This window comes from Neobacillus niacini (assembly GCF_030817695.1).
In the GTDB taxonomy this organism is placed as follows: Bacteria; Bacillota; Bacilli; order Bacillales; family Cytobacillaceae; genus Neobacillus; species Neobacillus niacini_F.
Map to the genome: position 1 here is coordinate 1,525,001 of NZ_JAUSZQ010000002.1, position 57,671 is coordinate 1,582,671.

At 38.5% G+C, this 57,671-nt stretch carries 53 protein-coding genes, 21 tRNA genes, 1 rRNA gene, 3 pseudogenes, 1 riboswitch and 1 other annotated feature (1 of these 80 cut by a window edge); of the genes and pseudogenes, 60 read left to right on the plus strand and 18 right to left on the minus strand.

Translation table 11 applies throughout. The features are described 5' to 3' along the window. The first annotated feature begins 195 nt into the window (after positions 1-195). The 27 genes from rrf (at position 196) to QFZ28_RS07900 (ending at position 11,576) form a co-directional block, all read left to right on the plus strand. Positions 196-311: ribosomal RNA gene (gene rrf / locus QFZ28_RS07770) — 5S ribosomal RNA — on the plus strand. An 8-nt stretch (positions 312-319) separates the two neighbouring features. After that, a tRNA-Val gene (locus QFZ28_RS07775) sits at positions 320-395 on the plus strand. Between the two features lie 31 nt (positions 396-426). Then, positions 427-502: transfer RNA gene (locus QFZ28_RS07780), tRNA-Thr, on the plus strand. Positions 503-573: 71 nt separating this feature from the next. After that, positions 574-649: transfer RNA gene (locus QFZ28_RS07785), tRNA-Lys, on the plus strand. A 14-nt stretch (positions 650-663) separates the two neighbouring features. After that, positions 664-748: transfer RNA gene (locus QFZ28_RS07790), tRNA-Leu, on the plus strand. A gap of 13 nt (positions 749-761) precedes the next feature. Continuing rightward, positions 762-836, plus strand: a tRNA-Gly gene (locus QFZ28_RS07795). Positions 837-841: 5 nt separating this feature from the next. Next, positions 842-930 (plus strand) — tRNA-Leu (locus QFZ28_RS07800). Positions 931-970: 40 nt separating this feature from the next. Then, a tRNA-Arg gene (locus QFZ28_RS07805) sits at positions 971-1,047 on the plus strand. Positions 1,048-1,054: 7 nt separating this feature from the next. Next, positions 1,055-1,131: transfer RNA gene (locus QFZ28_RS07810), tRNA-Pro, on the plus strand. A gap of 20 nt (positions 1,132-1,151) precedes the next feature. Continuing rightward, positions 1,152-1,227 (plus strand) — tRNA-Ala (locus QFZ28_RS07815). A gap of 47 nt (positions 1,228-1,274) precedes the next feature. Continuing rightward, positions 1,275-1,351, plus strand: a tRNA-Met gene (locus QFZ28_RS07820). Positions 1,352-1,378: 27 nt separating this feature from the next. Then, positions 1,379-1,455 (plus strand) — tRNA-Ile (locus tag QFZ28_RS07825). Between the two features lie 17 nt (positions 1,456-1,472). Next, a tRNA-Ser gene (locus QFZ28_RS07830) sits at positions 1,473-1,565 on the plus strand. Positions 1,566-1,602: 37 nt separating this feature from the next. Then, positions 1,603-1,679 (plus strand) — tRNA-Met (locus QFZ28_RS07835). A gap of 39 nt (positions 1,680-1,718) precedes the next feature. After that, a tRNA-Asp gene (locus QFZ28_RS07840) sits at positions 1,719-1,795 on the plus strand. 26 nt (positions 1,796-1,821) lie between these two features. After that, a tRNA-Phe gene (locus tag QFZ28_RS07845) sits at positions 1,822-1,897 on the plus strand. Between the two features lie 29 nt (positions 1,898-1,926). Next, positions 1,927-2,002 (plus strand) — tRNA-His (locus tag QFZ28_RS07850). Positions 2,003-2,021: 19 nt separating this feature from the next. After that, positions 2,022-2,095, plus strand: a tRNA-Gly gene (locus tag QFZ28_RS07855). 6 nt (positions 2,096-2,101) lie between these two features. Then, positions 2,102-2,178 (plus strand) — tRNA-Ile (locus tag QFZ28_RS07860). A gap of 33 nt (positions 2,179-2,211) precedes the next feature. Then, positions 2,212-2,286: transfer RNA gene (locus QFZ28_RS07865), tRNA-Asn, on the plus strand. A gap of 8 nt (positions 2,287-2,294) precedes the next feature. Beyond that, a tRNA-Ser gene (locus QFZ28_RS07870) sits at positions 2,295-2,385 on the plus strand. Positions 2,386-2,395: 10 nt separating this feature from the next. Continuing rightward, positions 2,396-2,467: transfer RNA gene (locus QFZ28_RS07875), tRNA-Glu, on the plus strand. 1,196 nt (positions 2,468-3,663) lie between these two features. Continuing rightward, entirely contained in the window at positions 3,664-5,610 is a 1,947-nt protein-coding gene (gene glgB / locus QFZ28_RS07880; protein ID WP_307194116.1) for a 1,4-alpha-glucan branching protein GlgB, read from the plus strand. After that, the gene (locus QFZ28_RS07885; RefSeq protein ID WP_307194117.1) at positions 5,552-6,697 is read left to right on the plus strand and encodes a glucose-1-phosphate adenylyltransferase; all 1,146 of its coding nucleotides are present in this window, start codon (positions 5,552-5,554) and stop codon (positions 6,695-6,697) included. The genes glgB and QFZ28_RS07885 overlap by 59 nt, the downstream gene beginning before the upstream one ends. 19 nt (positions 6,698-6,716) lie before the next feature. After that, a complete protein-coding gene (locus QFZ28_RS07890; protein ID WP_307194118.1) occupies positions 6,717-7,748 on the plus strand; it encodes a sugar phosphate nucleotidyltransferase in 1,032 nt (343 codons plus the stop codon). Then, positions 7,745-9,193, plus strand: a complete 1,449-nt coding sequence (glgA, locus tag QFZ28_RS07895) for a glycogen synthase GlgA (RefSeq protein WP_307194119.1) — start codon at positions 7,745-7,747, stop codon at positions 9,191-9,193. The genes QFZ28_RS07890 and glgA overlap by 4 nt, the downstream gene beginning before the upstream one ends. Next, a complete protein-coding gene (locus tag QFZ28_RS07900) occupies positions 9,183-11,576 on the plus strand; it encodes a glycogen/starch/alpha-glucan phosphorylase (RefSeq protein WP_307194120.1) in 2,394 nt (797 codons plus the stop codon). Before glgA ends, QFZ28_RS07900 begins: the two co-directional genes overlap by 11 nt. Positions 11,577-11,619: 43 nt before the next feature. Here QFZ28_RS07900 and QFZ28_RS07905 read toward each other — a convergent pair whose 3' ends face one another. Next, positions 11,620-12,558: a 1,4-dihydroxy-2-naphthoate polyprenyltransferase gene (locus QFZ28_RS07905; RefSeq protein ID WP_307194121.1), complete on the minus strand. Its 939-nt coding sequence runs from the start codon at positions 12,556-12,558 to the stop codon at positions 11,620-11,622. A gap of 354 nt (positions 12,559-12,912) precedes the next feature. On the opposite strand from QFZ28_RS07905, the gene QFZ28_RS07910 reads away from it, so the two are divergent. The 6 genes from QFZ28_RS07910 (at position 12,913) to menC (ending at position 20,413) form a co-directional block, all read left to right on the plus strand. Continuing rightward, complete coding sequence (locus QFZ28_RS07910; RefSeq protein WP_307194122.1) at positions 12,913-14,313, plus strand: isochorismate synthase; 1,401 nt, start codon at positions 12,913-12,915, stop codon at positions 14,311-14,313. A 2-nt stretch (positions 14,314-14,315) separates the two neighbouring features. Beyond that, positions 14,316-16,064 (plus strand): 2-succinyl-5-enolpyruvyl-6-hydroxy-3-cyclohexene-1-carboxylic-acid synthase, encoded by a 1,749-nt coding sequence (menD, locus tag QFZ28_RS07915; RefSeq protein WP_307194123.1) that lies wholly within the window; start codon positions 14,316-14,318, stop codon positions 16,062-16,064. Next, the gene (menH, locus tag QFZ28_RS07920) at positions 16,064-16,870 is read left to right on the plus strand and encodes a 2-succinyl-6-hydroxy-2,4-cyclohexadiene-1-carboxylate synthase (RefSeq protein WP_307194124.1); all 807 of its coding nucleotides are present in this window, start codon (positions 16,064-16,066) and stop codon (positions 16,868-16,870) included. The genes menD and menH overlap by 1 nt, the downstream gene beginning before the upstream one ends. Before the next feature lie 20 nt (positions 16,871-16,890). After that, positions 16,891-17,709: a 1,4-dihydroxy-2-naphthoyl-CoA synthase gene (gene menB, locus QFZ28_RS07925; RefSeq protein ID WP_307194125.1), complete on the plus strand. Its 819-nt coding sequence runs from the start codon at positions 16,891-16,893 to the stop codon at positions 17,707-17,709. 101 nt (positions 17,710-17,810) lie between these two features. Further along, positions 17,811-19,301 (plus strand): o-succinylbenzoate--CoA ligase, encoded by a 1,491-nt coding sequence (locus QFZ28_RS07930; RefSeq protein ID WP_307194126.1) that lies wholly within the window; start codon positions 17,811-17,813, stop codon positions 19,299-19,301. Continuing rightward, positions 19,298-20,413 (plus strand): o-succinylbenzoate synthase, encoded by a 1,116-nt coding sequence (gene menC, locus QFZ28_RS07935; protein WP_307194127.1) that lies wholly within the window; start codon positions 19,298-19,300, stop codon positions 20,411-20,413. Before QFZ28_RS07930 ends, menC begins: the two co-directional genes overlap by 4 nt. A gap of 32 nt (positions 20,414-20,445) precedes the next feature. On the opposite strand, the gene QFZ28_RS07940 is transcribed toward menC, so the two are convergent. Both QFZ28_RS07940 and QFZ28_RS07945 read right to left on the minus strand, forming a co-directional pair. Then, complete coding sequence (locus QFZ28_RS07940; protein WP_307194128.1) at positions 20,446-20,604, minus strand: DUF1540 domain-containing protein; 159 nt, start codon at positions 20,602-20,604, stop codon at positions 20,446-20,448. Between the two features lie 92 nt (positions 20,605-20,696). Beyond that, positions 20,697-21,656 carry a metal ABC transporter solute-binding protein, Zn/Mn family gene (locus QFZ28_RS07945; RefSeq protein ID WP_307194129.1) on the minus strand — a complete coding sequence of 320 codons (960 nt, stop codon included), beginning with the start codon at positions 21,654-21,656 and terminating at the stop codon, positions 20,697-20,699. Between the two features lie 213 nt (positions 21,657-21,869). Here QFZ28_RS07945 and QFZ28_RS07950 point away from each other — a divergent pair, with 213 nt between their 5' ends. Next, complete coding sequence (locus QFZ28_RS07950; RefSeq protein WP_307194130.1) at positions 21,870-22,433, plus strand: beta-class carbonic anhydrase; 564 nt, start codon at positions 21,870-21,872, stop codon at positions 22,431-22,433. Here the strand turns inward: QFZ28_RS07950 and yidD are convergent. Next, positions 22,430-22,657, minus strand: coding sequence for a membrane protein insertion efficiency factor YidD (gene yidD, locus QFZ28_RS07955; RefSeq protein ID WP_307194131.1), 228 nt, complete (start codon positions 22,655-22,657; stop codon positions 22,430-22,432). The two genes, QFZ28_RS07950 and yidD, sit on opposite strands and share 4 nt — an antisense overlap. Positions 22,658-22,800: 143 nt before the next feature. Here yidD and QFZ28_RS07960 point away from each other — a divergent pair, with 143 nt between their 5' ends. Beyond that, on the plus strand, positions 22,801-23,274 hold the full coding sequence (locus QFZ28_RS07960) for an S-ribosylhomocysteine lyase (protein WP_307194132.1): 474 nt from the start codon (positions 22,801-22,803) through the stop codon (positions 23,272-23,274). A 65-nt stretch (positions 23,275-23,339) separates the two neighbouring features. Here QFZ28_RS07960 and ytzI read toward each other — a convergent pair whose 3' ends face one another. Then, positions 23,340-23,504, minus strand: a complete 165-nt coding sequence (gene ytzI, locus QFZ28_RS07965) for a YtzI protein (RefSeq protein ID WP_307194133.1) — start codon at positions 23,502-23,504, stop codon at positions 23,340-23,342. Positions 23,505-23,607: 103 nt separating this feature from the next. Further along, a complete protein-coding gene (locus QFZ28_RS07970) occupies positions 23,608-23,865 on the minus strand; it encodes a DUF6154 family protein (protein ID WP_179160128.1) in 258 nt (85 codons plus the stop codon). Between the two features lie 238 nt (positions 23,866-24,103). On the opposite strand from QFZ28_RS07970, the gene QFZ28_RS07975 reads away from it, so the two are divergent. Together QFZ28_RS07975 and ytkD are read left to right on the plus strand one after the other, a co-directional pair. Continuing rightward, positions 24,104-24,427: a hydrolase gene (locus tag QFZ28_RS07975; RefSeq protein ID WP_307194134.1), complete on the plus strand. Its 324-nt coding sequence runs from the start codon at positions 24,104-24,106 to the stop codon at positions 24,425-24,427. A gap of 85 nt (positions 24,428-24,512) precedes the next feature. Further along, a complete protein-coding gene (ytkD, locus tag QFZ28_RS07980; RefSeq protein ID WP_307194135.1) occupies positions 24,513-24,992 on the plus strand; it encodes an RNA deprotection pyrophosphohydrolase in 480 nt (159 codons plus the stop codon). 20 nt (positions 24,993-25,012) lie between these two features. Here the strand turns inward: ytkD and QFZ28_RS07985 are convergent, their stop codons facing one another. The 3 genes and pseudogenes from QFZ28_RS07985 to QFZ28_RS07995 form a co-directional block, all read right to left on the minus strand. Beyond that, positions 25,013-25,819: an ABC transporter permease gene (locus QFZ28_RS07985; protein WP_307194136.1), complete on the minus strand. Its 807-nt coding sequence runs from the start codon at positions 25,817-25,819 to the stop codon at positions 25,013-25,015. Continuing rightward, a pseudogene (locus QFZ28_RS07990) lies at positions 25,800-26,577 on the minus strand (ABC transporter ATP-binding protein). The gene QFZ28_RS07985 and the pseudogene QFZ28_RS07990 overlap by 20 nt, the downstream one beginning before the upstream one ends. Positions 26,578-26,598: 21 nt before the next feature. Continuing rightward, positions 26,599-27,615 (minus strand): ABC transporter substrate-binding protein, encoded by a 1,017-nt coding sequence (locus tag QFZ28_RS07995; protein WP_307194137.1) that lies wholly within the window; start codon positions 27,613-27,615, stop codon positions 26,599-26,601. 126 nt (positions 27,616-27,741) lie between these two features. Here QFZ28_RS07995 and QFZ28_RS08000 point away from each other — a divergent pair, with 126 nt between their 5' ends. Together QFZ28_RS08000 and QFZ28_RS08005 are read left to right on the plus strand one after the other, a co-directional pair. Then, positions 27,742-28,533: an alpha/beta hydrolase family protein gene (locus QFZ28_RS08000; protein ID WP_307194138.1), complete on the plus strand. Its 792-nt coding sequence runs from the start codon at positions 27,742-27,744 to the stop codon at positions 28,531-28,533. Positions 28,534-28,574: 41 nt separating this feature from the next. Next, a complete protein-coding gene (locus QFZ28_RS08005; RefSeq protein ID WP_307194139.1) occupies positions 28,575-28,817 on the plus strand; it encodes a DUF2584 domain-containing protein in 243 nt (80 codons plus the stop codon). A 38-nt stretch (positions 28,818-28,855) separates the two neighbouring features. On the opposite strand, the gene pckA is transcribed toward QFZ28_RS08005, so the two are convergent. After that, positions 28,856-30,442, minus strand: coding sequence for a phosphoenolpyruvate carboxykinase (ATP) (gene pckA / locus QFZ28_RS08010; protein WP_307194140.1), 1,587 nt, complete (start codon positions 30,440-30,442; stop codon positions 28,856-28,858). Positions 30,443-30,660: 218 nt separating this feature from the next. Beyond that, positions 30,661-30,800: riboswitch (SAM riboswitch) on the plus strand. Positions 30,801-31,001: 201 nt separating this feature from the next. Between pckA and metK the strand changes: the two genes are divergently transcribed. Together metK and asnB are read left to right on the plus strand one after the other, a co-directional pair. Continuing rightward, positions 31,002-32,204, plus strand: a complete 1,203-nt coding sequence (metK, locus tag QFZ28_RS08015; protein ID WP_307194141.1) for a methionine adenosyltransferase — start codon at positions 31,002-31,004, stop codon at positions 32,202-32,204. 192 nt (positions 32,205-32,396) lie between these two features. Further along, positions 32,397-34,289 (plus strand): asparagine synthase (glutamine-hydrolyzing), encoded by a 1,893-nt coding sequence (gene asnB / locus QFZ28_RS08020; protein WP_307194142.1) that lies wholly within the window; start codon positions 32,397-32,399, stop codon positions 34,287-34,289. Positions 34,290-34,306: 17 nt separating this feature from the next. Here asnB and QFZ28_RS08025 read toward each other — a convergent pair whose 3' ends face one another. Both QFZ28_RS08025 and QFZ28_RS08030 read right to left on the minus strand, forming a co-directional pair. Continuing rightward, entirely contained in the window at positions 34,307-34,489 is a 183-nt protein-coding gene (locus QFZ28_RS08025; RefSeq protein WP_307194143.1) for a hypothetical protein, read from the minus strand. A gap of 242 nt (positions 34,490-34,731) precedes the next feature. Beyond that, a complete protein-coding gene (locus QFZ28_RS08030) occupies positions 34,732-35,244 on the minus strand; it encodes a gamma carbonic anhydrase (RefSeq protein ID WP_307194144.1) in 513 nt (170 codons plus the stop codon). Between the two features lie 81 nt (positions 35,245-35,325). Here QFZ28_RS08030 and QFZ28_RS08035 point away from each other — a divergent pair, with 81 nt between their 5' ends. Continuing rightward, positions 35,326-36,129 carry an alpha/beta hydrolase gene (locus QFZ28_RS08035; protein WP_307194145.1) on the plus strand — a complete coding sequence of 268 codons (804 nt, stop codon included), beginning with the start codon at positions 35,326-35,328 and terminating at the stop codon, positions 36,127-36,129. 37 nt (positions 36,130-36,166) lie between these two features. Further along, entirely contained in the window at positions 36,167-37,231 is a 1,065-nt protein-coding gene (locus QFZ28_RS08040) for a tetraprenyl-beta-curcumene synthase family protein (protein WP_307194146.1), read from the plus strand. A gap of 34 nt (positions 37,232-37,265) precedes the next feature. Here QFZ28_RS08040 and QFZ28_RS08045 read toward each other — a convergent pair whose 3' ends face one another. Together QFZ28_RS08045 and QFZ28_RS08050 are read right to left on the minus strand one after the other, a co-directional pair. After that, on the minus strand, positions 37,266-37,838 hold the full coding sequence (locus QFZ28_RS08045; protein ID WP_307194147.1) for a class I SAM-dependent methyltransferase: 573 nt from the start codon (positions 37,836-37,838) through the stop codon (positions 37,266-37,268). 2 nt (positions 37,839-37,840) lie between these two features. After that, positions 37,841-38,804 (minus strand): annotated as a pseudogene (locus tag QFZ28_RS08050) (TIGR01212 family radical SAM protein). Between the two features lie 185 nt (positions 38,805-38,989). On the opposite strand from QFZ28_RS08050, the gene QFZ28_RS08055 reads away from it, so the two are divergent. The 10 genes from QFZ28_RS08055 to QFZ28_RS08100 all read left to right on the plus strand — a co-directional run bounded on the left by QFZ28_RS08055 (position 38,990) and on the right by QFZ28_RS08100 (position 47,566). Further along, positions 38,990-39,277, plus strand: coding sequence for a YtzC family protein (locus QFZ28_RS08055; protein WP_307194148.1), 288 nt, complete (start codon positions 38,990-38,992; stop codon positions 39,275-39,277). Beyond that, a complete protein-coding gene (locus tag QFZ28_RS08060; protein ID WP_307194149.1) occupies positions 39,274-39,453 on the plus strand; it encodes a glycogen biosynthesis protein GlgD in 180 nt (59 codons plus the stop codon). Before QFZ28_RS08055 ends, QFZ28_RS08060 begins: the two co-directional genes overlap by 4 nt. Positions 39,454-39,709: 256 nt before the next feature. Next, positions 39,710-40,321 (plus strand): hypothetical protein, encoded by a 612-nt coding sequence (locus QFZ28_RS08065; protein WP_307194150.1) that lies wholly within the window; start codon positions 39,710-39,712, stop codon positions 40,319-40,321. A gap of 31 nt (positions 40,322-40,352) precedes the next feature. Continuing rightward, on the plus strand, positions 40,353-40,877 hold the full coding sequence (locus QFZ28_RS08070; protein ID WP_307194151.1) for a cytochrome c3 family protein: 525 nt from the start codon (positions 40,353-40,355) through the stop codon (positions 40,875-40,877). A 2-nt stretch (positions 40,878-40,879) separates the two neighbouring features. Further along, complete coding sequence (locus tag QFZ28_RS08075) at positions 40,880-42,340, plus strand: ammonia-forming cytochrome c nitrite reductase subunit c552 (RefSeq protein WP_307194152.1); 1,461 nt, start codon at positions 40,880-40,882, stop codon at positions 42,338-42,340. Between the two features lie 210 nt (positions 42,341-42,550). Then, positions 42,551-42,793, plus strand: a complete 243-nt coding sequence (locus QFZ28_RS08080; protein WP_373428052.1) for a hypothetical protein — start codon at positions 42,551-42,553, stop codon at positions 42,791-42,793. Positions 42,794-42,929: 136 nt separating this feature from the next. Next, positions 42,930-44,117, plus strand: coding sequence for an MDR family MFS transporter (locus QFZ28_RS08085; RefSeq protein ID WP_307194153.1), 1,188 nt, complete (start codon positions 42,930-42,932; stop codon positions 44,115-44,117). A 126-nt stretch (positions 44,118-44,243) separates the two neighbouring features. After that, positions 44,244-44,466 (plus strand) — a binding site (T-box leader). 46 nt (positions 44,467-44,512) lie between these two features. Next, the gene (leuS, locus tag QFZ28_RS08090; RefSeq protein ID WP_307194154.1) at positions 44,513-46,930 is read left to right on the plus strand and encodes a leucine--tRNA ligase; all 2,418 of its coding nucleotides are present in this window, start codon (positions 44,513-44,515) and stop codon (positions 46,928-46,930) included. A gap of 50 nt (positions 46,931-46,980) precedes the next feature. Then, entirely contained in the window at positions 46,981-47,286 is a 306-nt protein-coding gene (locus QFZ28_RS08095) for a rhodanese-like domain-containing protein (RefSeq protein WP_307194155.1), read from the plus strand. 94 nt (positions 47,287-47,380) lie between these two features. Then, positions 47,381-47,566: a sporulation protein Cse60 gene (locus QFZ28_RS08100; protein WP_095250855.1), complete on the plus strand. Its 186-nt coding sequence runs from the start codon at positions 47,381-47,383 to the stop codon at positions 47,564-47,566. Between the two features lie 8 nt (positions 47,567-47,574). Here the strand turns inward: QFZ28_RS08100 and QFZ28_RS08105 are convergent, their stop codons facing one another. After that, a complete protein-coding gene (locus QFZ28_RS08105; protein ID WP_307196979.1) occupies positions 47,575-48,852 on the minus strand; it encodes an NAD(P)/FAD-dependent oxidoreductase in 1,278 nt (425 codons plus the stop codon). Positions 48,853-49,081: 229 nt separating this feature from the next. Between QFZ28_RS08105 and QFZ28_RS08110 the strand changes: the two genes are divergently transcribed. Continuing rightward, positions 49,082-50,704: a putative polysaccharide biosynthesis protein gene (locus tag QFZ28_RS08110; RefSeq protein WP_307194156.1), complete on the plus strand. Its 1,623-nt coding sequence runs from the start codon at positions 49,082-49,084 to the stop codon at positions 50,702-50,704. A 29-nt stretch (positions 50,705-50,733) separates the two neighbouring features. Next, entirely contained in the window at positions 50,734-51,453 is a 720-nt protein-coding gene (locus QFZ28_RS08115; RefSeq protein ID WP_307194157.1) for a 16S rRNA pseudouridine(516) synthase, read from the plus strand. Positions 51,454-51,481: 28 nt separating this feature from the next. Here QFZ28_RS08115 and QFZ28_RS08120 read toward each other — a convergent pair whose 3' ends face one another. After that, positions 51,482-51,928, minus strand: a complete 447-nt coding sequence (locus tag QFZ28_RS08120) for a Dps family protein (protein WP_307194158.1) — start codon at positions 51,926-51,928, stop codon at positions 51,482-51,484. A gap of 183 nt (positions 51,929-52,111) precedes the next feature. On the opposite strand from QFZ28_RS08120, the gene speD reads away from it, so the two are divergent. Then, positions 52,112-52,918 (plus strand): adenosylmethionine decarboxylase, encoded by an 807-nt coding sequence (gene speD, locus QFZ28_RS08125; RefSeq protein WP_307194159.1) that lies wholly within the window; start codon positions 52,112-52,114, stop codon positions 52,916-52,918. Between the two features lie 140 nt (positions 52,919-53,058). Beyond that, on the plus strand, positions 53,059-53,784 hold the full coding sequence (locus tag QFZ28_RS08130) for an AAA family ATPase (RefSeq protein WP_307194160.1): 726 nt from the start codon (positions 53,059-53,061) through the stop codon (positions 53,782-53,784). Positions 53,785-54,246: 462 nt separating this feature from the next. Here QFZ28_RS08130 and QFZ28_RS08135 read toward each other — a convergent pair whose 3' ends face one another. Then, on the minus strand, positions 54,247-55,581 hold the full coding sequence (locus QFZ28_RS08135) for an amino acid permease (RefSeq protein WP_307194161.1): 1,335 nt from the start codon (positions 55,579-55,581) through the stop codon (positions 54,247-54,249). Positions 55,582-55,755: 174 nt separating this feature from the next. Further along, a complete protein-coding gene (locus QFZ28_RS08140) occupies positions 55,756-55,977 on the minus strand; it encodes a DeoR family transcriptional regulator (protein ID WP_063252171.1) in 222 nt (73 codons plus the stop codon). 399 nt (positions 55,978-56,376) lie between these two features. Between QFZ28_RS08140 and QFZ28_RS29720 the strand changes: the two are divergent. The 3 genes and pseudogenes from QFZ28_RS29720 to thpR all read left to right on the plus strand — a co-directional run. Next, positions 56,377-56,589, plus strand: a pseudogene (locus QFZ28_RS29720) (hypothetical protein); the annotation flags it as partial. Next, entirely contained in the window at positions 56,571-57,440 is an 870-nt protein-coding gene (gene dat / locus QFZ28_RS08145) for a D-amino-acid transaminase (RefSeq protein WP_307194162.1), read from the plus strand. The pseudogene QFZ28_RS29720 and the gene dat, both read left to right, overlap by 19 nt. A gap of 112 nt (positions 57,441-57,552) precedes the next feature. Further along, positions 57,553-57,671: the 5' portion of an RNA 2',3'-cyclic phosphodiesterase gene (gene thpR / locus QFZ28_RS08150; protein ID WP_307194163.1), read on the plus strand. It continues 448 nt past the right edge of the window; 119 of the gene's 567 nt are visible here — the first part of the coding sequence; it begins with the start codon at positions 57,553-57,555; its stop codon lies off the right edge, out of view.

Consider the following 57,671-nt stretch of genomic DNA (forward strand, 5'->3'; position numbering starts at 1 on the left):
CCGGTTTTGGATTTGCGGGGACGGATTGAAACGGCCGAGAAGTTAGGAGCCGCAGCTGGACAATATTTAAGGTGAACTCGTTTTTACAAACTTCTTCTGAAATTATCTAGTTTTGAGGGAATGAATTTTTTTTAAAAAACCTCTTGAAAAATATCGAAAAAGACAATATAATAGATTTTGCCTTTGAGAAAACAGTCTGGTAATAATGGCGAGAAGGTCACACCCGTTCCCATACCGAACACGGAAGTTAAGCTTCTCAGCGCCGATGGTAGTTGGGACTTTGTCCCTGTGAGAGTAGGACGTTGCCAGGCTTATATATGGAGGATTAGCTCAGCTGGGAGAGCATCTGCCTTACAAGCAGAGGGTCGGCGGTTCGATCCCGTCATCCTCCACCATAATATCTTAATAAAATAAACTACAATATATGCCGGTTTAGCTCAATTGGTAGAGCAACTGACTTGTAATCAGTAGGTTGGGGGTTCAAGTCCTCTAGCCGGCACCATGCTCCTTACTTCGTTGGTTCATATCAGCGGCAGCATAGAACATTAGTTATCATATAAGTGCCAATTATATGAGCCATTAGCTCAGTTGGTAGAGCATCTGACTTTTAATCAGAGGGTCGAAGGTTCGAGTCCTTCATGGCTCACCATTTTAAATCAATATGCGGGTGTGGCGGAATTGGCAGACGCACCAGACTTAGGATCTGGCGCCGCAAGGCGTGGGGGTTCGACTCCCTTCACCCGCACCAATTAATCTAATACGCGGAAGTAGTTCAGTGGTAGAACACCACCTTGCCAAGGTGGGGGTCGCGGGTTCGAATCCCGTCTTCCGCTCCAATGTTGCCGGGGTGGCGGAACTGGCAGACGCACAGGACTTAAAATCCTGCGGTAGGTGACTACCGTACCGGTTCGATTCCGGTCCTCGGCACCAAGTTTTTTGCAAAAGCAAAATAACTTACATTAAAAATATTGCGCCCGTAGCTCAATTGGATAGAGTGTCTGACTACGGATCAGAAGGTTATGGGTTCGACTCCTTTCGGGCGCGCCATATTTTACGGGAAGTAGCTCAGCTTGGTAGAGCACTTGGTTTGGGACCAAGGGGTCGCAGGTTCGAATCCTGTCTTCCCGACCATTCTTCTAAAATAACAAAATGGGGCCTTAGCTCAGCTGGGAGAGCGCCTGCTTTGCACGCAGGAGGTCAGCGGTTCGATCCCGCTAGGCTCCACCAAAGTTTTTTCACTTTAGTGAAAATAACCTACAATTTATTAAATATTTGGCGGTGTAGCTCAGCTGGCTAGAGCGTACGGTTCATACCCGTAAGGTCGGGGGTTCGATCCCCTCCGCCGCTACCAAATAATTTATTTATAGAACTTCTACTTGGACCTTTAGCTCAGCTGGTTAGAGCAGACGGCTCATAACCGTCCGGTCGTAGGTTCGAGTCCTACAAGGTCCACCAGTAATTTTATATAATATGGAGGAATACCCAAGTCCGGCTGAAGGGATCGGTCTTGAAAACCGACAGGCGGGTTAAACCGCGCGGGGGTTCGAATCCCTCTTCCTCCGCCATACTATTACTTCAGCAAAATGAAACAATTTTTATTGTCGCGGGGTGGAGCAGTCTGGTAGCTCGTCGGGCTCATAACCCGAAGGTCGCAGGTTCAAATCCTGTCCCCGCAACCAATGTAAGTTATTTTCAAGAAAAACACTTGAAAAAACCTCGGTCTGGTAGTTCAGTTGGTTAGAATGCCTGCCTGTCACGCAGGAGGTCGCGGGTTCGAGTCCCGTCCAGACCGCCATTTTTATTAAGATGGCAAAATATAGTGGCTCAGTAGCTCAGTCGGTAGAGCAAAGGACTGAAAATCCTTGTGTCGGCGGTTCGATTCCGTCCTGAGCCACCATTTATATTTAGATTGCAACTATTATGATGGCGATTGTGGCGAAGTGGTTAACGCACCTGATTGTGGTTCAGGCATTCGTGGGTTCGATTCCCATCAGTCGCCCCATCTATTTATTTTATTTTTCGCGGGTGTAGTTTAGTGGTAAAACCTCAGCCTTCCAAGCTGATGTTGTGAGTTCGATTCTCATCACCCGCTCCAATTTATGGGCCTATAGCTCAGCTGGTTAGAGCGCACGCCTGATAAGCGTGAGGTCGATGGTTCGAGTCCATTTAGGCCCACCAGAATTTTTTGTGAGCAAAATAACTTTCAATTGTTCCGCAGTAGCTCAGTGGTAGAGCTATCGGCTGTTAACCGATCGGTCGTAGGTTCGAGTCCTACCTGCGGAGCCATTTTTTATGGGGAAGTACTCAAGAGGCTGAAGAGGCGCCCCTGCTAAGGGTGTAGGTCGGGTAACCGGCGCGAGGGTTCAAATCCCTCCTTCTCCGCCATAAAATATAAGGCCCCTTGGTCAAGCGGTTAAGACACCGCCCTTTCACGGCGGTAACACGGGTTCGAATCCCGTAGGGGTCATACAAAAAGGCTGATGATATTTTATCATCAGTTTTTTTGTTTTTATTTTTGTCATTCTAATACTACAATCGATTATATATACCTCAATTAGTTCTAATTTCTATAGTGACCGAAACGTTGAACCAAACGGAAGTCAGGTCACTATAGCAGACCTAGAGTGACCTAAATATTGAAGCAAACTAGTTTTGGGTAATAATAAAACGATTTTAATTATATTAAATGCTAAATCAACCTATCTCCAATGTACCCTACTAGGGACCGTATATATTCGTCGTAAATCAAACTTAGTCACTCCTAGTGCAGTTCAAGTAAGCAAATCGCCTGTTGGCGCCTGTTGGTATCTCTAATGAGTTATTCAGGCTATTTTAACCTTCTAAATACTCCCATTAAGGTCACTAAAGTCTCCATAAAATGCCACGTTGCAAAATTCCTTATAATTTGTGCCACCACTTTTACCCATTGGCTCTTTTAAAACTGAATGTTGATTTCACTGTGTTTGGAAAATAAGCGGAGAATTTCCGTTTAAATTGGGAAATACCCATATTTCCTTAAAAATAAGTGGAGTTTTTCCGCTTATTGTATCTAAATCCTTGGAATTTGTCTTATTTTAAGTAGTTAACCGGAATATCTCCGCTTATATCTGATTCTTAAGCTTCCTCTATATACAATAGCCGGAAATTCTCCGCCTATGAATTCTCAACCCTATTCGAAAATCAACAATGAATAATAACAGAGCCTACCCGTTAAATAATCATCTCATTTTATCTTTTAAATTGCCTTGTTATATAAGAAAAACAAACATTCCAATCCTTTGAAACGCTCATAGCTTGTCCAAGACTTGAGAGTGCATTTTTCTAAGTAATATACTATATCTATATAATATTCTTCCTTCCGGCGATACCAAGAAAAACGTTGACAACGCTTACATTCACTGGATATTCAATGCTTTTACATGTAAAAGTTTCTTATAAATTAAATAATATTTTTTACCCAAAAATTCAAAAAAACTTTATATATTTTTGTCGGTTGCTGATGAATTCCTTGTTCATTCCTGTCGAAAGCTGTTGAAATTAAGTGGAATATGACAGTCTGTATATTTTATTGTCAGAAAAGATAAAAAAGTTTTACAAGAGATATTTGTATTTTGCACTTATAATTAACCCTTGAAATACATTTTCACAAGGATGAGGTTAATAATGGCAGTGAATACTTTATATCCAACAGACTATCAGTTGCATTTATTTCATGAGGGGAACCTTTTTCAAAGTCACCAGCTGTTTGGAGCACACGTCTTTAAAGAATCTGACAAAGTATATACACGTTTTTGTGTGTGGGCCCCTAATGCTAAACAAGTAAGGCTGGTTGGAAGTTTTAATAACTGGAATGGAGAAGGTTACGATTTACATAGGGTAAACAATGAAGGTGTATGGATTATTGTTATTAATCAAGACCTGAATGGCTGCCTCTATAAATATGAAATAATCACAGCACAAAATGAAAGACTTTTAAAATCAGATCCATATGCATTTTATTCTGAACTGCGGCCAAATACCGCATCCATCGTTTATTCTTTGAGAAATTACGATTGGCAGGATAATCATTGGATGCACAGAAAACAAAAAAGAAATATCTTATCTGAACCACAGATCATCTATGAGGTGCATTTTGGTTCATGGAAAAAACATGATAATGGTGATTTTTTAACATATAAGGAAATGGCCGAAGAACTCATACCTTATGTGCTTGAACATGGATTTACACATATTGAGTTATTACCGCTTATCGAGCACCCTTTTGACGGATCATGGGGATATCAGGGTACTGGCTACTTTTCAGCAACCTCTCGCTACGGCACACCAAAGGACTTTATGTACTTTGTAGACCAATGTCATCAGAATGGAATTGGCGTCATTCTTGATTGGGTTCCTGGTCACTTTTGTAAGGATTCACATGGATTATACCGTTTTGATGGCTCACATATTTATTCTTACGAAACAGAGTATGACAGGGAAAATCAAGTTTGGGGAACTGCAAACTTTGATCTTGGAAAAGGAGAAGTACAAAGTTTCCTTATCTCCAATGCATTTTTTTGGATAGATTACTTTCATATTGATGGGTTTAGGATGGACGCAGTTGCAAACATCATATATTGGCCGAATTCATCTGAAAACCTTGAAAACCCATTTGGAATCGAATTTCTTAAAAAGTTAAATATAGAAGTTCATCAATATGATCCAACCTTCGTCATGATTGGGGAGGATTCAACAGATTTCCCTAATGTTACTGCACCTGTCCATTATGGAGGATTAGGCTTCGATTATAAATGGAATATGGGCTGGATGAATGACATTTTAAAATACATGGAAACACCGCCATTTGCACGTGAAAGTGTTCATAATAAAGTAACTTTTTCGCTCCTCTATGCCTTTTCTGAAAACTTTATGCTCCCATTGTCACACGATGAAGTGGTCCATGGTAAAAAGTCATTGTTAGATAAAATGCCGGGTGATTACTGGGAGAAATTTGCACAGCTGCGCTTGCTCCTAGGCTATATGTTCGCTCATCCTGGCAAGAATCTTTTGTTTATGGGATTTGAACTAGGTCAGTTTTCAGAATGGAAAGACAAAGAACAGCTAGATTGGAACTTACTAGATTATGAGATGCACCAAAATGTAAATCTATATGTTAAACAATTAACAAAACTCTATAAACGGTCTAAAGCATTGTATGAGCTTGACCACATGCATGAAGGTTTTGAATGGATTGACTGTAATAACTATAGCCAATCAGTCTTTTCTTTTATTCGGAAAGGTAAAACAGAAAATGATTATTTAGTTATCATTTGTAATTTTACAGGAGTGCACTATCCAGAGTATAAGATTGGCGTACCTGCTCAAGGCGAGTTTCGTGAAATTTTTAATAGTGACGATACTGACTTTGGCGGCGCTGGATTTATTAATAAGAAAACATTTATGGCTTCAGAAGAGCCATTTCATGGAAGACCATATTCCGTTAATGTGACGATACCGCCTTTTGGCTTTCAGATCATTCGACCGGTGAAAAAACGAAAGGAGAGAAAAGGTAATGGGAAAGAAAAAGTGCGTGGCAATGCTATTGGCAGGAGGGAAAGGAAGCAGACTTAACTCACTTACAAAGGATTTAGCAAAGCCTGCTGTTCCATTTGGAGGAAAGTACAGAATCATTGATTTTCCATTAAGCAATTGTGCTAATTCAGGTATTGATACAGTAGGAGTCTTAACTCAGTATCAACCTTTGCTTTTAAATTCGTATATAGGTATTGGCAGTGCTTGGGACCTAGATCGAAAAGATGGAGGGGTAACCGTTTTACCCCCGTATGCTGAAACTTCTGAGGTAAAGTGGTATACCGGAACTGCAAGTGCTATTTATCAAAACCTTAATTATTTAAAGCAATACCAGCCTGAATATGTGCTCATTCTTTCAGGTGACCATATTTACAAAATGAATTATGAGACTATGCTTGATTATCATATTGAGAAAAGGGCAGATGTAACCATTTCATTAATTGAAGTTCCATGGGCGGAAGCAAGCCGTTTTGGGATTATGAACACAAACGAGGAATTAAGAATAACAGAGTTTGAGGAAAAGCCAGCAGAGCCAAAAAATAATTTAGCTTCGATGGGCATTTATATTTTTAGCTGGAATATACTGAAAGAATATCTTGAGATGGACGCTAGAAATTCTAAATCTTCACACGATTTTGGTAAAGACATCATTCCAACTCTCTTAGATGAAAATAAGAAATTATACGCCTATCCTTTTAAAGGCTATTGGAAGGATGTAGGTACAGTTAAGAGTCTTTGGGAAGCAAATATGGATCTATTGAATGACGAATGTGATTTAGATCTATTTGATCATGATTGGAGAATTTATTCTGTCAATCCTAACCAGCCTCCACAGTATATCTCTCCTGAAGCAATTGTTAAGGAATCTCTAATTAATGAGGGCTGTACGATTGAAGGAGAAATTGATAATTCGGTTTTATTTCAAGGAGTTAGTGTTGGTAAAGGATCCATTATTAAAGAATCTGTAATCATGCCAGATGCGGTAATTGGTGAAAACGTAAAGATTGAAAAAGCGATTGTTCCAAGTGATGTTATTATCCCAGATGGGACCGTAATTCGTTCATTTGATGATGAAATTATCCTTGTTACTGAAGAAATGTTAAGTGGGTTATATCCTGCTTTTTAATATACGGGAGGGACTAGTATTGAAGAGAAAGCTATTAGGTGTAATTGACGCAACAACGTACCATGAAGATCTAGAGGACCTTTTGACACATCGATCACTTGCAGCCCTACCATTTGCAGGACGTTATCGAATTATTGATTTTGTACTTTCAAATATGGTCAATTCAGGAATAAGAAGTGTAGCCATTTTTCCTAAAATGACCTACCGTTCGTTAATGGATCACCTCGGTTCAGGAAAGAACTGGGACTTAAATCGAAAGCGTGATGGACTTTTCTTTTTTCCAACTCCCGTAGTCGATTCAGATATAAATAAAATAGGTACGTTTGAAAACTTTGCTGCAAATTTAGATTTCTTTTACCGCAGTTCTCAAGAATATTCTATTATTACGAATTGTTATACCGTTTTCAATATGGATTTTAAACCATTGCTAGATTGGCATATCCATTCAGGGTGCGATATTACTGAAATTCACCATGAAGATGGTACTCCGATGGAAATGTATTTAGTGAAAACATCCTTACTCATTAAGTTAATTGAAACGAGAAATGAAACAGGATATACATGTATGAGAGATGTGGTCCTAGACCCTGAACATCAATACTCCATCTGCAGCTATGTCTATTCCGGTTATGCAGTTATGATAGATTCCATTCAAAACTACTTTTCTACTAGTTTAAATTTATTAAATTCCGATGTCTGGAAGCAATTATTTATTAAAGAACAGCCTATCCTTACAAAGGTGAAAGATGAGCCGCCAACAAGATATTTAAAAGGTTCAGCTGTACAAAATGCCATGATCGCCAATGGCTGCTTAATTAATGGTACCGTTGAAAATAGTATCATCTCAAGGGGCGTTAAAATTGGAAAAGGGGCAGTTATTAAGAATTGCATTATCATGCAAAAATGCGTGATTGAAGATAATTGTTACCTTGATTCCGTTATTTTAGATAAAGATGTAAAGGTTGAGGCTGGTACAAACTTAACTGGTACAGCCAGAGACCCTTTTGTCGTACGAAAAGGTACGAAACAAGGAGCGTTGATGAAATCGTGAAAGTATTATTTGCAGTTTCAGAATGTGGACCATTTGCAAAATCAGGGGGGCTTGCGGACGTTGCAGGCTCCCTGCCTAAAGAATTAAAAAGTCTTGGTACGGACGTAAGGGTTATCCTGCCGAAGTATGGTACTATTGCCGATGATTTTAAAGCAGATATGGAAAAAATTAAAGAATTCACAGTACCTGTTGGCTGGAGAAATCAATATTGCGGGATTGAGGAGCTTTCCTATGAGGGAGTAACTTACTACTTTGTTGATAATGAGTATTATTTTAAACGCGAAGGATTTTATGGATATTACGATGATGGCGAGAGATTCGCTTATTTTAATCGGGCTGTGTTGGAAGCTTTGGCACATCTTGATTTTTATCCAGATGTACTTCATTGCCATGACTGGCATACAGCGATGATTCCGTTTTTATTAAGACAGGAGTATTACAAGCGAAAAGGGTACGGACTTATTCGTACTGTTTTCACGATTCATAATCTGCAATTTCAGGGTATTTTTCCACGAGAGGCGCTTTCTGACTTGCTTGGATTAGATTGGGGAGCATTCCACCCAGAAAACTTAGAGTTTTTCGGTTGTATTAATTTTATGAAGGGTGCTCTTGTAGCGGCCGACGAAATTACAACAGTAAGCCCAACTTATAAACAAGAAATCCAAACACCTGCGTATGGTGAAAAATTGGATGGTCTTTTAAAAACAAGAGAAGATGATCTCGTTGGAATTTTAAATGGTATCGATGATAAATTCTATAATCCTGCCGACGATTCACTTATCTATAAAACGTACACAGTTAATAACCTTGAAAATAAGGCAATTAATAAAAGTGAAATCCAAAAATTCTTTGGGTTGCCACAAAAACCAAATACACCGTTAATGGTGATGATTACTCGGCTGACAAAACAAAAGGGATTAGATCTCGTTAAGTGTGTTTTAAATGATATTCTCCATGAAGATATCCAAATGGTAGTTCTAGGGACAGGAGACTATGCTTATGAGGAGTACCTGCGTCATGCAGCAAACTCAACACCAGATAAATTAAAGGTTCATATCGGATTTAGTGAGGGTCTGGCTCACAAGCTATATGCAGCGGCAGATCTGTTTCTAATGCCTTCCCTATTTGAGCCATGTGGTCTGGGTCAATTAATCGCTATGAGATACGGTGCGGTGCCAATTGTACGTGAAACAGGCGGGCTAAATGATACCGTACAATCTTGGAATGAGAAAACCGATGAGGGAAATGGGTTTTCTTTTAAAAATTTTAATGCCCATGACATGCTATATACGATTAGAAGGGCATTACACTTTTATCATGACCCAGCTTGGGAAACGATTGTTCAAAAAGCGATGGAAAAAGATAATAGCTGGGCCCAGTCTGCATTTAAGTACAATCAGCTTTATGCAGAGCTGATCTCGAGGAGTGAAACCCATGTTTTCTAATACAACAGAGTTTAAGAACACTTTCTTAAAGAGGTTGAATATGGTATGCGGTAAGAGCTTCTCAGAGAGCTCAGAGCGTGACCATTACCAAACCCTTGGGATTATGATTCGGGAATTTGTTAGTAACGATTGGATTAAAACGAATGAACGATACCTTGCTGCAAAAGAGAAGCAAGTTTATTATCTTTCGATTGAATATTTATTAGGTAAGCTCCTGCGGCAAAATTTAATAAACTTGGGAATCGAAGAAACTGTACAAGTTGGACTTAGTGAACTTGGTATCGATTTAAATAATCTAGAAGAACTAGAAAGTGATGCAGGTTTAGGAAATGGCGGCTTAGGTAGATTAGCCGCTTGTTTTCTTGATTCCCTAGCTTCTCTTAATCTCCCAGGACATGGTCATGGCATTCGTTATAAACATGGACTATTTGAACAGAAAATTGTGGATGGCTATCAAGTAGAATTACCAGAGCAATGGCTCAGAAGCGGTAATGTTTGGGAAGTCCGGAAGGCTGACCTAGCTGTTAAAATACCATTTTGGGGTAAGGTGGAAGGAAGAACAGAGAACGGCCGTCTTGTATTTCAACATTTGAATGCTGAAACCGTTACTGCCGTTCCACATGATATGCCGGTTATTGGATTTAATTCAGAGACAGTTAATACGTTAAGATTGTGGAATGCAGAGCCATCTCAATTTCCTGTTCATGATGATATTTTAAAGTACAAACGGGAAACGGAATTAGTATCAGAATTTCTTTATCCTGATGATACCCATGATGAAGGGAAAATACTACGGCTCAAGCAGCAGTATTTTTTAGTATCCGCGAGTATTCAATCCATTATCAAAACGTATCGAAAACAACATGGAAACTTAAAGGAACTTCATCAGCATGTTTGTATTCACATTAATGATACCCACCCAGTTTTGGCTATTCCAGAACTAATGAGAATCTTAGTTGATGAGGAAGGGTTTGATTGGGATCTTGCCTGGTATATTACGAGGCATACGATTTCCTATACGAACCATACGACATTATCGGAAGCATTGGAAAAATGGCCAATTCGGATTTTTCAGCCGCTGCTGCCTCGAATTTATATGATTATAGAAGAAATAAATGAACGGTTTTGCGGAGAATTATGGGATAAATATACAGGGGACTGGGATAGGATTGCAAAGCTGGCGATCATTGCTGATGGCTATGTGAAAATGGCTCATTTAGCGATTGTGGGGAGTTTTAGTGTTAATGGGGTTGCCAAGCTGCATACAGAAATTCTAAAGACTCGTGAAATGAATCAATTTTATCAATTGTTTCCGGAGAAATTCAATAATAAAACAAATGGAATTGCCCATCGGCGCTGGCTGCTGAAAGGAAATCCGGATCTATCAAATTTAATTACTGATTCCATTGGTTCTTCTTGGACTCAATCACCTGCAGATTTATTACAATTACTTAAATATCAAAACGATTCCTCTTTCATGGAGCAGCTATTGAAAATAAAAAAGGATAATAAGCAACGGCTTGCTGAAGTAATCCAGAGTAAGAATGGCATTGTTGTAGATTCCTCTGCTATCTTTGATGTCCAGGTTAAACGCCTGCATGCCTATAAAAGACAGCTTCTAAAGGTATTACATATTATGTATCTTTATAATCGGATAAAAGAGGATTCTAGTTTTTCAATGGTACCAAGAGTATTCATTTTTGGTGCTAAGGCATCCCCGGGTTATTATTATGCAAAGAAGATCATTAAGCTCATTAATACAGTAGCAGAAAAGGTTAATAATGACCCATTTATTGGCGATAAGATGAAGGTAGTTTTTCTTGAAAATTATCGCGTTTCGCTCGCGGAAAAGGTCTTCCCGGCTGCTGATTTAAGTGAACAAATTTCTACCGCGAGTAAAGAAGCATCGGGTACAGGTAATATGAAGTTTATGATCAACGGAGCGCTGACAGTAGGAACAATGGATGGAGCCAATATTGAAATTCATGAATTGGTCGGAGAAGAGAACATCTTTACGTTCGGACTTTCTGCTGATGAGGTCCTTCACTATTACCAGCATGGAGGCTATCAATCGATTGAATATTATCACCATGATAGTCGTATCCGCCAGGCTGTTGATCAGCTCGTAAATGGATTTTTCCCCGGTGTTTATAACGAATTTGAACCAATCTTTGATTCATTGCTGGAAGAAAATGACCAATACTTTGTACTAAAGGATTTTGCCTCCTATGCAGACACTCAAAAGAGAATTGGTGAGACGTTTAGGGACCAGCAAATTTGGCAAAAGAAGTGTCTGATTAACATCGCCAACGCCGGTTATTTCTCAAGTGATCGGACAATCAAAGAGTATGCGGACGATATTTGGGGTATTAAACCTCTATAATAAAAAGGCATCTGCTGTTGTAATAGCAGGTGCCTTTTATTATTTAGGAAACAAAGTGTCCAAGAAAAATTCCAATGGCCAGTAAAAAGCCAAAGATTGTATTGGTTTGTGCAGTTGCTTTCATAGCTGGAGCCATTTGAATTGGAGAAACACCAGCTTTAAAACCTTTGATTGCTTTCAACGCCTTAGGAATACTTAGAAGCACGATTAATGTCCAAATCGGAGCAATATCGGCGAAGATTAAACCTACTATCCAAAGAAATGAAAAAATGAACATATAACCCATTAAGGTAACGGCCTTATTTTTGCCTAATAAAATGGCTAGTGTTTTTCGTCCATTTTCTTTATCGCCCTCTAAATCCCTAATGTTATTAGAAAAATTAATAGCACCAACTAGGACTAAAATAGGAACTGAAATCAGGATGCTACAGGTTGTGACGGTTCCAGTTTGGATAAAGAATGAAATTAGAATGATTAACATACCCATAAAGAACCCTGCAAAAATCTCTCCAAATGGAGTATATGCGATTGGAAAGGGTCCTCCTGTATATAAATAACCAACCGCCATACATACAAGCCCGACAGCAGCCAGCCACCAGCTAGTACTCATACAAATATAAACCCCAATTAATAAAGCAATTCCATAGAGGCTTAGCGCGAGCTGCATGACCGTTTTCGGCTTAATTCCATCACGGACAATGGAACCGCCAATACCGATTGAATGCTCATTGTCGAGTCCACGTTTAAAATCATAATACTCATTGAACATATTAGTAGCTGCTTGGATTAATAAACTGGCGATTAACATGGCAAAGAAAAGACCAAAATGTATTTCTCCATGTGAAAGTGCCAGTGCTGTGCCTAGGAAAACTGGAACAAATGATGCAGTCAAGGTATGGGGACGGGTCATTTGCCACCAAACCTGAAAACCGCGATTCGATTCAACAGCAGGCTTTGAACTGTGCTGTAAATTTGGCTGCATTATCTTCTCTCCCTTTTATCTATTATCTATAGTAAAATCATTCATTTTGTACTATTGTCTAAAGACTGTCCAAACCTTAGTTTATGGAATTTGCCAACTACAGTCAATTATTTTTTATTAGTGAAATTAGTAGATAATTCCTGCTTGATTAGTAATGAGTGTTTGGAGGGAAAATGAAATAAACGGATGTAAATCAAATACACCCCTGCTCGGATTGAATTAAGATATAATAAGGTAGTCATGAGTATACTTAGTGACAAGTATTACTGACTTCTTTACAATAAAGTAGTATGTTTTAAATTAGGCTTAAAAATGAATGGATAACAGTCACTTGACTGTTTTGGAGGGATTTTTTTGGTTACCATTCAGGAAACGGAATTAAAGGAAAGAGGTATCTCGGCAGTCACCACTGCTCAAAAACTAGGTCGCCCCATTTTAATAAGCGAAGTTCATAAAATGGACAGAATGGATCCCTTATCCTTTTTCAATCGTGGAAGAGAGCGCTATCTTGGGGAACGTTTCTATTGGAAAGACCCATCAGAAGAGGTTGTGCTTGTTGGCATTGGCATAACAAAACAAATTCAGTCGGATCAGGCTACTGACCGCTTTTTTCATGTTGAAGAAGAGTGGAGGGAATTTTTAAAGGATGGATTAATCTTTAACCCATTCAATGAAAATGGCTTGGGACCTGTTATGTTTGGCGGGTTTTCCTTTGATCCACTTAAGGCAAAAACAGCACTTTGGTCTAAATACGCTGATTCTCTATTCCATGTTCCAAAATATATGTTAACAATTGTTAAGGGACAAACGTATTTAACGACGAATATTGTTTGTACTCCAAATGATGATTATACATTTTTTGAAAAAGTAATAAGCGAGCGAACCCAGCTGCTAACATCTCTAAAACAAGACACCCATATAAACCCGCCTAAACTCCTAGAAATGAAAGAAATATCACCCCAGAAATGGAAACAGACTGTGGATGAGGTGGTAGAGGATTTGAAAACCGGTTCATTGAAAAAGGTAGTGCTGGCACGCGAATTAAGATTATTGTTTAATCATCAAGTGAAAGCAGATGTTATTCTTGAAAATTTATACAATCAACAGCGAGATAGCTTTATTTTTGTTTTTGAATCAAACGGAGATTGTTTTATCGGCGCCACACCTGAAAGACTTGTGAAGAAACAAGGAAAGAATGTATTTTCAACCTGTCTGGCAGGTTCAATAAGACGCGGTAAAAACGAAGAGGAAGACCATTTTTTAGGGCAAACATTACTAAATGATCAGAAAAACCTGAATGAGCACGGATTTGTGGTTGAAATGATTAAGGAAGCATTAGAAGAATCATGTGAGGAAATTATCCTGCCAGATAAGCCTCAGTTAATGAAAATCCGGGATATTCAACATCTTTATACACCGGTTATCGGCAAATGTCAAAAGGATGCTTCGCTGCTTTTATTAGTGGAACGACTTCATCCAACTCCTGCGCTAGGGGGTCTCCCTAAACAAGAAGCTGTTGAAAAAATTAGACAGGTAGAGGAACTGGATCGTGGTTTCTATGCAGCACCGCTGGGATGGGTAGATTATCGAGGAAATGGCGAGTTCTCTGTTTCAATCCGTTCTGGTCTCATTCAAGGTAAAGAGGCTTCATTATTTGCAGGGTGTGGTGTAGTAGCAAATTCTGACTCGGAAAGTGAATACCTGGAAACAAGCTTAAAATTTAGACCGATGCTTCGCGCGCTTGGAGGAAAATAAATATGAACCATCAAGAATCATTAACAGCTTATTTAGCAGCATTTGTATCAGAGTTAGTGCAGACAGGATTAATGGATGTTGTCGTCAGTCCGGGATCAAGATCGACCCCGATGGCAATGGTCATGGCCGAACATCCGGAGATAAATCTCCATATTCATGTGGATGAACGTTCTGCTGCTTTCTTTGCGCTGGGAATAGCTAAAGTTACGAATAAGCCTGTAGCGATATTATGCACTTCCGGTACGGCAGCAGCGAACTATTATCCTGCAATCATTGAAGCACGCTATTCACGTGTACCATTACTTGTCCTAACCGCAGACCGGCCACATGAGCTAAGGGAAGTAGGTGCACCACAGGCAATTGACCAAATTCATTTGTATGGTCAGCATGTAAAATGGTTTGCAGACATGGCATTGCCAGAAAGTAGTACTGAAATCATCCGCTATGCCCGTACTATTGGAGCACGGGCCGCTGCAATAGCCAGCCAAGCTCCTGCTGGCCCAGTCCATTTGAATTTCCCGTTCAGGGAACCGCTGATACCTAAATTAGATGAAGATATCTTTCAGTTGATAGAGCGGCCAACGGGTTATGTCAAAGTTCGAAATGGAGAATTAACGATTCGTGAGGATGAGATTAAGGACATTTCTTTGAAACTAAAGGGTTATAAAAAGGGAATCATCGTTTGCGGCAATATTGCTGACGACCGTTTTGCTCAGGCTGTCACACACTTATCAGACATGTTAAAGTTTCCAATCTTAGCAGACCCTTTATCACAACTTAGAAGTGGACAACATCCTCTTGAAAATATAGTGGAAACATATGATACATTTTTAAGAAATGAAGACGCTAAAGTCTATCTGAAACCAGATGTAATCCTGCGCTTCGGAGCAATGCCCTTATCAAAAGCACTTACCATTTTCTTAAAGGAAAACCATCAAGCGGAACAGTTTGTCATAGATGGTGCTGGAGGCTGGCGTGACCCATCATCATTATCTACGGAAATGATATATTGTAATGAAACGATCTTCTGTGAGCAGATGTTAGCCTTTAGTGAAAAAAGGACTTCTAGTGAATTTTTAGAGAATTGGCTGGCGGTTAATCATCTTACAAAAGCAAACATGGCGCTGATTAAGGATAGTCAGCAATTAAGTGAAGGCCGATTGTTCTATCAATTAGCGGATATGCTTCCAGAGGGGGCAACATTGTTTGTTGGTAACAGCATGCCTATTAGAGATTTAGATAGTTTCTTTCTTAATAACCAAAAATCAATCAAAGTCATCGCAAATAGAGGAGCAAATGGCATTGATGGAACGGTATCTACGGCTTTAGGTGCAGGATTATACTCAAAACCTTTATATCTCGTCTTAGGGGATTTAACCTTTTTCCATGATTTAAATGGGTTGATTGCCTCGAAGTTATATGGGATTGATGTCAAGATTATTGTAGTAAACAATAATGGCGGCGGAATTTTCTCCTTCCTGCCACAATCGCAGCATCCTAAGCATTTTGAACTTTTATTCGGTACACCGTTAAACTTAGACTTTGAGCATGCCGTCCGGATGTTTAATGGTGACTTTACTAGAATAACGGATTGGGAACATCTACAGGAACTTATGCGCCATTCAACCGATGTAAAAGGATTAAATGTATATGAAGTGGTAACAAACCGTGAGAGTAACTTAGCAGAGCATCGCGAATTTTGGCGAATTGTTTCCGAGGAAATATCAAACTTTGTCAAAGGTGTTCGTTAATGCGCATAAAGGTTAAAAATATATCTTACCATGTCGAAGTGTGTGGGGAAGGGTTTCCACTACTTTTATTACACGGCTTTACTGGAGATTCCTCCACTTGGACACCTTTTTGTCCAGTTTGGGGCAAGCATTCAAAATTAATCATTCCAGATATTATCGGTCATGGTGAAACAGAATCACCAGATAATATAAATCATTATAAAATAGAATCTGCTGCTGAAGACTTGATTTTACTATTGGATCAGCTTCAAATTGAAAAAATTGACCTTCTTGGATATTCGATGGGGGGCAGATTAGCACTGACTCTTGCAATTTTATATCCAGAGAGGGTTAGAAAGCTTGTTTTAGAGAGTGCGTCACCTGGATTGAAAACAGATGAAGAAAGAATACTGCGCCGTATGAAAGACAAGGAACTAGCAAACTTTATTAAAGACCAAGGGATTTTGTCCTTTGTTGACTATTGGGAAGTAATTCCGCTTTTCTCTACTATGAGAAGTCTGCCTAACTCAATTAAAGAATCAATTAGAGAGCAGCGGCTGTCCAATAATGCTCAGGGCCTTGCGAACAGCTTATTAGGAATGGGGACAGGTTCTCAAGCCTCATGGTGGGAAAAGTTGGACCTGCTAGGCTGTGAAGTGTTATTGTTGACAGGAGAAAAGGATGAAAAGTTCTGTAAGATCGCCGAAAAAATGGCAGAGGAAATAAATAAAGCTTCATGGATTGTCATTAATGATTGTGGTCATGCAATTCATGTGGAATCAAAAGAAAAATTTGGTACAATAGTAAGTGACTTTTTGTCAAACTAAAACCAAGGAGGAAGATCGTTTTGACAGTAGAATGGATTGCAGGACGTAAATATGATGAAATCTTATATGAAACATATAACGGAATCGCAAAAATTACGATTAATCGCCCACATGTACATAATGCATTCACACCAAGAACCGTTGCGGAATTAATCGATGCTTTTGCCTATGCACGTGATGATTCAAGTGTAGGAGTAATCGTACTAACAGGTGCCGGAGACAAAGCGTTTTGTTCAGGTGGAGACCAAAAGGTACGTGGACATGGCGGCTATGTTGGAGAAGACCAAATTCCTCGCCTAAATGTTCTTGATCTTCAACGTTTAATCCGTGTGATTCCGAAACCAGTAATTGCAATGGTTAAGGGTTACGCAATTGGTGGCGGACACGTCCTTCACGTAGTTTGCGATTTAACGATTGCTGCAGATAATGCTGTTTTTGGTCAAACAGGTCCGAATGTAGGAAGCTTTGATGCTGGTTATGGCTCAGGCTATCTTGCTAGAATTATCGGTCATAAAAAGGCACGCGAAATTTGGTACCTATGCCGACAGTATAATGCACAGGAAGCACTTGATATGGGCTTAGTAAATACGGTTGTTCCACTTGATAGAGTAGAAGAGGAAACAATCCAGTGGTGTAATGAAATTCTAGAGAAAAGCCCAACAGCGCTTCGTTTCTTAAAGGCTGCTATGAATGCCGACACAGATGGCTTAGCCGGTCTACAGCAATTAGCTGGTGATGCAACACTTCTTTACTATACAACAGAAGAGGCAAAAGAAGGCCGTGACGCCTTTAAAGAAAAACGTAAGCCTGACTTTGGTCAATTCCCACGTTTCCCTTGATTTAAAAATGTTTGCAGCTTGATGGACTCCATCAGGCTGTTTTTATATCGAAAAACGGAAGCACCTAGGCGCTTCCGTAAACAATAGGAAGGTGAAGTTCTATGCAATTTGATACCATGCCTAATTTATTGAAAAAGAGAGTATTTCTAACACCGGATAGAACTGCAATCTATTTCAATGAAGAAACCATAACGTTTAAGGAATTATATGAAAAATCCTTACAAACCGCCGGTAAGCTACAAGGTTTAGGGGTGAAAAAGGACCAATTTGTCGGAGTTCTATTAAAAAATCATCTTGATACAGTTGTGATTTTATTTGCCCTTCAGCTGCTTGGGGTTAAGGCAGTCATTCTTAATAATCGATTAACGACAAAAGAATTGATTTGGCAGGTGAATGATGCAAGAGCGGCTTCACTAATTTTAGATAACGACTTCGAGCAAATAAAAAAAGAAGTCACCATTCCCGCTGTGACAAAGGACCAGTTGTTTGCCGCAACTTCAGTAACTCCAGAAATACAGGAAGAAATTAATTTAAATGATGTCTGTACGGTCATGTATACATCAGGTACAACGGGAAATCCGAAAGGCGTTCTTCATACATATGGCAACCATTGGTGGAGTGCGGTTGGTTCGGCCTTAAACTTAGGGTATACCGATAGTGACCGCTGGCTTTGCAGTGTTCCGCTATTTCATATTAGTGGCTATTCCATTTTAATGAAAAGTGTTATTTATGGAATGCCTGTAATCCTCCATGAAAACTTTGATGCCAAACGAGCGATAAATGATATTAAAAACAAACATGTTACGATTATGTCAGTGGTAGGAACAATGCTTTATCGGCTTGTTGAAGCCCTTGAGCTTGAGGGGTGTCAACTTCCAAAACATTTTCGCTGTGCGCTATTAGGAGGCGGTCCTGCACCGTTACCGTTGTTAGAGGCATGCAAGGCAAAAGAAGTGCCGGTATTTCAATCCTACGGGATGACAGAGACTGCTTCACAAATCGTTACATTAGCTCCAGAGTACAGTATCATAAAACTAGGTTCGGCAGGTAAGCCATTATTTCCTTCACAACTTGAAATCATTTTGGAGGATGGCCGAATGGCATCACCCAGGGAAGCGGGTGAAATAGTGGTGAAGGGCCCAAACGTCACTTCAGGTTATTTGTATCGACCAGATGCCACACAGGTCAATTTTAACGATGGGTGGTTTCATACAGGAGACATTGGCTATTTGGATGGGGAAGGCTTTTTATATGTGCTTGACCGGCGTTCCGATCTCATTATCTCAGGCGGGGAAAACATATATCCTGCCGAAATTGAATCCGTTTTATTAGCTCATCCGGATGTTGCTGATGCTGGTGTTACAGGTTTCGATGATGAAACATGGGGACAGGTTCCCGCGGCTTTTATTGTTCGCAAAAAAAATGCACATATTACGGAGGTAGAACTAAAACAGTTTTGTCTAGAAAACTTGGCGAAATACAAAGTACCAAAGTCGTTCTATTTTACGGACAAACTTCCAAGGAATGCTTCTAAAAAACTTCTTCGCAGGAAGCTATCTGAATTAGTTCAGGAGGGCAGGATTCATAAATGAGAATAGCCCAAATTAAACTTAGAGTGATAACTATGGCATTGAAGTCCCCCTTTTACACTCACTTAGGTACGGTCACAGAGCGTGAAGGGATTATTGTAGAAGTAATCGATTCAAACGGCGTTTCCGGATACGGGGAGGGTGTCGCTTTTTCTACACCATGGTATACAGAAGAGACTGTGGAGACTAGTTTACATATTATGGGGGATGTATTAATCCCGTTGCTCAAAAACCAGCCAATTAATCATCCTGAAGACGCAGCTATTCTATTTCAGTCAGTAAGGAGAAACCATATGGCCAAGGCGGGGTTAGAGATGGCCATTTGGGATTTGTATGCAAAACAGAGCTCTAAATCTCTTGCTGCAGTCATTGGAGGAACAAGAGAGAAAATTGCTTCTGGTGTTGTAGTTGCATCTGATTCACTCAAGAGTTGTCTTAATCAGATTGAAAAATATTTAGAAGAAGGATATCAGAGATATAAGATTAAGATTAATCCTAATCAGGATTATTCATTGCTAGCGGAAATACGCCGACGTTATCCAGAACTTCCCCTTATGGCAGATGCCAATTCTGCTTATACTTTAAGAGATATAGACAGATTAAAGGCACTAGATGACTTTAATCTGTTGATGATCGAACAACCGCTGGCTAGTGACGATATCATTGAACATGCACTACTTCAAAAAGAAATAACTACACCTATCTGTTTAGACGAAAGTATTGTCAGCTTTAATGATGCAAAAAATGCTATTGAACTAGGCAGCTGTAAGATTATTAATATTAAAGCAGGCAGAGTGGGAGGACTCTACGAAGCCAAGAGAATTCATAATTTTTGCCTTAGCAGGGGTATCGAGGTTTGGTGCGGGGGAATGATCGAATTTGGAATATCTCGTGCGCATAACATAGCACTTGCTTCATTACCTGGCTTTACCATCCCTGGTGATATTTCTGCTTCTAAACGATTTTGGGAGGAAGATATCATTACACCTGAAGTGAGTGTTAAAAATGGTTTTGTAGGCGTCCCAGATACACCGGGCATAGGGTTCAGCATTAATGAAAAGAGGCTGAAGGAGACAACGCGAATAGAAAAGGTATTTAAATTTGAAAACAAATAAACCAGACGTAAAGTCTGGTTTACTTTTAACATCTATAGATCCGAAGGTTCGAATGTTTTACAATCAGTTTCTTTACTATTATCAGCTGTTTTCCCTTTGTGGCTGACAACATATATACGATCTGCACTGCATTTATTTCCTTTTGCCCAGAAAGAGCAGTTGTTAACTTCACATAATACATCTTGTGCCATTAGTATCACTCCCTTATAATCATTCGTAATACAAAAATATCTTTTGACTTTTTACGACTTCTCATCCATGTAAGATAAAGGGAACTTATCAATTAATTGTTTAAAGCAGTTTCTAGTGATTCTAAGTTCTGTTCCATTAGAGTAAAATAGGTTTCTTTATCTTTAATGTTTTCTTTTGTTAAGATTCCTAAATTATGAACAGGTAAGGCCTTAGCTCCAATTTCCTTCTGAACAATCTCTGCTAATTTTGATTGGACGTTTTGTTCAAAGAGGATGTAATGCAGACCTTGTTCATCGGCCATAGCTATGATTTTTTCTAGTTCTCGCTGTGTAGGTTCATTCGTTGTAGAAAGGCCAGATATACTGATTTCTTCAAGACCGTATCTTTGCTCCCAGTAGCTAAATGCAGCATGAGTGACAAGAATATCCTTATGCTTTGCATTTTGGATAGTGCTTTCAAATTCCGAGTTTAATTGATCTAATTCATCTGCAAGCTTCTGATAATTTTGATCAAACGTCTCTTTGTTTTGAGGCATTTTTTCAATTAAAGAATCCCGAATGACAGCAGCCATTTCCTTGGAATAGACGGGGTCGAGCCATACGTGGGGATTAAAATCTCCCTCACCGTGATCCTCATGGTCGTTATGCTCTTCAGGGTCTTCATGCACTTCATGCTCTTCTTCAACAGGATCCAAAATCAGATTCTCAGCAGTTGGAATTAACGAGACGTTTTCATTTTTTAATGATTCCTTAGCACTTTCTACAAAGCCTTCTAACCCCAAGCCAATGTAGAAAAATAAATCTGAATCTGCGAGCTTAATCATGTCTTTTTGGGATGGTTCAAAGGTATGTTCATCTGCTCCTGGTGGATAAATTGTATGAACATTAACGTATTTTCCACCGATTCTCTCCGTAAAATATTGAAGAGGAAACACAGTAGAATAAATGGTTAACTGATTTTTCTCTTTTTCTAATTGCTCCTTTTCATTACCGCAAGCCGCGAGTACTAAGCTAATAAGTAAAATAAATGGTAAAAGAATAATTTTTTTCATATAAGCTCCTTTATATGTTAATAAACCGGAGTTATTACGATTTAAATTCGAAAAATTTTTAAAGTTAAGACTATATAAAAATGTATAATACGGAACGATTCCGATTTCTTTATGTATCTTACAAAAAAAATACTATAAATGCAAGCATAATATTTTTTCATCCGTTAGAATTTATGTATGCTTATAGTAATCAAAATTTAAGGTGGGATAATTGTGTCAATATTAAATGAAATACTTGATTTTAATCAGAAGTTTGTTGAAAGCCGTGAATATGAGAAATACGAAACAACAAAATTTCCAAATAAACGAATGGTCATTTTAACTTGTATGGATACAAGATTATTGGAGTTATTGCCTAAAGCTTTGAACTTAAATAACGGGGATGTAAAGACGATTAAAAATGCAGGTGCACTTGTATCTCATCCCTTCGGAAGTATTATGAGAAGTATTCTTATCGCAGTTTACCAGCTGAAAGCAGAGGAAGTGCTAGTCATTGCTCACCACGATTGCGGGATGAGTGGATTGAAGGCTGAACCAGTAATAGAAAGTATGATGAGCCGGGGGGTAACAGAGGAAACGTTTGATACCCTTAACTATTCTGGGATAGATATTAAAAAATGGCTGCATGGATTTGATAATGTTACAGAAAGCGTGGAGCATAGCGTGGATGTAATAAGAAACCATCCGTTAATGCCAGAAGGTGTGCCGGTGCACGGGTTAGTTATAGACCCAAAAACAGGAAAACTTGACCTTGTTGTCGATGGCTACCAAAGTTAATTTTCCTTTTTTTCTGGCACCGGATCTATGCCGCCTGGATGAAAAGGATGACATTTTAGAATTCTCTTTACTGTAAGCAAGCCCCCTTTTAAAGCTCCAAACCGTTGAACCGCTTCTAACCCATAATGTGAACACGTGGGATAAAAACGACAACTTGGCGGTTTAATAGGGGATATGACAACTTGATAAAATCGAATAACAGAAATAAAAATCTTTTTAAACATAGGGGAAATCTCCCTTCAACAAATTACTTAAAAGATATCACAAATAGAAAAAAACGTCTAAATTGTTAATTATATCTAAGTTGATGTAAAAACTCGGATTTTATAGTATGATACTATTTAGATGTGATTAAGGAGTGGGAATAATGCCTTCAGTAGAAAGCTTTGATTTAGATCATAATGCGGTTAAAGCACCGTATGTTAGACATTGTGGTGTCCATAAAGTAGGCAGCGATGGTATTGTTAACAAATATGATATTCGTTTTTGCCAGCCTAATAAACAGGCCATGAAGCCTGATGTCATTCATACATTAGAACATCTGCTTGCTTTTAATCTCCGTGCACACTTAGAGAAATATAATCATTTCGATATTATTGATATTTCACCTATGGGCTGCCAAACAGGCTACTATTTGGTTGTGAGCGGTGAGCCAACTGTTGAAGAAATTATTGACCTTCTTGAAGATACAATGAAGACAGCAGTTGAAATAACTGAGATTCCAGCAGCAAACGAAAGACAATGCGGTCAAGCGAAGCTCCATGATTTAGAAGGGGCAAAACGTTTAATGCGTTTTTGGCTTGAGCAAAGTAAAGAAGACTTAAAGCAAGTTTTTGCGTAAAACTAAAATTAAGCATCAGGGCTAGATTAATAAAAAATTCCTATTCGTATTGAATAGGAATTTTTTTACTGCCTATTTTCATTATCTACATTATTTTCGTTCTTTAAATAAGGATTATCGTCGAGTGGATCTACTGTATGTTTAAATTTATATGCCTTTGACGTAGTAATAACTGCCAGCAAAAGAACCACGATAATGATAATAATGCTTACCACAAATATCGTATACATATTTTGTCCTCCCTTTCCCCTACTATATTTTAGCATGGTTTGACCCTTTTTTAACAAAAAAAAGGAACTGACAATAGCAGTTCCAAATTTGAGTGGTATGTAATTAGTGGATATTTCTTGGATAATAAGTATGGGTGCGCTGCTGGCCGTACTCTTCCTGGGCGAATTTACCTTTTAAGCTCTCGATTAAATAAAGCCCCATTAGATCGTATAATTCTTGTTTATCCATCTCTTTAATTAAGTGCAGCAAATCCTCATGTGACATTTCTTCTAAGAAGGCGAATGCTAACATATCAATATCTTCTTCATCACCTGTCAGCTTGTCTCGATACATCTGAAATAATTCATCGACTAACCTCATTTTGTTTCACCTCCAAAGAATTTTTAAAATCTTTTCCTTACTTATTCAATTCCCTTAATGATGAAAAATATCCTCTATGGCTGAAGCAAAAGTTTTAAAAAATGGCGAAAAAACTATTTTCTTAATATTATGATAATTATACACTAATCATTTCTAAAAAATGAGTCGAAATTTGAAAAAGAATAAATTTTATTTGATTGTGGGAAATTTTAAATACTATTAGTAAGGGGATGACAAAATGGCTGAGCAAAAAAAGACATATTATATAGACGTTGGGCATGGACAAATATCGCAAAGTGCAACAGCTTCTGCTTGGAACTTTAAGATTCAGGCTAATGATGAGGAAATTATCCAGCTTCGTGAGCTGTTTGATCAAAATTATTCAACCGAATGGCAAAACTTCTTTAGAGCCCATGTACCATATGTTCAATACCATTATGACCGTGAAAACGACGCATATGACAATACAATTAATCAAGTGTATGGGATGATTTACAAACTGGGCGATGAGGAAGCAAGAAATCATATTGAATCTATGAACATCTTACCAAAACAAGGTTAAAAAGAGCGGAAAATCCTATTAATAAGGATTTTCCGTTTTTTCGATTATAATAATTAAATAAGAGGTACCAACGGGGTGAGGATAGGTGAGACATTTTTTAGATGTATTAGGGAACAAAGTTGAGCTTTCATTCTCAAGCAATGCCTTTGAGCAGGAAGCGAAACATGTATTTGTGATATGTGACTATTTAGATGGTTGGTTATTAACAAAGCATACCGTTCGAGGACTGGAATTTCCAGGAGGTAAAGTCGAACCTAGGGAGTCCCTCAAAGAAGCGGCTATCCGTGAGGTTTATGAGGAGACGGGAGCCACCTTGGAGGACATTTCACAAATTGCTGAATATAGAGTTACTGACGAAAAAAATACTTTTGTAAAGGCTGTATTTTGGGGGAAAATAAAATCAGTACATAAAATGAATAGCTACTACGAGACACAAGGGCCGGTATTAGTAAAAGGTGATCTGTTAGTTTTGCGTTTTGGTGAAGAGTACAGCTTTATTATGAAGGATGATGTGGTGGCAGAATGTATGAAGTATATCTATAAGCTGCAACACGAAAAAGAATAGCGACAAATTTAGATAAGCCGCTATTCCTTGATAAGTTTTTTTTCTAATAGCTCTACAAGCTGATACATGATGGTTGCAACGACCGCGATCACCAGCAAGGATAAAAAGACCAGGGTAAAATTAAAGACTTGAAAGCCATAAATAATAAAGTAACCGAGTCCTCTGGATGAAACTAAAAATTCACCAACAATGACACCGACCCATGATAACCCGACATTTACCTTTAAGGTTGAAATAATGGTTGGAAAACTAGCAGGAAGAATGGCTTCCTTAAAGCATTGAAGACGAGTCGCTCCAAATGTTTGCAGGACCTTTAAATAGTTAGGGTCGACCTCTTTAAATGAGGTATAAACCACAATGGTTGTAATGATAACTGAGATGATTGCTCCCATTGCGATTATGGAAGGATATCCAGGACCCAGGGCTACAATTAATATCGGGCCTAATGCCACCTTTGGCATCGCGTTTAGAATGACGAGATAGGGGTCAATAATTTTTGATAGCATCGGTGACCACCAGAGCAATGCTGCTAGTATCGTTCCGAGTAACGTACCTAAAATGAATCCAAAAATAGTTTCCGTTAGGGTTACTCCAAGATTGGACATTAAGGAACCATCCTGTAATTTTTCGAGAAATAAATCCCATATTTTTGATGGAGAGCTGAAGAGTAAAGGATCTATCCAACGCTTTTGACTTGAAATCTCCCAACTAGAAAAGAAGAGTAAGAAAATGACGACCTGGTAAAAACGAACCCATCTTTTTTCCACCGTTATCGAATGTAAATAATTTTTATGGAGGAGGTTCACACTATTTTTTTCCTGTTTCAAGTGAATCCAACTCCTTCCATATTTTCTGAAAGATACTTGAAAATGCTTCATGATTTCTAGCGTTAAATGGGGATACGTTTCTTAGTTCATCTGGCATTTCAAATACTTTATGAATTTTGCCCGGACTTGGTGAAAAAAGCACAACCCGATCACTCATCGCTATCGCCTCACCAATATCATGTGTGACAAGAATGGCTGTTTTTCCAAAGGAGTCGAGTGTGTTTGATACAAGATCTTCCAGCTTTAGCTTCGTTTGGTAATCTAATGCTGAAAATGGTTCATCCAGCATGAGCAGCTTTGGCTCCGTTGCAAGTGTTCTTACGAGCGCAGCACGCTGCCTCATACCACCCGATAGCTGCTTAGGCAACTGTGTCTCAATGCCACTTAAACCCATTTGGTTTAATAAGTCGATAGCTGCTTTTTTTGTTTGCTCATTCAATTGTTTGGATAATTTTAGACCAATAAGGATATTCTCTTCAATGGTTTTCCATGGAAATAGATAATCCTGTTGAAGCATATAGCCGATTTGGTTCTTTAGCCCCGTTATTCGTTTATTTTCAAGCAAAACCGTTCCTTGTGTAGGCTTTATAAGCCCGGCAATAATCGAAAGTAAGGTTGTTTTTTCCACAGCCGCTAGGGCCGAGGAAGGTAACAAATTCCCCTTCCTCTACTTGCAAGGTAATATCGGAGAGGGCCGTGGTTGCAGAGGCTTTAGTGAAATAAGTGTGATGAACATTCTTAACCCTTAAGAAGCTCATTTGGACGGCCTCCCATTTTATTTATTCTTCTTTCACTTTTTCGGCTATTTCTGTGTTAACTAGTGTTTTATGATCAACCTCTTGTGGAAGCTCACCTGCTTCGTCCATAATGTCCTGGAGATTGTTCCATTCTTCAACATCAAGGATTGGGTCAGTCGCAAACGAGCCTTGCTCTTTATAGCGATCGACTACAGTGCTGATGAGTTCGATGTCAGTATCAGGGAAATAGGATTGAATAGCCTCAGCGATTTCTTTTGAGCTATGTGTTTCTACCCATTGCTGAGCCTTGTAAAGTGCTCTTGTGAATTTTTCTATAATATCCTTGTTTTCTTTCATGTAACTGTCCTTTGCCATGAAGGTTGTATAAGGAACATGGCCAGATTCAGTTCCAAATGAAGCAATAATATGTCCTTTACCTTCTTGTTCAAAGATACTAGCCTGCGGCTCAAACAATTGAACAAAATCTCCTGTGCCTGAGGCAAAAGCACTAGGAATATTTGCAAAATCAATGTTTTGAATGAGATTTAAATCTTGATGAGGATCGATACCATGTTTCTTAAGAACGAACTCCCCAACCATTTGCGGCATACCGCCAGTACGTTGACCTAAAAATGTTGAACCCTTTAACATATCCCATGAGAAATTATCAATTTTTTCTCTTGAGACGAGGAAGGTGCCATCGGTCTGTGTGAGTTGTGCAAAGTTAATAACCGGATCATTGGATCCTTGAGCGTAAACATAAATTGAAGTCTCAGAGCCTACCAATGCAATATCTGCACCATTTGATAACAGTGTTGTCATGGTTTTATCGCCGCCAAAGGCTGTAGACAATTCAACTTCCAGGCCCTCTTCTTTGAAAAATCCTTTTGCAATGGCAACATATTCAGGTGCATAGAAGATAGAACGAGTAACTTCAACCAAACGAACCTTTTCTATTTTCTCTGAATCAGTTTTTTCAGGATTGTTACAAGCAGCTAGTGAGAACATGAGAATGAAAACAAGAAGTGAAGAAAAGCTGATTTTCAACCATTTTTTCATACCAAAACCTCCTTATTACTATAAAAATCTGGGCTGTTGACCTAACATATCGTATGAAACAGAAATAAATGTGTGAATGCCTACTTACATAAATTTTTTGAATGATTAATGGAAAGGTGAAATCTAGTGAACAATCAAAATGGAAAAATCATCGAAGTTTATCGTTTTCCTTCACCCAATCCCAATGTAGAATTAAGGGAGATTACCTATTTTTCAGATGGATTGAGAGTAAAAGGACTGCTGGCACAACCGAAAATAAAAGGAAACTATGATGGCTTTTTATATTTGCGCGGCGGTATTAAAAACGTTGGGAAGGTCAGACCCGCAAGAATTGCTCAATTTGCCTCTGAAGGATTCATCGTATTTGCTCCTTACTATCGAGGAAATCAAGGTGGGGAGGGGAATGAGGATTTTGCAGGAGAGGACAGGGAGGATGCTTTTGCTGGCTATGAGCTTTTAAAGTCATTTCCTAATGTAGGGAATATCCATGTTTTTGGTTTTTCGCGGGGTGGTGTAATGGCATTGATGACTGCACTCCAATATCCAGAGGCAGCTTCCATTGTTACTTGGGGCGGGGTAAGTGATATGTTTTTAACCTATGAAGAAAGAAAAGATTTACGGAAAATGATGAAAAGGGTGATTGGCGGTACACCTGGAAAATATCCTGAAAGATATGAAGGGCGAACTCCTCTTTATGAACTCGAAAAGCTTATAGCTCCTGTTTTAATCATTCATGGAGTAAATGATGAGAATGTTTCGGTAGAGCATGCTTACAGACTCGAAAGAAGACTAAAGATGTTAAATAAGCCGGTGGAATGCTGGTATTTTGATGATTTTACCCACTACTTTCCTCCTGCAGTAAACAGAAAAATCGTGAAAGAATTATCGAATTGGATGAAATGTCAAATCAAAAGATGATAAAATAAAAGTAAGTCCAATTACAGAGGAGTTGGGTACATATGGGTATGACTCTTGAGTTAAATACGATGATCATAACAAAAGGCAGAGAAACAAGAATCGAAGAAAATCGTTTTGTATTAGAAAAAGATGGCTATCGACTTTATCCGATTGATATTCCCATTGACGTGAGAAAATCCATTGAAAGTGATACGAGCGGAATAGCTGTCATTAAAAAAGTAGAATGGCAAGAAAACCGCACTTGGTTAACGTATCAATTAATTTCACTAAATTCTACCAATTAGAGAAAGCCCTTATCGACTACGATAAGGGCTTTCTCTAATTAGGCAATGGGTCCGCCTTTTTCCTCAATTTCTGAATCAACTCTGGTAAATTTCTTAAAGTTTTCACGGAATTTATCCGCTAATTCTTTTGCTTTCTTATCATAGGCTTGTGGGTCTGCCCAGGTTTTGTTTGGTTGAAGAACCTCATCAGGCACACCTGCAATGTGGAGTGGAATATTTAGTCCAAAAATATCATCTTTTACGGTTTCAACATTGTTTAGTTCCCCTTCAAGTGCAGCCTGAATCATCGCTCTCGTATAGGATAACTTCATGCGGCTTCCGACTCCGTACTCCCCGCCAGTCCAGCCAGTATTTACAAGAAACACATTTGCATTATGCTCGAGTATTTTTTCACCAAGCATTTTTGCATAACGTGTTGCAGGTAAAGGCAGGAATGGTGCACCAAAGCAGGTGGAGAAAGTAGCCTCTGGAGATGTAACGCCGCGCTCCGTTCCGGCCAGCTTGGATGTATAACCACTCAGGAAATGATACATTGCCTGCTCTTTTGTTAACTTTGAGATTGGAGGCAATACCCCAAAGGCATCGGCAGTTAAAAAGACAATCGTATTCGGGTGGCCGGCAATGCTCGGCTGAACTATATTTTCAATGGCGTGCATCGGATAAGCAGCCCTTGTATTTTCGGTAAGAGTTGCATCGTCGTAATCCGCAATCCTTGTATCGGGATTAAGAACGACATTTTCTAATACAGAACCAAAATGGATAGCATCAAAAATTTGTGGTTCTTTTTCCCTAGAAAGATTAATCGTTTTTGCATAGCAGCCGCCTTCAATATTAAACACTCCATTAGAAGACCAGCCGTGTTCATCATCACCAATTAAACGGCGTTTGGGGTCAGCAGATAAAGTGGTTTTACCTGTCCCGGAAAGACCGAAAAACAGAGCAACATCGCCTTCAACACCAATATTAGCAGAGCAGTGCATAGAGAAAATATTATTCTCAGGTAATAGGTAGTTCATGATTGAAAAAATTGACTTTTTCATTTCACCAGCATATTCTGTTCCGCCGATTAATATCGTTCGTTTTTCGAATGAGATAATAATAAAGGTTTCAGACTTAGTACCATCTACTAAAGGATTTGCTTTAAAGTTAGGAGCGGAAATGACGGTGAAACCAGGTTTATGTGTCAACAATTCTTCTTCACTAGGACGAATAAATAATTGATGGGCGAATAGATTATGCCACGCAAATTCATTTACAATTTGAATCGGCAATTGGGTCTTTTTATCTGCTCCTGCAAATCCTTTAAAAACGAAGATTTCATTTCTTTCTTTTAAGTAATCTAAAACTTTATGATAGAGGTTATTAAATACATCTTCTGAAATGGGCTGATTTAAATTACCCCAATCAATTTTATCTTTAATGGATTCTTCCATTACAATAAATTTGTCTTGAGGAGATCTGCCAGTATATTTACCTGTTGATACACTTATGGCACCAGTTGAGGTTAATTTTCCTTCATTCCTAGATAGGATTTTTTCCACTAATTGAGGAACAGACATTTGAATGTGCACATTACTTTCTTCCAGCAATTGGCTTAATTCATTTGGGACATGTACTGAATTCATCAGAGCGAACCCTTCCTTTTCAAGTTTTTAATATTCAATATATTCATAAAAAGTATAACACATTTAATTGAATAGTCTATACTAATTAGTGAATTTGGGTTGTATTATACAATATAAATTTCAGTTGGAAAAATTTCATATAAATATCCTTAATTTGCTAGCAAATTCGTTGACAACGTTCGACAGGTTCAAGTATGATACTAATTTGAACGGATACTCTCTTATCCTGAGCTGGTGGAGGGACAGGCCCTATGAAACCCAGCAACCTGCTTTATGAGAAGACCAAGACATCATTGGTTCTATTCTCAAGTGCGAAGGTGCTAATCTGACGCAAGGCTTTGACCTTGAACGATAAGAGTGAAAGGACCGGAACAACCTTTCCTCATGTGGTAAGGTTTTTTGTTTTGTTTGAGACCTTTTATCAAAGTGTTACTAATAAAAATCCTTTGTTTATTTCATACTAAGGGAATGAGTACCGTATCAATTTCAGTGGTTCTTGAAGTATTCCTGTAACCTTCATATGAACCTTGATTTATCTCATAATATAGGAGGAAATCAGATGTCAAGAAACGCACGTTTGTTCACTTCTGAATCAGTAACGGAGGGTCATCCTGATAAGATGTGTGACCAAATTTCAGATTCCATTTTAGATGCTATTTTAGCGAAGGATGCGAATGCCCGAGTTGCCGCTGAAACATCGGTAACAACTGGACTCGTGTTAGTTGCAGGCGAAATTACTACATCTACTTATGTAGACATTCCAAAAATTGTCCGTGAAACAATTAAAGGTATTGGCTATAATCGTGCAAAATATGGCTTTGACTCCGAGACATGTGGTGTTATCACCTCTATTGGTGAGCAGTCTCCTGACATTGCGATGGGGGTCAATCAGGCACTTGAAGCACGTGAAGGTCAAATGTCTGATGAAGAAATTGAAGCAATTGGTGCAGGAGACCAAGGTTTAATGTTTGGTTTTGCATGTAACGAAACGAAAGAACTAATGCCTCTTCCAATTTCATTAGCTCACAAGCTTGCGCGCCGTTTAACAGAGGTTCGTAAAGAGGATATTCTTCCATACTTGCGTCCAGATGGAAAAACACAAGTAACAGTTGAATATGATGAGAATGACAAACCTGTCCGGATCGATACGATTGTTATTTCAACACAACATCATCCTGAAATTTCGTTAGAGCAAATCCAACGTAATGTAAAAGAGTATGTTATTAATCCAGTTGTTCCAAAGGAACTCATTGATGAAAATACAAAGTATTTCATTAATCCAACTGGCCGCTTCGTTATCGGTGGACCGCAAGGGGATGCTGGTTTAACAGGACGTAAAATTATTGTTGATACGTATGGCGGTTATGCACGTCACGGAGGTGGCGCATTCTCTGGTAAAGATCCTACAAAAGTAGACCGTTCTGCAGCCTATGCAGCTCGTTATGTTGCGAAGAATATTGTAGCGGCAGGACTTGCTGATAAAGTTGAGGTTCAACTAGCTTACGCAATTGGCGTAGCAAAACCGGTTTCCATTTCTGTTGATACTTTTGGTACTGGCAAAGTAAATGAAGACGTATTAGTTGATCTTGTAGGCGCAAACTTTGATCTTCGACCAGCTGGAATTATTAAAATGCTTAATCTTCGACGCCCTATTTATAAACAAACTGCAGCATATGGTCATTTTGGCCGTACGGATGTTGATCTTCCTTGGGAGCGGACAGATAAAGCCGACGCATTACGTCAGCAAGCAAATATACAATAATGTACAGGAGAGTTGCATTAGATGTAACTCTCTTTTTGATTTTCACGTCTAAGTTTAGGGCAATGTGTTTAGGAAACTATTTGTACCTGAATTTTCCTACCTTTCACACTGCCATTTTAAAAAAAATAGTGGTAGGATAAGAGAGTATGTTTTTTAGTTTGGATATTTAGATTGGAGTAGGTGAGATACATAATGTGTGGTTTTATTGGTTGTGTACACGACAAGGAACAACATTATCGTGATGAACAAAAACAACAATTCAAAAATATGAACGATATTATAACCCATCGTGGACCAGATGATGATGGCTTTTATTATGACGACCATATTCAATTCGGTTTTCGCCGTTTAAGTATTATAGATATTGAATGCGGGCATCAGCCGTTAACGTATGAAAATGAGCGCTATTGGATTATTTTTAATGGAGAGGTTTATAACTACCTAGAACTTCGTGAAGAATTGGTCAAAGAGGGCTTACAGTTTGCAACACACTCTGATACAGAAGTAATTATTGCTTTATATAGCCATTTGAAGGAAAAGGCCGTAGAAAAACTGCGCGGAATGTTTGCCTTCACGATATGGGATAAACAAGAACAAACCATCTTTGGTGCAAGGGATCCTTTTGGGATTAAACCATACTTCTATCTTGAAGATGGGGAAAGAACATTTTTTGCTTCTGAGAAGAAGAGTATCCTTCTAGCCCTGGAGAATGATGTGTTAGATTATGATTCCCTGCAGCACTATTTAACATATCAGTTTGTTCCAGAACCAAACACGATGTCAAAAGGCATTCATAAATTGGAGCCAGGGCATTATTTTACAAAGAAGATAGGCTCTCCAATGGAAATTAAAAGATATTGGAAGGCAAGTTTTAACCCGGTACAAAAATCAGAATCATCATTTATAAAAGAAATACAAGAGGTTTTAATTGATTCGGTTAAAATGCATATGAGAAGTGATGTTCCTGTTGGTTCATTCCTTTCAGGAGGAATTGACTCATCCATTATTGCTTCGATTGCAAAGCAGTTTCATCCTGCTATTAAGACATTTTCAGTTGGTTTCGAACAAAATGGTTTTAGTGAAATCGATGTTGCAAAAGAAACAGCAGATAAACTTGGGGTAGAAAATATTAGTTATGTGATTACACCGCAAGAATATATGAATGAACTGCCGAAAATCATTTGGCACATGGATGACCCACTTGCAGACCCAGCTGCGATTCCGTTGTACTTTGTGGCCCGTGAAGCTAGAAAGCATGTTACGGTTGTTCTGTCTGGTGAAGGTGCAGATGAATTGTTTGGCGGCTACAATATTTATCGTGAACCACAGGATTTAGAAGTGTTTAATAAAATCCCAAGGGTAGGAAAAGTACTGCTAAAAGGGATTGCGAACATAATGCCTGAAGGAATGAAAGGGAAGAGCTTTATCGAACGTGGAGTCACTCCAATGGAAGAACGTTATATTGGGAATGCTAAAATGTTCACGGAGGAAGAAAAAAGAGATTTGCTTTCAGTTTACCGTGAAGGTTTAAATTACACCGATATTACAAAACCACTTTACGCTGAATCACAAGGCTATGACCCAGTTGACCGTATGCAATTTATTGATATTCATACATGGATGCGCGGCGATATCTTATTAAAAGCTGATAAAATGACAATGGCTCATTCATTAGAGCTACGAGTTCCATTCTTGGATAAAGTCGTTTTTGAAACAGCTTCGAAAATTCCGACTAACTTGAAAACAGCTAACGGAACAACGAAGTATATTTTACGAAAAGCAGCGGAAGGCATTGTTCCTGAACATGTATTAAATCGTAAGAAACTTGGGTTCCCAGTGCCGATTCGCCATTGGCTGAAGAATGAAATGAATGACTGGGCAAAAACAATTATTAAAGAAAGCAGCACGGATCATTTAATCAATAAAAGTTACGTATTAAGACTTCTTGAAGAACACTGTCAAGGAAAGGCTGATAACAGCCGGAAAATATGGACCGTGCTAATCTTTATGGTGTGGCACCAGGTTTATGTCGAGGGGAAATACTCCTTTTCAGGACAAAAAGAACTACAGACTATGAAAAATTAGTTGCTAGCATGTAATTTTCAATAGTAGGTACCGTTAAGGAATGGCTCGAAGTTTTCTTCAGGCCATTCTTTTTTTGCTTTATAAGATGTCTTGTCCTTAATCGAGTAACCAGCAAAAATAGAATAAGCGGAGATTTTCCGGTTAAATGCAGAATGGAGCTCGTTTTGAGGTAAATAAGCGGAGATTTTCCGCTTAATCAAAGAAAAATCTCCCATTTTCCAATTTTTTGAGTAAATAGGCGGAATCTCTCCGTCTATTTAGGCTTTTTTTATTACGAATTACTAATTAAGCGGAATTTTTCCGCCTATTTTTCAGCTCAGGTGCTTAACCTAATCCCACAACCGATAAGTGCGGACCCTATTGAACCTAGATTCGGGAACCAGCCGCTTTTTATCGACCAGCTCATAGAAATCAATAAAATTGGTACTCAAAATTAATCATATTATTCCTGTAGTGACTTATAATACTGAGCTTTCTCTGCATATTCTGTATAAATCCTGAGCATTTCTTTTTTGTCATGTTCATTTAATTCTCTAATAACTTTGGCTGGTCTGCCAAATGCTAATGTATTAGGAGGGATTTTTTTGCCTTGCGGTACAAGACTGCCCGCACCAATAAAAGCACCTTCTCCAATTTCTGCTTGGTCAAGAATAATGGAGCCCATGCCGATTAATGCCTTTTTTCGAATAATACAGCTGTGGAGAATCACCTGGTGCCCAACAGTTACCTCGTCCTCTAGGATCAATGGGTTATTCGGGCTTTGGTGTAGAACGGAGTTGTCTTGAATATTCACTTTCTTTCCGATTACAGTAGGCGCGACATCTCCTCTAATAACAGTGTTAAACCAAACACTTGATTCCTCACCTATTTCAACCTCACCAGTAATAGTAGTAAAATCTGCAATGAAAGCAGAGTCAGCTATTTTAGGGTATTTACCTTTGTATGGATAAATCATATTTGTCGCTCCTTTTTTGACTGAAATGGATATTCACTTTAATATTATACTAAATAGAATATTTTTCTAGGGGGAAAAACTATGTGGAAGTGGGAAGCAGAAGGGGAAGCGAAGGCTGTAATCGTGATGGTTCATGGTGCAATGGAACATCACCGGCGATATGGCTGGCTCATTGAAATGTGGCGCGGTTCTGGTTTTCATGTCATTATGGGTGATCTTCCTGGGCAAGGCATGACAACAAGATCCCGCAGAGGCCATATAGACTCATTTGACGAGTACATAAGTGAAGTGAAAGAATGGATTAAAGCAGCCTTTCGTTATGAAATACCTGTATTTTTATACGGCCATAGTATGGGGGGCTTAATTGCAATACGTTTGTTGCAGGAAGAAAGATTAGACTTGGCAGGGGTCATTCTCTCCTCACCATGCTTAGGTTTAGTTCATACTCCTCCTAAAATTTTAGATATATTATCATACGGTATTAATCTTGTTTTCCCTTCATTGAAAATGAATTCAGGCATAACCGTTGAGATGGCTACCAGAAATCAAGATGTAATTGAGGCGGATAGAGATGATACCCTCTATATCACAAAAGTCTCTGTTAGGTGGTACCGTGAATTAGTTGAGGCTATGAAAGAGGCTTTCCTATCAATCGAAGGAACAAAGGATGTTCCAATGCTTGTAATGCAAGCAGGTGATGATAAAATTGTTAATAAGATTCCCGTTAAGGAATGGTTTAACCATGCACCACTTTCAGAAAAAAGATATAAGGAATGGCCTAAGCTTTATCATGAAATCTTTAATGAACCAGAACGAGAAGATATATTTGAGTACGCGAAGGATTTTGTTATCAGCCAATTAAAAGCAATAGGTTACATTGTTTAAGAAAGGGAAGATCTACTCCATGATGCCAATTAGACTCATGTCGAAAGTATATCGCCTCATTATTCCAGCAGTCCATCAAGAACTTGGTTACTGGAGGTCCCGAGCAGAGAATATCCCTAACCAGGAGCTTAGAAAGCAAGCTCTGGCTAGTATTGAACATAAAACATTTCACTGTGAAGGAGGAGGTATCCTTGCTCTTTCCGCGAATGGTGAGTATAAAAAAGCAGTAAAGTTTATCGTTGCTTATCAAACCATTAGTGATTACTTAGATAATCTTTGTGATCGGAGTACCTCGCTCGATCCGAAGGATTTTGCAGCCCTGCACGAATCGATGAGCGATGCCCTGACACTTGGAAGTAAACCTGGAGATTATTACCGATTTCGTGAGGATCAGAACGATGGCGGCTATTTAAATGATCTAGCAGAAACTTGCAGATCTGTTTTAGAAGAAGTGGAACATTATCCAATAATAAAAGATTATTTGTTGGAGCTCTGCGAATATTACTGCAGCTTACAAGTACACAAGCATGTTATTCAGGAAGAACGTGTACCTCGTCTTGAAAAATGGTTTGAAGATCATCAAAATAACCTGCCAGAAATGGAATGGTATGAGTTTTCCGCTTGCTCTGGCTCCACATTGGGGATATTCTGTCTCATTTCATATGCGATGAGAGAGGACTTTTCTGCAGTGGATGCTGAAAATATTCGTAAAGGATATTTTCCTTACATACAGGGACTGCATATATTATTAGATTATTTTATCGACCAAGAAGAAGATCGAGAAGGCGGCGACTTGAATTTCTGTTTTTACTATGAAAATTCAGAAACACTTTTCAAACGTTTAAAGCACTTTGTCACGGAAGCCGACAAACATACAGAATTTCTGCCACATAAGAAATTCCACCAGCTAATTAACAGAGGCTTGTTAGGAATTTATTTATCGGATGGGAAGGTTCGTAAACAGAAAAATATCCGTAAATTAGCAAAAGGAATTATTAAGACGGGCGGAATTATTAGCTATTTCTTCTATATCAATGGACTAGCGTACCGCTCATTTCAGAAATGGATTCCCTCATTATTTACGAAGGCTATCGTAAAATAAAAGAAAAACCAGGCCAAATTAAATCAGCCTGGTTTTATCTTTTCTCAATTGCAACGATGAAAGGGGGATTATTTTGTTGATTGATAAATCGATACTGAAGGACATGAGCCTTCTTCTGATCGATATTCTGACAATACGTCAATAAAGCGTCTCGCTCAACTGCGCCTTCAGCGTGACCATGGTAAATCACAAGAATGATTAATCCTTCTGGAACCATTATCTCAAGTAACTGTTGTATTGCGGTTATGGTGGTTTCAGGTTTTGTTACAACTGACTTATCACTGCCAGGCAAATAACCTAAGTTAAAAATGGCAGCTTTTACCTTACCATGATGTTCCGCGGGTATTAATTTGGATAGGTGTTCATGCCCTTTATGAAAAATAGTTACGGTGTCAGCTAAACCATGTTGATTCAGCCTTTCCATACTTGTTCGAATCGCATCCTCTTGTACATCAAACCCATAAACGGTGCCTTTTTCACCTACAAGATTTGCCATAAAAAGAGTATCATGACCATTTCCAAGTGTTGCGTCAACAACGACATCACCATTAGTAATTGTCATTTCAAGTAATTTCTTTGCGTAAGGAAGTATGCGGTCCAGCTTCACGGTTAGTTCCTCACTATACTCTTTTGAAAATATTTCCCTTGATAACTGTCTCTTCTTTTTAGCTCAGCATCAATGGAATTTAATACTTCCCACTTGTTTACACCTCCACATTGGTCCTACCATTAAATCAATCGGTCCGTCCCCAGTAATACGATGAACAATCATTTCCGGCGGTAAAATTTCTAACTGGTCACATACTAAATTTACATAATCCTCTTGAGAAAGAAATTCAAGCATGCCTTTTTCATACTGTTTGACCATCGGTGTGCCTTTTAATAAGTGAAGCAAATGTATTTTTATTCCTTGAACATCAAGCTTAGCAACTTCTCTTGCTGTTTCCATCATCATGTCATATGATTCAAGCGGCAATCCATTAATAATGTGGGAACAAATTCGGATGCCATGTTTTCGAAGCTTATTTACACCTTCGACATAACATTGAAAATCATGGGCGCGATTGATTAATAAGGCAGTACGCTCATGTACCGTTTGCAAGCCTAGCTCAACCCATAAATATGTTCTTTGGTTTAATTCGGCTAAATATTCAACCACATCATCCGGAAGACAGTCTGGGCGAGTTGCAATCGATAAACCGACAACTCCCTCCTGATTAAGAACCTTTTCGAATTTTTCACGGAGGACCTCAACAGGTGCATGTGTATTGGTATAAGCCTGAAAGTAGGCCATATATTTGCCATCTTTCCATTTCGTATGCATTTTTTCCTTTATTTCAAGGAATTGTGTCTCTAAATCATCCGCTCGGTCACCGGCAAAATCGCCTGATCCTGCAGCACTGCAAAAAGTACAGCCGCCGTGTGCAACCGTACCGTCACGGTTTGGGCAGTCAAAGCCGCCATCTAAAGCAACTTTGAAAACTTTATGGCCAAATTGCTGGCGTAAGTGATAATTCCATGTATGGTAACGTTTATCGTCAGTAGCATATGGAAAAGGGTTGGTCTGAGTCAATTCAGAAACCTCCTTTTGTTTTTTTAAGCATAAAGTCAATTTTATCACGAAAATAAACGCTTATCCAACTGTATTGTTTACCAGTAATTATCACGTTATAGGAAAAGGGAGAGAGAACAAAATAAGATATGAAGCACTTTGACTCATTGAGGGAAGTGTTTTACCAAAAAGAAGGGGGTCCTTAGATGGCTACTCGTGCTTCAATGGATGCTTTAATACAGCAATGTGAGGATGTTATTCGCTATGCACAGGATCAATTAAAGGAAAGCAGCCTTCAAGAGCATTACAACAATGATGATTATACAAACGCTTTACAACAGCTCGAACAAACTTATCAGGATATTGCGAGAATGGCTCATAGTGCTAATGGGCAGCAGCGGGATCAACTCCATCGGATGAGACTTCAAATTCAACAGCTTCAAAATAATATGATTTTAGAGGGTCAAGCATTTAGAGGAGGAGATCTTTCTTGAAAAAACGGTCTAAACAACAAAACCCTGAACAAAAAACCCGAAATGGGAATAACAATCAGGATCTTGAACTTGGTCAGGATGTTGATCTTGTTAAACAAGCAAAAAAGAAGTATGAAAATTCAGGCGGCCAGCCGGTAAAATCAAAATTTCATCAAGAAAAGGACCAATCATCTTAATAAATTGCTTAAGGCCTTCAACGTAGTTGAAGGTCTTTTTTTTATAATGAGAACTCCTGAAAACACTGTGATAATAAGGTAAAATGGCCGTTCACAATTTAGAAATAACTCCATATCTTTTTGTGATTTTGGTCACAGAATGGGTTGGGGGAACATGCGATAAATAAGGTAAGAAATCTGACTTTTTATGGTCTTAAATGTTGAGTCTTGTGAATGAGTTCACAAAAAGTTCACAAGCTTGAAAGGAAGTAAATCGATGAAAAAATTACTGCTCTCCATAAATATAATGCTGTGCTTTCTTCTGCTATTGAACCCGGCAATGATTGCTGGAGAAGAAAATCAAAACATCCTGACTATGGAGGAACTTTCAATAAAGGTAATGCCGGAATTTTCATACCATCCTAATGATTTTAAGAAAGAAAAACCGCCCTTATTGATTGGCTACCAAGGAACCATGAGAAATCTTACTGAACAGCCGCAAAAGGGGAAAATTGAACTGCCGCTGCCTATGGAAGAAACGAATTTTCGAATTGGCTATGTAGCTGATTATTCAAGCGATTTATCGAAGGTCTATGAAATTGAGTACATAATCGACCAAAAAAAAGGGACTATTTCTTGGACTACAAGTGAAGAAATTCAACCAAATGATGTATATAAATTCGTTGTTGAATTTTATACCGATAGCATAATGACAGCTCAGTCAATAAAAAAAGCCCCGCTATTCTTTCTATTGCTGCGGTTAGTGGAGCAGGGTTACTGGCTGCCGGTGCGTTTACCTATTTTGTTAAAAGCAAACGCAGGAAGAATTAGCTGGGCAAGACCATTCCTTTTGGCAATAAAGTACTCAGTACTTTATTCAATAAATTAGAGAGAAGATCAATATTATGGGAGGTGAAAGGATGTTAAAAAAATCATTTAAAAAATTACTGGCAATTGATAAAAGAGTGTTGATCTTAGGTGCTCTTTTAGCTGGCGTACTCTTTTCCTTTGGGACTGTTAAAACAATGGCTTACCTAGACTCACCTGGTTTTTGTCAAAACTGTCATACCATGAAATCAGTTTATACGTCATTTGTAGATTCGACTCATGCAGAATTGCAGTGTAACGACTGCCATTTACCACATGAGAGTGAGGTAGGGAAATTATTTTTTAAGGGCCGCGCCGGGATGACACATATTTTTTATAACACCCTGGGTACTGAAGATATACCAGATAGAATTTATGCGACAACACGGACATTGAGGGTAATTAATAAAAACTGTGCAGAATGTCATAGTAGCACCGTTAATAATGTCTCGCATGATGCAAAAGAAAACTGTATGTCATGTCACCAAACAGTACCACATGGAAGCGATTTTAAAGACGATAGTTATGATCAGCCGCCTAAGTCTGGTGAGCTATTAAAAAATAAGGGAGGATTTTAAGAATGAATAGGTTCCGCTATGGGGCATACCTCCTTCTACTAGTATTTGTTCTCATCATTACTGGCTGCAGCAACTCCAGTGAGAATGAAGGTGAAAAGACGGCAAGTGCTAAGGAAGCTACGGGGGAAACAGGCCTTTCTAAGGATGAAATAAGTAATGAAGCGTTTAAAGAGTTATTTCCACTTCAATATAATAGCTATATGAAAAATGAAAAAATGGAAGATACCAAATACAATGGTTCCGAAAAACGAAGCAAGTACGACCCTGATAAGGAACCGTTACTTCCAGTACTTTTTAACGGTTATGGATTTGCTACTGAATACAATGAAGACCGTGGTCACGTATATGCTTTGGAAGATGTAAGGGATATTAAACGCATAACCGATAAATCTGTTGGTTCTTGTTATACATGTAAATCAACAGCAGTCCCTCAAATGATTGAAGAAATGGGCGACGATTATTGGGGAGCCAATTTTAATGCAGAAATTTGGCCAAAAGGGGAAGCAATGGGACACTCGCCAATTGGATGTTCTGATTGCCATGATCCCGAAACAATGGACTTACGTGTTACACGTCCAAGCTTCTACAAAGCTTTAGAAGCGCAGGGAATTGATACTTCAAATCCAACTAAGAATGAAATGCGCAGCTATGTTTGCGGTCAGTGCCATGTAGAATATCACTTCGCCGCAGATAACAGCGAAGTAACTTTCCCTTGGGATAATGGTTTTAAGCCTGAAGATATGTATGAATACTATAATACAATAGCAAAAGAAAACGGCTTTGAAAAAGACTGGGTTCACAATATTTCTGGTACACCAATGTTAAAAGCACAGCACCCAGAATATGAAACACATGCCGGCGGAACACATGGTAAGGCAAATGTATCCTGTGCTGACTGTCATATGCCATATGAGCGTGTAGATGGAAAAAGAAAAATCACTTCACACTATTGGACTTCACCGCTTAAAACAATGGATACATCTTGCGGCCAATGTCATGGTGATAGAGATTTAGACAAGCTAAAAGATCGTGTAATTGAAATCCAAGATGCAAACGTAAGTGCCTTACATGAAGCGCAGGATATCTCAACCACTGCTCACTATTATATTAATAAGATGATTACTTCTGGAGTCAGCCAAGACAAGATTAAGCAGGCTCAAGAATTTGTGCGTAAAGGTCAATGGTTCTGGGATATTATTGCAGCTGAAAACTCTTCAGGCTTCCACAATCCACAAGGCTCTATGGATTCTTTAAGAGAATCAGTTGTACAATCAAACAATGCCATTCGCCTAGCAACAGAAGAGCTAGTGAAAAAAGGTGTCAGCCTTGAAGAACTTAATTCTGAAATTGAAAAAGTGAAAACTGCTGTCCAAGCTGAAACGGTTAACGAGAAGAAAAAGGATCATGCTGTAAACAGCTATTTCCCTGCTCAGCAGCCAGTAGTACCAGCAGTAAAAAAGTAGACCCTTTCATAAAAACGTAACCGTCCCGCCAAGAAGGATTAAGTTCTTTAAGAAAGAGTCCATAAAATATCTTACAGAAAACACTGTTTCTATTTGTGGAACAGTGTTTTCTGTTGTTATTGTGACCAAATGATGTCGGGCTGTCAATAAAACTTATTTGGTATTGGTCTAAAATGGAAGGAATTTAAATATTTATATGGAAAATCCAATATGAAAAAGGTGAGGTTCATGTATGTTGTTCACTTTTTTGAGAACAAAGAGGAGCTTGTGAATCAGCTTCTTGGAAGTGCTCCAGCCGTTGGGGATGCCATTACTATTAAAGGTCGTAAAGGGAAGGTCACTAGTGTTAATCAGGTTGATGACAAACATGTACATGTACAAATTACGGTAGAAAAAGTGGTTGTCAAAAATAAACCTGTAGCTGCCGATCTAGCGAAGAAGAAAAAGAGATAATTAAGATTCTAGAGGTCCTATTAAAGGGCTTTTTTTTATTATTAAAACAATTTGGAAAAGGATTGCGTGAAAACGGGATTCAGAATAAAATATCTTTTGGAACTCGAAATAAGAGAATGATAAAGGAGCGTTTTTCATGCCGCGTGCCTTATGGCTGTTAATTATAGGGATGGCAGTGAATGTAACAGGCAATTCTTTTTTATGGCCTTTAAATACAATCTATATTCACGATCATTTAGGTAAGTCATTATCGATGGCCGGGTTAGTTTTAATGTTGAACTCGGCAGCGAGCGTTATTGGAAATCTTTATGGGGGCAGTCTTTTTGATAAAATCGGCGGCTACAAATCAATTCTTCTAGGAATATGTATCTCCCTTTCAGCACTCGTTGGGTTAACGTTCTGGCATGGCTGGCCGGAATATATTGTTTTTCTTACGATTATTGGATTTGGCAGCGGAGTCACTTTCCCAGCCATGTATGCGATGGCGGGAATGGTTTGGAAGGAAGGCGGACGTAAGTCCTTTAACGCCATTTATATTGCCCAAAACCTTGGAGTAGCGGTTGGTGCCGCACTCGGAGGCATTCTTGCGGATTACTCATTCGAATTAATCTTCCTTGCTAACACCGTTATGTATATTATTTTTTTACTAATCGCTGTTTTTGGCTATAAAGGGATTTCAACGGGTGAGGTTAAACAAGCGAATAGCCTCCAGGAGGCAGCACTTGTAAAAAGTCAAAAAAATCTCCTTGCATTATTGATTTTATGTTTAGGTTATTTACTATGCTGGGTTGGCTATGTTCAATGGATGACAACGATTGCTTCTTATACTCAGGAAATTAATATTTCATTATCGCAATACAGCCTATTATGGACGATAAACGGTGCATTAATTGTCCTTGGCCAGCCATTATTAAATGGCTTGCTTAAGCGTATGGCTACTACACTGAAGGTACAAATAGTAATCGGGATTGCCATTTTTATCGTTTCGTTCCTGATTGCCGGAAACGCGCATGCATTTTCAGGATTCTTAGTGGCGATGATGATCTTAACCATTGGAGAAATGTTTATTTGGCCGGCGGTACCAACGATTGCTTTTGACTTAGCCCCAAAGGGACGGGAAGGGTTTTATCAAGGGATTGTCAATAGTACCGCTACCGGAGGAAGAATGATTGGTCCATTACTAGGCGGAGTTCTTGTTGATGTCTATAGTATTTCTGCATTATTTTATGTGTTAATCGCACTATTTGGTATTGCCATAATAACTACATTAACCTATGAACGTATATTGAAAACGGAAAAGAAATTAAAAGTGAAACTTTCATAACATTACCGGCCTCCAATTGGGGGCTTTTTTTGTATAAAAATAATATGAATAGGTCAAACTGATTTAGGTAAATGTTACTTGCATACTGCTGGGAAATTTAATACAATAACCGTAATACTTTTATAATTAATAACGGTGACTAGGAGTAGTAGTGATTCATACCTGTTTATAGAGAGTTGACGGCTGGTGGAAGTCAATCGGGTACATCATGAACTCGCCTATGAGTTGCAAACATGAAGGAACAGTAATGTTTGCCGTATTCCGCGTTAAGGATGAATGAGCGAGTGTTAACGACACTAATGTGGGTGGTACCGCGGGAAGATACATAAGCAATCCTCTCGTCCCTTTTTTGGGATGAGGGGTTTTTTATTTTTTAAGGAAAGAAGGAACTAACAATGAGTTTCGATCATCAGCATATCGAGAAAAAGTGGCAAAAGAAATGGGAAACAGAAAAAACATTTAAAACAAATGAAGAATTCGATAAACCAAAATTCTACGCATTAGATATGTTTCCATATCCATCGGGAGCAGGACTACATGTAGGACACCCTGAAGGCTATACCGCTACAGATATTCTTGCACGCTTAAAAAGAATGCAAGGTTATAATGTTTTACATCCAATGGGCTGGGATGCATTCGGATTACCTGCAGAACAATATGCGTTGGATACCGGAAACGACCCTGCAGAGTTCACAGAGCAGAATATTAATACGTTCAGAAGACAAATTAAATCGTTAGGTTTCTCTTACGACTGGGACCGGGAAGTAAATACAACAGATCCAGACTATTATAAATGGACGCAATGGATCTTCTTGAAACTTTGGGAAAAAGGTCTTGCGTATATTGATGAAGTAGCTGTTAACTGGTGCCCGGCACTTGGCACCGTATTAGCTAACGAAGAAGTGATTGATGGTAAAAGTGAGCGTGGAGGCCATCCGGTTGAACGCAGACCAATGAAGCAGTGGATGTTAAAAATTACTGCTTACGGTGATCGTTTACTTGAGGACTTAGAAGAGCTTGACTGGCCAGAGAGCCTTAAAGAAATGCAGCGCAACTGGATCGGTCGTTCTGAAGGTGCTGAAGTAACCTTTGCGATTGATGGACATGATGAAACATTTACTGTGTTTACGACTCGTCCTGATACTCTTTTTGGTGCAACCTACGCTGTCCTTGCACCAGAGCACTCTTTTGTCGATAAAATTACAACAGCCGAGCAGCGTGCTGCGGTAGACGCTTATTTAGACAAAGTCAAAACGAAGAGTGATCTTGAGCGTACTGACTTGGCAAAAGAAAAAACCGGCGTATTTACCGGTGCTTATGCAATCAACCCGGTTAATGGTGAGAAAATGCCAATCTGGATTGCAGACTATGTATTAGTAAGCTATGGAACTGGAGCGATCATGGCTGTTCCGGCACATGATGAGCGAGACTATGAATTTGCGAAACAATTTGACCTTCCAATTATACCCGTTGTAGCAGGCGGAGATATTGAAACTGAAGCTTACACAGGCGACGGTGAACATATTAATTCTGATTTCTTAAATGGCTTAAATAAAGAAGAAGCAATCACGAAGATGATTTCTTGGTTGGAAGAGAAGGGGATTGGTACGAAAAAGGTAACGTTCCGTCTACGCGATTGGTTGTTCAGCCGCCAACGTTATTGGGGTGAGCCGATTCCAATTATCCATTGGGAAGATGGCACAATGACAGCAGTTCCTGAAGACCAGCTGCCATTAACCTTACCGAAAACAAAGAATATCAAACCTTCTGGAACGGGAGAATCACCGCTAGCTGTTATTGAGGATTGGGTAAACGTCGTAGATCCTGAAACAGGTAAGAAGGGGCGTCGTGAAACAAATACAATGCCACAATGGGCAGGAAGCTGCTGGTATTATTTACGCTATATTGATCCGAAGAATGATCAAGCACTTGCTTCAAAGGAAAAATTAGAACACTGGCTTCCTGTTGATGTATACATCGGCGGTGCCGAACATGCAGTTCTTCACTTATTGTACGCTCGTTTCTGGCACAAAGTCCTTTATGATATTGGAGTTGTATCAACAAAAGAACCATTCCAAAAGCTATTTAACCAGGGAATGATCTTAGGTGAAAATAATGAAAAAATGAGTAAGTCAAAAGGAAATGTTGTAAATCCTGATGATATTGTTGACAGTCATGGTGCGGATACACTTCGCTTGTATGAAATGTTCATGGGACCACTTGATGCTTCCATTGCTTGGTCAACAAATGGACTTGATGGATCTCGTCGTTTCTTAGATCGTATCTGGCGTTTGATAGTAGAGGAAAATGGTGAATTAAATCCAAAGATTCAGGAGAATGAAGATGCCTCGAATTTAGAAAAGGTTTATCACCAAACCGTAAAAAAGGTAACAGAGGATTACGAGGGCTTGAGATTTAATACAGCGATTTCGCAAATGATGGTGTTTATTAATGAAGCTTATAAATCAACTGTTCTTCCAAAGCACTACATGGAAGGCTTTGTTAAAATGCTTGCCCCGGTGGCCCCGCATGTTGCTGAAGAACTTTGGGAAAAGTTGGGCCATAGTGGTACTATTTCTTACGAAACATGGCCTGCTTATGATGAAGCTAAATTAGTTGATGATGAAGTTGAAATTGTTATACAAGTGAACGGGAAGGTAAAGACTAAATTACTAGTTCCAACAGACGCCAGCAAAGAAGCATTAGAAGGAATTGCGATGGATGATGATCGAGTAAAGGAACAAATCGAAGGAAAAACCATTCGCAAAGTCATTACTGTTCCTGGTAAACTTGTTAATATTGTAGCTAATTAATTGGATTCCCCCTTTCAAACAGGGGGAAACCGTAAATAGGGGTGGGAAAGATGGAAGAAATTCAGATTATTACGCCAGAAGAATTAAAGAAAAAGCTCGAGCAGGGGGAAAAACTTGAGCTTGTTGATGTTAGGGAAGATGAGGAAGTAGCACAAGGAATGATACCAGGAGCCAAACATATTAGAATGGGCGAAATTCCAGCTAACCTTGACTATTTTGACAAAGATAAAGAATATATCTTTATATGCCGTTCTAGCCGAAGAAGCGAAAATGTCTGCTACTATCTTAAGGACCAAGGTTACAAGGTTCGCAATATGATTGGCGGCATGCTTGAATGGACGGGAGAAACAAAGTAACGATTCCAATGCGGAATCGTTTTTTTTATACCATTTATTTTTAATTTTCAGAAAAGATGGAAATAATGAAATAAAAACAGAAAGGGAGAAACATATGATTCAGGTAAAGTTGTTTGACCGCGAGCATGAAAAGGATTTAGAAAAAGAAATGAACCGTTTTTTAAAAGGAATTGATGAAAAGCAGTTAATGGATATTAAGTATAATGTAGCTGCCATAACGGAGGATGAAGAGGAAGAACAAATCTATTGTTTTTCAGCGATGATTATCTATAGGGCATGATGATAACATCATGCCTTATATTGTTTTTTTGCAAAAAGAGCAGCATTGGTTCCAGCGAGTCTTCCCGTAACTAACGCTGAAGTGATGTTATAGCCGCCGGTATAGCCATGGACATCAAGAATCTCACCGCAAAAATAGAGACCTTTCATCAATTTTGAAGCCATTGTCTGAGGCTCTATTTCTTTCACGGAAACGCCGCCGCCCGTTACGAATGCTTTTTCTAACGGTAAGGTACCATTTACTTTAATCAAGAATTGTTTGCAGCTTTTTACAAAGGTGCGAATTTTTTCATTTGAAATCGTTGCACCCTGTTCTAAAGGGTCAATTTCATTACGCTCCAGCAGAAACAATAGATATCGTTCAGGGACTAGTCCTTTTAGTGTGTTTTTAATGCTTTTTTTCGGTTCGCTTTTTACGAGTTTCACAATTTCTTGAAAAAACTCTTCTTCTTTTTTATCTGGTATCACATCTAAACTCATGACAGCCTCATTTAACTTCCATTTTTTCATAGCCTTTACTACAAATTGACTGCAGCGAAGGACTGCTGGACCACTCAGCCCAAAGTGGGTAAAGATCATATCCATCCTATGAGTAATAATCGCTTTCCCTTTTGGATTCAGTACACTTAATTCAATATCCCGTAATGATAGACCCTGGAGTGATTTATTTTTAATAAAGGGTTCATTTGAGGTGACAGGCACCTCAGTAGGAAAAAGTTCCGTAATGGTATGTCCGGCTTTTTCAGCCCAGGCATAGCCGTCTCCAGTAGAGCCGGTATGAGGCACTGATTTACCACCGACTGCTATAACAACAGATTTTGCTTCTATTTCAGTACCGTTTTTTAATTTGACAGCAGAAACATGACCTTCTTTATAAACAACGTCCGCAACTGGACTATTGGTGTAAACCTTCACCTGCAGCTTTTCTAAATGTGTCAAAAGGGCATCGACTACTGATTGTGCTTTATTCGATACCGGGAACATCCTGCCATGGTCTTCTTCTTTTAATTCAATACCTAACTTTTCAAAGAAATTGATAATATCTTCATTACTAAAAATAGAAAAAGCACTGTATAAAAACTTCCCATTGCCAGGCAAGTGTTTAATGATTTCCTCAACAGGGAGCCGATTGGTAACATTACAGCGTCCTCCGCCGGAAATCGCCAGCTTCCTTCCAAGCTTGTCTCCTTTATCAATCAATAGGACCTTTAATCCCTTTTCTCCAGCGGCAATCGCAGCCATTAAGCCCGATGGTCCCCCGCCGATTACAACAACATCGTATTGCATACTTCCACCAACTTTATGTAAATTCATTTCTTGTACATTATTTCATTATAAACACTATGAATAAAAAGAAAACGGATAGGCAGTTATTTTTACGAAATTTAGCACGGCTGTTAGTGGCATCGCAGCAAAAAGAGATGTAAACTACTAATAGTGTGCAAAAATTGTGTTTACCAAAAGTTTGCTCATATGCACACAAACTTTTTCTTCACTGGGAAGGGATCCTAATCATATGTCGTCAAAGCTTATAAGAGGAACGTTTATCTTAACATTGGGTACTATTATTTCTAAGGTACTTGGCTTATTATATGTCATACCCTTTTATCAAATTGTAGATTCAGAAGGAACAGCGTTGTACCAATATTCTTACATACCGTACACGATCTTTATTAGTATTGCCACAGCCGGCGTACCGCTTGCTGTTTCAAAATTTATCTCAAAGTATAATGCACTTGAAGAATATGCAGTTGGGCGAAAATTGTTTAAATCTGGACTAGTTATGATGCTGTTGACAGGTATAGCTTCGTTTTTAATATTGTATTTTTCGGCACCACTTATAGCTAACATGATTATAGCAGAAAAAGATGATGTCGAATCAAGAGTTCAGGATATCATTACTGTTATCCGTGCGGTAAGTTTTGCATTGATCGTTATACCGTTTATGAGTTTGATTAGAGGATTCTTTCAAGGACATCAATCAATGGGGCCATCAGCTGTTTCCCAAGTGGTGGAACAGATTATCCGGATTACCTTCTTACTTGCAGGGGCCTATATAGTCATCAACTTTTTAGATGGTAGTATTGTAACCGCAGTTAGTGTTGCGACCTTTGCGGCGTTTGTAGGGGCCATTGGGAGTCTAGTCGTTTTATTTTGGTACTGGTATAAACGGAAACCGCATCTAGACCAGCTTCTTGAACAAGATAAAGGTACAGTACAGGTATCGTTAAAGGAAATTTATAAAGAAATTATCATCTATGCGGCTCCCTTTGTCTTTGTTGGGGTTGCTAACCCGTTATTTCAAGCGATTGATCAAGTTACCTTTACACGGGCGATGGAGGGGATAGGTCATAGCTACAAGGCAGCTGAAGCTGCATTCTCCATTCTAAATTTTGAATCACATAAAATCGTCATCATCCCTGTTTCTCTTGCGACAGGGTTCTCATTGGCTCTTGTTCCGAGTATCACCAAGGCATTTGTGGAAGGTGACCAGAAAGCGTTAAGGCAGCAATTAAATCAAACCTTTCAAGTCTTATTATTCTTAACACTGCCGGCTGCAATCGGACTTTCATTATTAGCAGAGCCTATTTACACAGTATTTTATGAGCATAAGGAGCTTGGATTCGAAGTACTAAGAGCCTATGCCCCAGTTGGAATTCTTTTTTCTTTATTTTTAGTGACTAGTTCGATATTACAGGGAATCAATGAACAACGTTGGACAGTTTTAAGTTTGTTGGTAGGATTACTAATTAAATTGTCGCTAAATATTTCTCTGATTACTATGTTTGAAACAAGAGGGGCAGTGTATGCAACAGCAATTGGATATATCGGAGCTATATTGATTCAATTATTCGTTATTAAAAATTATGCAAAATATCCATTCTTATTTGTTTGGAGAAGGAGTTTGTTAATTGTCATCTTTGCTGGACTCATGTGGGCAGGGACTGAAATCGTTTATCAACTGCTATTGTTGGTTCTAACTCCGGATTCTAAGTTCCAGTCACTAATCATTATCATTGCCTGTGCAGCGGTAGGAGCTGTTATCTATTTTTACCTAGGATTAAAATCTGGTCTTGTAAACAGACTATTTGGTGACAGGGTTGACCGAATAAAACGAAAATTAAGAATGACCAATTAAACTCCTAAAAAAAGAAGGAGGATTACGCTTTGAGAATCGATAAAATGCTTGCCAACTTAGGGTATGGCAGCCGTAAAGAAGTAAAGCAGCTTTTAAAAAGCGGAGCTGTTAAAGTTGACGATGTTGTTGTGAAAGATCCAAAACAGCATGTAGATACAAATAAACAAAGTGTTACCTTAAATGGTGAAGTAATTGAATATAAAGAATTTATCTATTTAATGATGAACAAGCCTCAAGGAGTACTGTCAGCAACAGAGGACAGCGCTCAGGAAACCGTTATTGATTTATTGGAACTAGAAGACCAAGTATATGAACCGTTTCCAGTTGGAAGATTGGACAAAGATACCGAAGGCTTATTATTGATCACCAATGATGGTCAATTGGCCCATCGCCTGCTTTCACCCAAAAAGCATGTACCCAAGACTTACTTTGCAGTGATAGACAGAGAAGTAACCGATGAAGACGTAAAGGCTTTTGCAGAGGGAGTTACCCTTGATGATGGATACGAAACAAAACCTGGTGAGCTGAAAATACTGAAGTCTGGTATACGATCGGACATTGAGTTGACCATAACCGAGGGAAAGTTCCATCAAGTGAAAAGAATGTTTGAAGCAGTAGGAAAAAAAGTGGTCTATTTGAAACGTATTTCCATGGGACCATTACTCCTAGATGAAACCCTAGAATTAGGGGAGTACAGAGAACTAATGGATGATGAGATAGAGATGCTAAGGAATTACCAAGTAAAGTAAAAAGGACAAGGCAGCTGCCTTGTCCTTTTTACGCTTGAAGAAAGGATGTTAACATCCAATTATGCTTACTCAGTTTTTCAATTAATTCCGTGAACATATCGCTTGTAACCTCATCATTTTCCTGTTCGGCTGCCTCTTTACCGGCCTTTAATTCCGAAATAATTTGTGAGTAATCATTAACAATAGCTTGTACCATTTCTTCAGCTGATAATTTTTCAGAAGTTTCCCCAATAGATGCAAATTGGATGTATTCTTTTAATGTTGAGATTGGCTTGCCGCCAGTGATTAATAATCGTTCTGCCAATTCATCGATAGTTCTTGCCGCTTCTTCATACAATTCTTCAAATTTTTCATGCAAGGTGAAGAAGTGTGGTCCTTTTACATACCAGTGGAAACGATGCAATTTTGTATATAGTACATTCCAGTTTGCGAGTTGTTGATTCATAACCTGTTCTAGTGTCAATGTTTGTGTCATTGTTCATTCCTCCTAATTTATTATCTGTTTTAATTATAACACATATTAATTAAAAGTAAATATTAAATTATAATAATTATAAATAAGGTTAGTTTGATAAATGTAAGTAACAATTTATGAAAATGGGTAATCTAAAAATATTTACTACAGAATCCCACTGAAAACCAAAAGGGGGAAGGTCACATGAAACTGACACCTAAAGAAACCATTGAATTACATGGTTTTAATAATTTGACCAAATCATTAAGCTTTAATATGTACGATATTTGTTACACACGTTCAAGGGAAGAGCGTGAGGCGTATTTAAAATATATTGATGAACAATATAGTGCCGAAAGATTACAAAAAATATTAACTCATGTATCAGATATTATTGGTGCACATGTATTAAACGTAGCGAGTCAGGACTTTGAACCAGCTGGCGCAAGTGTAACGCTTCTTGTATCGGAGGGTCCTGTTGAAAATGCTCCTTTAGAACATTTTGAGGAGTCACCAGGACCGCTGCCAGGATCAGTAGTGCTGCAGTTAGATAAGAGTCATATCACTGTGCATACATACCCTGAGTATCATCCGGATGAAGGAATAAGCACCTTCCGGGCAGATATCGATGTATCAACCTGTGGAGAAATTTCACCGTTAAAAGCACTTCATTATTTAATCCGATCGTTTGAAACAGACGTCATGATAATTGATTATCGTGTACGTGGTTTTACAAGAGATAAGGACGGATATAAATTATTTATTGATCATGAAATCAGCTCGATTCAGAATTATATACCTGAGGATGTTGGCGAACTATTCGACATGATTGATGTAAATGTCTATCAAGAAAATATCTTCCATACCAAGTGTAAACTTCGGGAATTTGATTTAAACAACTATTTATTTGGCTATAAAAAAGAAACATTACAACCAGAAGAGTTAATTGAAATTACCGAGAGAATAAAGGTTGAAATGGATGAAATTTTTTATGGCAAGAACATCCAATAAATGACAATTTTACTGATTGCTTATATATGTCGAATGGTGGCCAAAAAGAAAGCACGCAGCTTTACTAAAAAGTAAGGCTGCTTTTTTGCGTTGATGGTGTAAAATGGAATTCATAAGATTTTAATAAGTAGGAGAATAGTATGTTCTTAAAAAAAGTGACATTGTTAAAAGAAAAGATTCCAACCTTTAACCTCTACCCCTTTTCCATACCAGCAATTGAGAACCTTGATGAGATTAAAATAGACAGGAACGTCACCTTTTTTGTAGGAGAAAATGGGTCGGGGAAATCTACTTTATTAGAAGCAATAGCGGACAAATGTGGCTTTCATACAGCTGGCGGCGGAAGAAATAATTCTTATGATGTGTATGAAACAGATTCTGAGCTTAGCCAATTCATAAGGCTTTCCTGGATGCCAAAAGTAACGAATGGTTTCTTTTTACGTGCAGAATCATTTTACCATTTTGCTACCCATATTGATGAGGTGGATGAAAACGGATTTAAAGATTATGGTGGAAAATCATTGTTACAACAATCGCATGGAGAATCCTTTTTGTCATTATTTTTAAATCGATTTAATGGGGAAGCAATTTATCTGTTAGATGAACCGGAGGCTGCATTATCTCCTGCAAGGCAATTAACCCTCCTGAAAATCATTCATGACCTCGAATCAAAAGGTGATTCCCAGTTTATCATTGCCACTCATTCTCCTATACTAATGGGGTATCCAGAAGCAGACATTTACAGCTTCGACAATGGTGAAATTTCAAAGATAAACTATGAAGACACAGACCATTACAGCATAACAAAATACTTTTTAGAAAATAGAAACAGATTTCTTCATGAGCTTTTTAAAGAGGACGAATAGCTCTAACAAAAAAACAGTGATACCTAAATGAATGATTTAGTAAGATGTCCTGTCCTTATAAAGTAACCAGCAAAAGTAAAATAAGCGGAGATTTTCCGGTTAAATGTAGAATGGAGCTTGTTTAGGGGTAAAATAAGCGGAGGTTTTCCGCTTAATCAAAGCAAAATCCCTCATTTTCTATTTTTTTGAGCAAATAGGCGGAATCTCTCCGTCTATTTAAGCCATTTTTAATACTAATTCCTAATTAAGCGGAATTTTTCCGCCTATTTAGTAGCTCAGGTGTTTAACCCGATCCTCCAACCAGTAAGTGAGGACCTTATTGAACGTTGATGTGAGAATCAGCAGCTACGTATCCACTAAGCCTTATAAATAAAAAAAGACGCATGCCAATCCATACGTCAATTCTTGTTTCTTTTAATTAGAATACACTCGACAAAACGGAACCCTTTAAAGGAATCGATATCACAGCTTTTTTGCAATAAATGATAGTACTACCAGCATTCCCACTATAACAAGGGCTACTGTCGAACCAATTACATTGTTTAAATTTAAAATAAACCCAATAAAGATTAAACTTAATGATACTATAGCGATGATTGTGGTAACAGGGTACCATTTTACTTGAAACGAAGGTTTAACCTTATACTGCGGTCGCAGCTTTAAATGGGCGGCACAAATCCCTATCCAAACCATCATAATCGTGAAACCAGGTATGGTCATAAGGTAACTAATAATATTACTAGGACTGATATAAGCTAGGAATACACCTGCTAATAGACAGAGAGTAGTAATTAAAAGACCGATTACAGGTATTCCACTACTAGAGGTTTTCATTAGTCCTTTAGGGGCCACTCCGCTTTTTGCCATTGAAAATAGCGTTCTCGATGTTGCATATATCCCCGAATTGGCCGCAGAGAGAACGGCGGTTAATAGAATAAAATTCATTACATGTGCTGCACCTGGCAGACCTGTAATAGTAAAAACTTGAACGAATGGACTGTCTTGACCAGTAACCTTATTCCAAGGCATAATTCCACAAATAATTATGATTGGGAAAATATAAAAAATAATAACACGCCATACGGCACCCTTAATGATACTTGGCATAACGCGCTCAGCGTCCTTTGTTTCAGTTACGGCAACTCCAATTAACTCAGCCCCGCCATAAGAAAACATAACAACCAAAAAGGCACTTAGCATACCACTGACTCCATGAGGGAAGAACCCGCCATGTGCCGTATAGTTTGCTAGAGGATTCCCAATATTACTAGGAAGAATCCCAAAAATGATAAGAGCCCCCAAAAAGATAAAAGCGACTAATGCCATGATTTTTATTCCTGCAAACCAAAACTCAAGCTCTCCAAAATATTTTACAGGGAATAAATTAACGGCAATAATAACCGCCGCACAAATCAAGCTAAGAAGCCATAGCGGTATAGAAGGATACCAAAATTGCAGAAAACTTCCTGCTGCTAATAATTCAACGGTAATCACAATGGTCCAGTTAATCCAATATAACCAGCCCGTAATAAACGACAGCTTAAAGCCAAATGCTCGATAAAGAAGCAGCTGTACGTTGTGATTGGGAAACGCAATCGCCATCTCACCTAAAGCAGCCATGACGATAAATAATAATAGCCCGCCAATAAGATAGGTAAAGATAACACTAGGCCCCGCTATATTTAACGTATCGGAACTGCCTTTAAAAATCCCTGTGCCAATCATGCCAGCTAAAGCAATAAACTGAACATGCCGTGGCAGTAATCCTTTTTTTAGTTCATGATGATTATTTTCCATGTTGTCCTGCCTTTATCTAAAAATTATCACTATCTTACTTAAACGCTTTTAAGTGCTAAAGTATTATAGTAATATATCATATTATAATAGATATTCAACCTTATTTAAACAATAAAAGCAAGCACGCTCGCGAAAATTTCACGTACGTGCTTGCTTTTATTGTTTATTCATATTTTACGAAGACATTTTTACTTTTTTTTGTGTTGTCGTCCATTTTCCGCGGCTTGGGCTTATTACCAAGTCGTTATAGGCTAAAACATTTAAATCTCGTTGTATGGTGCGAGGAGTGATACCAAATTCCTCTACAAGTTCTTGCGTCGTGACTGTTCCTTTATTACGAATAAACATGTAGATGCATTTGATGCGGTTTAACATCCGGTTAGTCGAAGGTTTCAAAAAACCACTCCCTATCCTTTTTTCAAACCTATGGCTTAATCCCTCTACCGACAGCCTCTTTGATTAGTATGTAATTTTCTTCCCGCAGACAACTCCTTTTATAAATAGATAGTTGCAGTGGATACCCCGATGACTTACACATATTGTACCCACAATTTCTGAAAATTTCCACCATTAGCGAAATATTTACATAAAAAACATAACTTCGTAACAATAATTGTTCGGCTTTTCCCCTCCCTTTCATGATTCTTACTATAGTCTATGGGTGTAAACGTTAAGTTTATGACAAATTGATTGAATTTTTAGTAAATTGATTGTAATGACCATAGCGGAAATTATTTCGTTTTTTTGATGAATATTGATAAAATATCTGCATGGATATAAATAACAAATCCTGGCTATGAAGAACATACAGGAGAAAAGGCATATTTAATCGGAGTTGCGTTTGGTCCATTATTTCCAGGCAGACCGGATGTTGCACACCAAAAAGATTAATACATTGATATCAATGACTTATTGAAAGCAACTGTAATCTACGCACAAGCAATTTATGAATTGGCTGCAATAAGAATAAGTAAAAAGGGGAATGAAGAATGGAATTTGCCTTATTAAATGAAGAGATTATTGACCGCTCACAAGCGAAGGTGGATATAGAAGACCGTGGTTATCAATTTGGCGATGGTGTTTACGAAGTGATCCGTGTTTATAATGGAAAAATGTTTACACTAACGGAACATTTAAAAAGATTCGCTGATAGTGCTGAAAGTATAGGGATCTCTTTACCATTTACGAGCCTAAAATTATCTGAAATGTTAGAAGAACTAACAGAGAAAAACAACCTGCAAACAGGAAATATTTATATGCAGGTTACAAGAGGAACTGCGCCGCGGAATCATTTGTTTCCAACTGGTAATGTTACACCCACCCTTGTAGCCTATACAATTAACGGTGTAAGACCGCTAGAAAACCTCAAGTCGGGAGTAAAAACAATTTTGACCGAGGATATTCGCTGGCTTCGGTGTGATATTAAAAGTTTAAACTTACTTGGTAATCTGTTAGCTAAACAAAAAGCGAGCGAACAAGGTTGTTTTGAAGCGATTCAGCACCGCGGGCAGGAAGTCACTGAAGGCAGTTCATCTAATATCTTTATGGTGAAAAATGGGACAGTCATAACCCATGAATCGAACCACCTAATATTAAAAGGAATTACAAAAGATGTTATATTAGATCTCTGTTTCAAAAATAATATTCCAGTGCAGGAACGGACATTTTCATTAACTGAACTCGAGGAAGCAGAAGAAGTATTCTTATCAAGCACAACAGCTGAAGTAATGCCCGTAATTGAAATCGACGGTAAGAAAATTAGGTCCGGCATCCCTGGACACCTCACTCGAAAATTGCAAGATTTATTCGAAAAAGAAATTGAAAAACAATGTGGAGCACTTGTTGATAACGTAATGTAAAGAAGAAGCGTGCAGCAGATAAAAAGTCTGGTGCACGTTTCTTTTTGTATGAAGCAGTAAAATACATACATGTTGGAAAAAATAGTCTAAAATAGGAAAAGGAATGATAAGTATGAACAAGCAAACACATTTTTTCTTTGCGGTCAAAATTCCACAAGAAACAAAGCTGATCATGAAACAGAATAGTGATAGGTTAAAAGAAATTCTCCCTTTCAGCCGCTGGGTTCACCA

What these genes read in the sequence shown, in the direction of transcription:
- menD (WP_307194123.1), top strand. Translation starts at nt 14,316, where the DNA reads ATGAACCATCAAGAATCATTAACAGCTTATTTAGCAGCATTTGTATCA.
- QFZ28_RS07975 (WP_307194134.1), top strand. Translation starts at nt 24,104, where the DNA reads ATGGCTGAGCAAAAAAAGACATATTATATAGACGTTGGGCATGGACAA.
- QFZ28_RS08100 (WP_095250855.1), top strand. Translation starts at nt 47,381, where the DNA reads ATGATTCAGGTAAAGTTGTTTGACCGCGAGCATGAAAAGGATTTAGAA.
- QFZ28_RS08095 (WP_307194155.1), top strand. Translation starts at nt 46,981, where the DNA reads ATGGAAGAAATTCAGATTATTACGCCAGAAGAATTAAAGAAAAAGCTC.
- metK (WP_307194141.1), top strand. Translation starts at nt 31,002, where the DNA reads ATGTCAAGAAACGCACGTTTGTTCACTTCTGAATCAGTAACGGAGGGT.
- QFZ28_RS08120 (WP_307194158.1), bottom strand. Translation starts at nt 51,928, where the DNA reads ATGACACAAACATTGACACTAGAACAGGTTATGAATCAACAACTCGCA.
- QFZ28_RS08080 (WP_373428052.1), top strand. Translation starts at nt 42,551, where the DNA reads ATGAAAAAGGTGAGGTTCATGTATGTTGTTCACTTTTTTGAGAACAAA.
- asnB (WP_307194142.1), top strand. Translation starts at nt 32,397, where the DNA reads ATGTGTGGTTTTATTGGTTGTGTACACGACAAGGAACAACATTATCGT.
- dat (WP_307194162.1), top strand. Translation starts at nt 56,571, where the DNA reads ATGGAATTTGCCTTATTAAATGAAGAGATTATTGACCGCTCACAAGCG.
- ytzI (WP_307194133.1), bottom strand. Translation starts at nt 23,504, where the DNA reads ATGTATACGATATTTGTGGTAAGCATTATTATCATTATCGTGGTTCTT.
- QFZ28_RS07885 (WP_307194117.1), top strand. Translation starts at nt 5,552, where the DNA reads ATGGGAAAGAAAAAGTGCGTGGCAATGCTATTGGCAGGAGGGAAAGGA.
- pckA (WP_307194140.1), bottom strand. Translation starts at nt 30,442, where the DNA reads ATGAATTCAGTACATGTCCCAAATGAATTAAGCCAATTGCTGGAAGAA.
- QFZ28_RS07970 (WP_179160128.1), bottom strand. Translation starts at nt 23,865, where the DNA reads ATGAGGTTAGTCGATGAATTATTTCAGATGTATCGAGACAAGCTGACA.
- QFZ28_RS08105 (WP_307196979.1), bottom strand. Translation starts at nt 48,852, where the DNA reads ATGCAATACGATGTTGTTGTAATCGGCGGGGGACCATCGGGCTTAATG.
- menH (WP_307194124.1), top strand. Translation starts at nt 16,064, where the DNA reads ATGCGCATAAAGGTTAAAAATATATCTTACCATGTCGAAGTGTGTGGG.
- QFZ28_RS07960 (WP_307194132.1), top strand. Translation starts at nt 22,801, where the DNA reads ATGCCTTCAGTAGAAAGCTTTGATTTAGATCATAATGCGGTTAAAGCA.
- QFZ28_RS08075 (WP_307194152.1), top strand. Translation starts at nt 40,880, where the DNA reads ATGAATAGGTTCCGCTATGGGGCATACCTCCTTCTACTAGTATTTGTT.
- QFZ28_RS08030 (WP_307194144.1), bottom strand. Translation starts at nt 35,244, where the DNA reads ATGATTTATCCATACAAAGGTAAATACCCTAAAATAGCTGACTCTGCT.
- QFZ28_RS08035 (WP_307194145.1), top strand. Translation starts at nt 35,326, where the DNA reads ATGTGGAAGTGGGAAGCAGAAGGGGAAGCGAAGGCTGTAATCGTGATG.
- yidD (WP_307194131.1), bottom strand. Translation starts at nt 22,657, where the DNA reads ATGTTTAAAAAGATTTTTATTTCTGTTATTCGATTTTATCAAGTTGTC.
- QFZ28_RS07945 (WP_307194129.1), bottom strand. Translation starts at nt 21,656, where the DNA reads ATGAAAAAAATTATTCTTTTACCATTTATTTTACTTATTAGCTTAGTA.
- QFZ28_RS08085 (WP_307194153.1), top strand. Translation starts at nt 42,930, where the DNA reads ATGCCGCGTGCCTTATGGCTGTTAATTATAGGGATGGCAGTGAATGTA.
- QFZ28_RS07995 (WP_307194137.1), bottom strand. Translation starts at nt 27,615, where the DNA reads ATGAAAAAATGGTTGAAAATCAGCTTTTCTTCACTTCTTGTTTTCATT.
- QFZ28_RS08005 (WP_307194139.1), top strand. Translation starts at nt 28,575, where the DNA reads ATGGGTATGACTCTTGAGTTAAATACGATGATCATAACAAAAGGCAGA.
- leuS (WP_307194154.1), top strand. Translation starts at nt 44,513, where the DNA reads ATGAGTTTCGATCATCAGCATATCGAGAAAAAGTGGCAAAAGAAATGG.
- QFZ28_RS07930 (WP_307194126.1), top strand. Translation starts at nt 17,811, where the DNA reads ATGCAATTTGATACCATGCCTAATTTATTGAAAAAGAGAGTATTTCTA.
- QFZ28_RS07900 (WP_307194120.1), top strand. Translation starts at nt 9,183, where the DNA reads ATGTTTTCTAATACAACAGAGTTTAAGAACACTTTCTTAAAGAGGTTG.
- menC (WP_307194127.1), top strand. Translation starts at nt 19,298, where the DNA reads ATGAGAATAGCCCAAATTAAACTTAGAGTGATAACTATGGCATTGAAG.
- QFZ28_RS08135 (WP_307194161.1), bottom strand. Translation starts at nt 55,581, where the DNA reads ATGGAAAATAATCATCATGAACTAAAAAAAGGATTACTGCCACGGCAT.
- QFZ28_RS08130 (WP_307194160.1), top strand. Translation starts at nt 53,059, where the DNA reads ATGTTCTTAAAAAAAGTGACATTGTTAAAAGAAAAGATTCCAACCTTT.
- QFZ28_RS07905 (WP_307194121.1), bottom strand. Translation starts at nt 12,558, where the DNA reads ATGCAGCCAAATTTACAGCACAGTTCAAAGCCTGCTGTTGAATCGAAT.
- QFZ28_RS08065 (WP_307194150.1), top strand. Translation starts at nt 39,710, where the DNA reads ATGAAAAAATTACTGCTCTCCATAAATATAATGCTGTGCTTTCTTCTG.
- glgB (WP_307194116.1), top strand. Translation starts at nt 3,664, where the DNA reads ATGGCAGTGAATACTTTATATCCAACAGACTATCAGTTGCATTTATTT.
- QFZ28_RS08070 (WP_307194151.1), top strand. Translation starts at nt 40,353, where the DNA reads ATGTTAAAAAAATCATTTAAAAAATTACTGGCAATTGATAAAAGAGTG.
- QFZ28_RS07940 (WP_307194128.1), bottom strand. Translation starts at nt 20,604, where the DNA reads ATGGCACAAGATGTATTATGTGAAGTTAACAACTGCTCTTTCTGGGCA.
- QFZ28_RS08110 (WP_307194156.1), top strand. Translation starts at nt 49,082, where the DNA reads ATGTCGTCAAAGCTTATAAGAGGAACGTTTATCTTAACATTGGGTACT.
- QFZ28_RS08055 (WP_307194148.1), top strand. Translation starts at nt 38,990, where the DNA reads ATGGCTACTCGTGCTTCAATGGATGCTTTAATACAGCAATGTGAGGAT.
- QFZ28_RS08040 (WP_307194146.1), top strand. Translation starts at nt 36,167, where the DNA reads ATGTCGAAAGTATATCGCCTCATTATTCCAGCAGTCCATCAAGAACTT.
- speD (WP_307194159.1), top strand. Translation starts at nt 52,112, where the DNA reads ATGAAACTGACACCTAAAGAAACCATTGAATTACATGGTTTTAATAAT.